The sequence below is a fragment of the Streptomyces sudanensis genome (assembly GCF_023614315.1).
Lineage (GTDB): Bacteria > Actinomycetota > Actinomycetes > Streptomycetales > Streptomycetaceae > Streptomyces > Streptomyces sudanensis.
This window is the reverse complement of sequence record NZ_CP095474.1, coordinates 1,698,558-1,743,289: the sequence shown is the minus strand read 5'-3', so window position 1 is coordinate 1,743,289 and position 44,732 is coordinate 1,698,558. Positions and strand designations below refer to the sequence as shown.

Genomic DNA, 44,732 nt, shown 5'->3' with positions numbered 1-44,732 from the left:
CTCCACCACCGGCGCCGCGGCCCCGGCGCCGGTGGTGGAGCCCGCGCCCGCGGGAGGGCCCGTGCCCGCAGGAGAGCCGGCCCCGTTCGCCACCGCTCCCGCCCCGTCCGCCACCGCTCCCGCCCCGTCCGCCGACGACGGCGGGGCCGCGGCGACGCCCGCCACGCCGCCCGTCGGCTGGGCCGCGCCCGCCGACCTCGGGACGCCCGCCACGTTCGTCCTGCTGCGGCACGGGGAGACCGCGCTCACCCCGGAGAAGCGGTTCTCCGGCAGCGGCGGCGGCGACCCCGAACTCTCGCCCGCCGGGCGGCGCCAGGCCGAGGCCGCCGCCGCCGCCCTCGCCGCGCGCGGCACCGTGCAGGAGGTCGTCTCCTCGCCGCTGCTGCGCTGCCGCCAGACCGCCCTGACCGTCGCCGGGCGCCTCGGCCTCGACGTGCGGATCGACGACGGGCTGCGCGAGACGGACTTCGGGGCGTGGGAGGGGCTGACCTTCGCCGAGGTGCGGGAGCGCTACCCGGACGAGCTGGACGCCTGGCTCGCCTCCCCGAAGGCCGCGCCCCCCGGCGGCGAGTCGTTCGCGGCCGTGTCCCGCCGGGTCGCCGCCGCCCGCGACCGGCTGACGGAACGCCACGCGGGCCGCACGGTCCTGCTGGTGACGCACGTGACACCCATCAAGACCCTGGTGCGGCTGGCGCTGGGCGCCCCGCCCGAGGCGCTGTTCCGGATGGAGCTGTCCGCCGCGTCCCTGTCGGCCGTGGCCTACTACCGGGACGGCAACGCCTCCGTCCGCCTCCTCAACGACACCTCCCACCTGCGCTGACCGCCGCGCCCCGGGCCGCCCCCGGACCCGCCGTACGCCGGGGGCGCCGGGCGGCCGGGGGCGCCGGGGCCGCCGCGTGCCGCAGGAGGGCCGCCGCCCACCGGACCCGCCGCGCCCCGGCCGCGGGCTCAGTGGACCTCGTCCACCAGCACGTCCAGCGCCCACGGCTTCCCGGCCCGGCCCGGCGCCGCGCACTCCACCGCGTACCCGAGGTCCCGCAGCGCCTCCACCAGTTCGGCCGGCGACCCCGGCGCCGCCCCCGACTCCAGCAGGGAGCGCACCATGCGGCCCTTCGTCGCCTTGTTGAAGTGGCTGACCACCTTCCGGGTCGGCGCGTGCAGCACCCGCACCGTCACCGTGCGCCCCGCCACCTCGCCCTTCGGCCGCCACACCGCCGCGTACGCCGCCGACCGCAGGTCCAGCACCGGCCCGTCCCCGGCCGCTTCGGGCATCACCTCCGCCAGGGGCCCGCGCCAGTACGCGCCGAGCGCCCCCAGCCCCGGCAGCCGCACGCCCATGGAGCAGCGGTACGACGGGATGCGGTCGTCGACCCCGACCGCGCCCCACAGCCCGGAGAACACCAGCAGCGACGACCCCGCCCGCCGCCGCGCCGCCGCGTCCAGCGTCGCCAGGCCCAGCGCGTCGTACAGGACACCCGTGTACACCTCGCCGGCCGGACGGGCCCCGGCGGTGGGCAGCGCGGCGTTCTTCGCGACCTCGCCGCGCAGCCCCTCGCTCAGCCCGAGCACCTCGCGGGCCTTCTCCGCATCGGCGGCGCACAGCCCGACCAGCTCCGCGAGCACCGCGGCCCGCGCCCCGGCCAGCCCCGGCAGGGACAGCGCGCCCGGATCCAGCGGCGCGCCGCGCCCCGGGGCGGCCTTGCCCTCCGAGGGCGGCAACAGCACGAGCACGGTGGTTCTCCTCACGTCCGGACGGCGGCCGGGACACGGCCCGGGCCAGCGTACAAAGTGACGCGCGGCGCCCCGCGCCCTACGCTCGGCGTATGCCCCGACGCCGACTCCACGTGACCGGTGCCGCCGAGACCCCCCTGCGGGCGGCCCTGCGCGCCCTGCGCGACGGACCCGACATCCCCCGCGCCTTCCCGCCCGACGCGCTCGCCGAGGCGGAGGCCGCCGCGAAGTCCCCCCGCCTGCCCGGCCGGGACGCCACCGACCTGCCGCTGTTCACGATCGACCCGCCCGGCTCGACCGACCTGGACCAGGCCATGCACCTGGCGCGCCGCGCCGACGGCGGCTACCGCGTCCACTACGCCATCACCGACGTGGCGGCGTTCGTCACGCCCTCCGGCGCCGTCGACGCGGAGGCGCACCGCCGCGTCCTCACCCTGTACCTCCCCGACGGCCGCGTCCCGCTCCACCCGCCCGTCCTGTCGGAGGGCGCCGCGAGCCTGCTGCCGGGCCGGACCGTGCCCGCGCTGCTGTGGCGGATCGACCTCGACGCGTACGGGCGCCGCGTCGCCACCGACGTCGGCCGCGCCCTGGTCCGCAGCCGCGTCCGCCTCGACTACGCGACCGTGCAGCAGCGGATCGACGCCGGCACCGCCGAGGAACCGCTCACCCTGCTGCGCGACATCGGCCGCCTCCGCGAGGACCTGGAGGTCCAGCGCGGCGGCGTCTCCCTGAACGTGCCCGAACAGGAGATCGTCGAGGAGGACGGCGCGTACCGGCTCGTCTACCGCGCCCCGCGCCCCGCCGACGGGTGGAACGCCCAGATCTCCCTGCTCGCCGGCATGGCCGCGGCCGACCTGATGACCGCCGCGGGCACCGGCGTCCTGCGCACCCTGCCGACCGCCCCGGACGGCGCCGTGGCCCGGCTGCGGCGCTCCGCCAAGGCCCTCGGCGTCGACTGGCCGCACCACGTCCCGTACGCCGCGCTGGTCCGCACCCTCGACCCGAACTTGCCCCGGCACGCGGCGTTCCTCCAGGACTGCACGGCGCTGCTGCGGGGCGCCGGCTACACCGTCTTCACCGACGGCAACCTGCCCGCGCTCGCCCTGCACGCCGCCGTCGCCGACGAGTACACCCACTGCACCGCCCCCCTGCGCCGCCTGGTCGACCGGTACGCGGGGGAGCTGTGCGTCGCCGCCGTCGAGGGCCGCGAGCCGCCCGAGTGGGTGCGCACCGCGCTGGCGGCGCTGCCGGCGGAGATGGCGGAGGGCTCGCGGCGCGCCAACCGCGTCGAGCGGGAGTGCGTCGACATCGTCGAGTCGGCGCTCCTGATGGACCGGGTCGGCGAGGTGTTCGCCGGGACGGTCGTCGACGTGCGGGACGACGACCCGACGGTCGGCACCGTGCACCTGGAGGACCCGGCCGTGGTGGCCCGCCTGGAGGGCGCGGGGACACCGCTCCCCCTGGGGGAGCGGCTGGACGTACGGCTCACACAGGCGTACCCGGGGCGGGAGAAGGCGCTGTTCGCACCCGCCTGAGCGCGGCGTACAGGGCCCGCGGGTCGTCGGCGTGGAACCGCACGACCCGCACCTCCCGCCGCCCGCCGAGCAGCCCCACCGCCTCGACCGGCGACGCGAGCTCCAGGGTGAGCGAGGTCTGCCCGCCGACCTTCAGGTCCAGTTCGCCGTCGGCCTTCCGGTGCGTGAACAGCGGCTCGTACCGTACGGCGGCGATCGCGCCGAGCGGCACGGCGAGGTCCATGTGGCCGCCCTGCCGCAGCCGCAGCACCCGCCCGTCCAGCAGGTGCGGCCGGGTGACGGACGCGGCGTGCACGCCCAGCACGAACAGCACCGTGTAGACGTCGAGCACCAGGAACACCTCGTGCACCACGGGAACGTCCCACAGCAGCCAGGACACCCCCACCGCCTCGACGGCGCACACGAACGCGAAGCCGTACATGAGCGCCGCCTGGTCCCGGGCGTGCCCGAACGCCTCCACGCCCCCGCGCACCCCGTGCCGCCGCCGCCCCGCCCACCGCACCAGGCTCACCATCAGCCCCAGCTCGTGCCCGGCGAGCCGTACGACGGGCTCCGGCACCACCTCGTACAGCGCCTCGCGCGGTGGCAGCCCCCGGCGGCGGGCCCGCCGGTACACGGCGGCGTCCAGCAGCACGGTGGCGACGACCAGCACCTCCAGCGCGTACAGCGCGGGCGCGGGGAGCGCCACCCCCGCGAGGAGGCACACGACGAACCCCGCCTCGGCGGGCAGGGCGGCGTACGCGACGCCCCGCAGCAGCCGCCTCACCGCCCGCCCCCCGTCCACCTGTTCCGTGCCCGGCCCGCGGCCNGGGCACTCCCGGTGGTCCCCGGCACCGGCGCCGTCGCCGGTGTCCGGCCCGCGTCCCTGCCCGGCGCGGTGCCGTCCCCGCCCCGGTCCGCTGCCGACGCCCGGTCCGTCGGCCCGACGGACGCGGCGCCCCCGGCCCGGCCCGCGTCCCCGTCCGAACCGGGCTCCTCGCCCGAACCGGCGTCCCCGCCCGAACCGGGCTCCTCGCCCGAACCGGCGTCCCCGTCCGAACCGGGCTCCTCGCCCGAACCGGCGTCCCCATCCGAACCGGCGTCCCCGGCCCGGCCCACCCGCTCGGCGACCGTCCGCAGCGCCCGCCGGACCACCTCGGCCTGGGCGGCGGAGAACTCCGCGAGGAACGCCCCCTCGAACCCGCCGCCTCCCGGCCACCCCTCCGGGCCCGCCTCGGCCACCTGCCGCGCCACCTCGTCCGGCAGCAGCTCCACCAGCAGCGACGCGGCGGGCCCGACCCGGGGGTCGCCGGCATCGGCGCCGGCCAGTTCGTCGAGCCGCGTGTACAGGTCGTAGGCCCGCTCCATCGCCTCCGGGGAGGCGACGGCGCCCCGCATGGCGGCGACCATCCGCCTGCCGTTCTCGTCGGTGAACGACGACTCCATCAGGGTCAGCAGCTCCCGGTCGAGCGCCGCCGCCCGGGGCTCGGGCCGCCCCAGCCCGGCGCTGACCCGCGCCATGTCCGCGAACAGGTCGGCCAGCTCGGGCGAGACGGGCCCCTCGGCGGGCAGCCGCCCCTCGCGGGCCTGTTCCAGCAGCTCCGCGAGCCGCTCCCGCCGCGCCCGCACCCCGGCCTCCTGCCGGGCCAGGTCGGCGTCCAGCTCCTCCAGCACCTCGACGAGCTCGCGCCCGGCGTCGTCGGTGAGGACGTCGCGCACCTCGTCCAGGGACAGGCCCAGTTCGGTCAGCCGCCGCACCCGCACCAGCAGCACGGCGTCCCGCAGGGCGTACTCGCGGTAGCCGTTGCCGCGCCGGGGCGGTTCGGGCAGCAGTCCGATGTGGTGGTAATGGCGTACGGCCCGCGTGCTCACACCGGCGAGCCGGGCGATCTCTCCGATCCTCATGCGGCCAGTACAGACGTTGACGTCGCGGCAAGGTCAAGCGCACGGGCGGGGCGGGTACCATGGTCGGTACGGCAGACGAGCCGGGCGGGCGGCCGCGTGGGGATCGCATGATCCTCCCGAGGAACGTCCGGGCTCCACAGGGCAGGGTGGTGGGTAACGCCCACCCGGGGTGACCCGCGGGACAGTGCCACAGAAAGCAGACCGCCGGGGGCCTCGGCCCTCGGTAAGGGTGAAACGGTGGTGTAAGAGACCACCAGCGCCCGGGGTGACCCGGGCGGCTCGGTAAACCCCACCCGGAGCAAGGTCAAGAGGGGCCGTCGCAAGACGGCCCTGCGCGGACGTTCGAGGGCTGCCCGCCCGAGTCCGCGGGTAGACCGCACGAGGCCGGCGGCAACGCCGGTCCTAGATGGATGGCCGTCACCCCGGCGACCGCGAGGTCCCGGGGCACAGAACCCGGCGTACAGCCCGGCTCGTCCTGTCGCACCCCTCTGGCCCAGGTCAGAGGGGGTGACCACTCTGCCCTTCGGCTCCGGGGTCGAATCGGGGTCGAATTGGGTGGGCAGACCGTTCCACGGGTCGACTCACCCTCGCGCCACGATGGTTCGCCTCGTTGCATCGAAAAGTCCTGCACCCGCGGTGCGGTCGGTGTCAAGTCCCGCATCGACGCCGCCGGCCGCGCGGTCGTCGGTGCCGTCCCGCTGCCGTCGACCCGCCGCCGGGTGCCGTACCGCGCTTCAGGGGCGCCGGGTCCGCCGGCGCCGAAGAGCCCGGTGAACGTGTCCACCTTCACGCCCTGCACAGCCACAGGGGGGTGCGCGTAGGTGTCCCACGTCTCGGAGAACTCCGCGTGCCGGGAGAGCGCCTGGACCGTCTTCGGGTCGTACTTGCCGTCCGCCCCCAAGCGGCTCGTGTAGAAGTGCTTGAGGTCGTGGAAACGCGTGCCCTCGGGCAGTCCGGCCGGCTCGACGGCCGCGCGCCACTTGTCGTTGAAGTGGCTGCGCGACAGCGGCCGACCGGCCCGGGTCGTGACGATCAGCCCTTCGTCAGGCGGCGGTACGTAGCCGCGCTGTCTCCGCTCTTGCTCCGGCCGACCGGATTGCGCCCGGCCAGCGATCCCCCTTTTTCGCGCGGATGGAGGCAGCGTTCACGATGGCCGAGGTCCAGTCCACCTTGCCGCGGGCGCCGAGTTCGCCCAGGACGGCCTGGTGCAGCCGCCGCCACAGCCCGTCCCTGGTCCATGCGGAGAACCGGCGATGGGCGGTGGCCGGCGAGACACCGACGTCATGCCCCCGGGCCTGACCATCGAGGCCCGCAGCAACAAGGGATTCACCTTCATCCCGTACGAAGGCGGCAGTCCAACCAACGTCATCACCGTCATGAACGTCCCCAAACGCGTATAGCCGCACAGAAGGGCGCCATCCGCCATGCATCCTGCCGTGGAACGCCTCACCGCACTCATCCCTCCCGCCGGCCCACAGCGCTCCCGTGACTGGCGCGGCGTCGAGCGGGCGATGGGCACGGCGCTTCCCGACGACTACAAGGAACTGGTCGAGACCTACGGCGGCGGCGTCTTCGACGAGACCATCTGGCTCCTGGACCCTGCGTGCCCGGACGAGGACTACGAACTCGTCGCCGCGGCCGCGGAGCGCGCCGAGGTCCTGGCCAACCTGTGGCAGAGCGAGCCCGTCCCCGAGGAGGTCCGGGACACCGGCGCACGGGTCATCCCTTGGGCGTACGTCGAAGACAGCGGAGCCTACCTGTACTGGCTGGTCCGGCCGGAGCGGAAGCCGGGGGAGTGGACCGTGATGTTCAATGAGGGGCGAGGTTCCGAATGGGAACACTACGACACCTCGTGCGCCTCCTTCCTTTTCTCCGTCCTGACCGGCGAGGCGGAGAATGAGTACTTCCCGCAGCTCCCCGTGGAAGACCACCGGTTCGACTCGAACGACGACATCTTGGAGTAGTTCGAGACAGGGGCCTCGACCCCGAATCCTGGACACACGAGACACTGGATCCCGAGGATCTGGGAACGGACATCTCGTGGTCATGAAGGACTATCCGCCGCAGTCCAAGGCGGACACGGTCGCGCTCCACCGGTCCCTGGCCGCCGCCGAGCTCACCCGCGGCAGCCTCGCCGGAACGGTTCTGCACACCGAGCACGGCACCCGGCGCACCAGCGCCGCCTTCGCCGACGCCTGCCGCACAGCGAGCGTCCGCCAGTCCATGAGCGCGGTCGGCAACTCGGCGGACAACGCGCTCGCCGAGTCCTTCGACGCGCCGTTCAAACACGAGACCCTCCAAGGCCGCGAGCACTGGTCCAGCGAGCGCGAGGCCCGCCTCGACGCGTTCCGCCGGCTGCACCGCTGCAACACCCGACACCGCCACTCCCGCCCGGGGCACCGCAGTCCGATCGCCTACGAGAACACCTTCCGAACGACATCACATACGCTGACGCCAGCCGCATAACCCGTGCCCAGGATTCGGGGTCGAGGCCCGATACGGCGTCTACCTCGAGTACACCGATGACCTGCCGGATTCGGTACCAAAGACGATCCACATGCAAGTTGACCGATCCGACGGCTTCCGCCTGGATACCCACTTCGACAACCCCGACCACGCGGCACGGCAGCTCCGACGACGCCAGGGAATCCAATGACCGATCTCGCTTCTCTCATCCGTATCTGCCCTCCGCCCAACCCGCCGATGGGTATCCGCTGGGACCGCGTCGAGGCGGCCTTGGGCATGTCGCTGCCGCAGGACTACAAGGAACTCGCCGACCGCTACGGCCCGGGCGACTTCTGCGACTACCTCGGCGTCTTCCATCCGCACGGGGCAACCGAGTTCTCCCACCTCACGGGCCCCGTACCGGGACGGGTGCGGGCGTATCTGCGCAAGGACTACGACCAGGGCACCCATCCGGTGCCCTGCGATCCGGACCTGCTCTTCGTCATCGGTTCGACCGACAACGGGGAGTACATCTTCTGGATCACCGAGCCGAAGAACGACCCGGACGCCTGGCGCGTCGCCGTCAACGAAGCCCGCGGCCCCCGCTGGTACCTCCACGACGGCACGCTGACGGACTTCCTCGTCGGCGTGCTCAGCGGCCGCGTCCGCGTCCCTCAGTTCCCGTCCGACCTCCTCGACCCGCCGCTGGAGTTCCACCCCGCGCGCCCGGTCCTGTGGAAGCCCGAACCGATCGTCTCGCAGGAACCCGTCGACGCCGGGGCGATCCGCGCGTGGGCCCGGGACAACGGTTACGACGTACCCATGCGCGGACGGATCCCGCGCGAAATTCGCGATGCCTGGGAGCAAGCGAACCGAACCTGACACCGCCGCCCTCACCCGCCGGATGGCTCCACCTCAGCCGCGCGAGATTGACGAGCTTGTGCACGGTAGACAGGGAGGCGTCGGGAACCGCGATGGGGCTTGGCGTTCGCACCGGTCGTGCCGATGCCAGGTCCGCGGTCTGCTGGTGGGGCAGCGGACGGGTGACGGCCTGGACGGTGTGACTCATGTGCCCGCGGCGGCCGAGACGGTGGGCCAGGGCCCGCCGGCTCTTCGAGTGGGCGATACCGTGCTCGACCCGGATCCGCCGTGGGGAGTGCGCCTTGCGCTGCCGCTCGTATGTCTCCTCGTACCAGGCGGGGGGTTTTGAACGTGCGGTGCGGAGGTGTCACCACCCAGCCGCCGGTCTGGGCGCCCAGGCCCTGGCGGTCGGCATCGGCGAGGATCTCCAGCGCGGGTCCGTCGGCCAGGAGCCTGACCGGCCCCGGTCGGCGGGCGCGGGTGGCGTCCGCGCAGCTGCCGGGCTCGGCCGGGCTGCGGAACAGCACCTGGTCGTCGCTGTCCGCGACGATCAGGGTCTTGACCGCGTTCTGCTCGTTCTTGCCGGAGACGAGCGTGTCTCGGCCCTTGCGTCCGGTGCCCGGCCGGCGGGCCCGGATCCCGGTGCCGCCGATGACCCCGGTCTTCCCATCGGCGCCGAGGTGGTCGACGGCCTCTGCCAGGGTCCGCAGTCGAAGGCCGGAGCTCACCGCGCGTCCTCACCCGGCAAGCAGAGGCCGTACCTCGCTGGTGGCGCGGATGATGGTGGAGCGGTCCACCTCGAACCAGAGGGGAAGCGGCAGGTGTGCCGGCCGGGGCCGGGCACCGGGGTCGCAGGGCGGGGGGCCGGACACCGGGCGGCGGCCCGTTCAGTCCGCCGACGCACCCGGCAGAGGCAGTCGACCGTCCAGGAGGGCGCGGACGGCCTCCTCCAGGATGGCGACCGTACGACGCAGTTCATGGTTTTCCTGCGCCTTTTCGTCGTCCCCGTCGGCCGCCGGGACAAGGCGACGAAGATGGACGTCGACGAGCTTCGGGAGAACTTCGGGACCACATACGACCAGCACGTCAACGACATGATCGACAGCCTTCAGAACGACAGGAAGTTCCGGAAGATGCCGGGGAAGCGCGGCTGGACGATCGACTACGACATCCTCAAATAGCCGTAGCCCAGAAGGGAAACCACTTCGATGGACTTCGTCCTGGACCCGCCCCGCGCTGCCGGGCCCGTCCGCCTCGGGATGACCCCCGAGGAAGCCCTGGCCGCCGTCGCGCCCTGGGGGACGCCCGAAGTCGCGCCCCCGGGTGGCAGGCCGCCGGAGAAGATCTTCACGGCGTGCCGGGAGATCGGGGTCAGCATCTTCCTGGAGGACTCCGGCGGGGTCGTCACGGCGGTCGAGCTGTGGTGGCCCGGCGAAGGCCGCCGGACCGACGTACGCGTGCTCCTCGACGGCGACGACGTCTTCACCACCCCGGCCGAGGACCTCTTCCGCAAGGCGGGAGAGCGCGGCTGGACCGTCGACCGCACGGAACCCGAGTACCCCTTCATTCCGGGCGTCTCGCTGGGCTTCACCCGCCAGACCTCCCAGGAGGTACCCCGCACCCCCGGGGGCCTGCCCGTCCATGTCACCTCGGTCCTCGTGGGCGGCGAGCACTACTACGACTTCCGCGTGGAGGACGGCACCTGAAGGGAACGGCTGTGAACGGCTGGGAACGGCTGTCGAATGGACCAGAGGGCGCCGGGTGATGACGAGTCGGCGCCATCGCTCACGAACCGCCGCTTCGTCCTCATCCCGAACTCGTGAACCTGCCCTGGAACCGGGGCCCACGGCCCCTGTCGATCCTGTCTCCATGCCCGTGACGTGGCGAGGCCGTAATGCGGGTGGGGAGCCGGGAGCCGGGAGCCGGGAGCTGGGAGCACGACGCGGCCGCCGTGGCCGGGCGGGTGCCGCAGGAGGCGGGGGAGGAGCGTGGAGTGCACGGTGGCCCGTGCCCCTCGTCGGGTCACGGGCCGCCGGGGCGTCCTTGAGAACACGTTGGTATACACGTCCAACAGGACGGGCCGGGCCGTGCGGGCCGTGTCGCCGCGCTCCGGACGGACTCCTTCCGTACGGGCCGCGGGGCGGTCCCGGCCACCCCCCCTCGGCCCGGGGCCGCCCGCGCGGCGCCGTGGTGGGGGCCGCCGGGGGCTTGGCCTTCGTTCAGGGGCGGCGGTGCACCGAGACGGCGTACGCGCCGCCGGTGTAGGGGTCCCGGGACCAGGTCGCGTACCTGTCCTCCAGGACCAGCCCGGCGGCACGGCAGTGGGCGTCGTAGTCGTCCAGCGAGTAGCCGCGGTCCAGGGAGAAGCCGGCGACGAGGTGCCCGGCCGCCCGGACGTGGGCGCCCGCGCCGGCCACCAGCTCCGGCTCCGTGCCCGGCGGGGTGAACAGGGGGACGTTGCCCGCCATCACCACCACGTCGAACGACTCCCCGAGGTCGAGTCCGACGAGGTCGCGCCGGTACCAGCGGATCTCCGGCGCCAGCCGCCGGGCGGTGGCGAGCATCGACTCGTCGGCGTCCACGCCCACCACCCGGATCCCGTGGCGGGCCAGTTCGATGGCCACCCGCCCCGTGCCGCAGCCCGCGTCGAGGACCGTGCCGGGGGAGAAGGAGCGGACCAGCACGGCCTCCCCGTGCATGTCGCCGCCCTCCGCGGCGATGCGGTCGAGCCGGGCCTGGTAGTCCTCACCGTTCCACGTCATGCGGCCACCCTGGCACACCCGCCGCCCGGCCGGGACGGCTCCCCGCGAAGAGGCGGCGGCCCCGCGGCCGCGCGTCCGGGGCGGGGCCGGGGCGCACGGCCGCGAGGCGGGACCGGCCGGTCAGAACGTGCAGGTGGGGACCCCGTCCAGCCAGGCCGGTCCCTTGATGTAGATGTTCGTCACCCAGGCCCGGTAGTCGGGCAGGTACGACCAGGCGTCGTTGGTGTATCCCTCGGAGGTGACCTCCTCCGCGTGCTTCTGGCACTGGACGCGGATGGTCGTCGAGTACGGGAAGGCGTACACGCGCGCGGCCCGGAGGGACGGCTCGGCCTTCGTCCAGACGCCGCTGCCCCAGGTCTGGTGGATGTGGCCGGTCACCGCGCCGGTGTTGACGCGGAGGGCGCCGAAGTAGCCGCTGTCCAGGCGCACGTCGCTGACCATCAGCCGGGTACCGGACTGCCGGGCCTCGACCATCTTCCCGCCGCCCAGGTAGATGGCGATGTGGTGGAGGTCCTGCGAGGTGCCCCACGCCAGCAGGTCGCCGGGGAGGAGCGGCGCGAGGCCCTGGGCGGCGGTGAACCGCTGGGCGGCGCGGTGCGTGTAGAACTGCCGGCTGGCGACGCCGTCGAGGATGTCCGCGCCGGCGGCTTCGGCGTAGGCGTACCGGACCAGGCCGGAGCAGTCGAACCCGAGGCGCTCGGGGTCGTGTTCGCTGGCCGGGTCGGTCGGGTCGACCTGTCCGTACGTCGGGCCCGGCTGCGGGCCGTGGCCGCCGCCCCAGGTGTACCAGACACCGGCGGCGACCTGCGCGCAGGCGACGGCGACGGCCCGTTCGGCCGCCGCCGACGCGCCCGGCGCCAGGGGGCGGCAGCCGCCCTCGGCGGCCGCGGCCGCGCCGGTGCGGTCGGCGACGGGCGCCCGGGCCGCGGCCGGTGCCGACGCCAGGAGGAGAAGGAGGGGCAACGCGAGGAACGCGCGGATGAGGCTGCTCCACCGGGACATGGGGAACCTTCCGTCGGAAGTGGGTGGTCGGGCAGCAGCCTGCCGACCGGTGCCCGCCCCGTCGAGCACCCTCCTGTCGCCCTTCGGGACGGGCGACGGGAAACCCTCCGGGAAACCCCGCGGCGCCACGGCGCCCTCCGGAAGCCGTCCCGACCGGTGGTCGAGCCGCCCGCGGGAGTCGGCGGCCGGGCGCGGGCGCGGTGGTGTGGCCGTGATGGGAGACTCACCCCGTGGACAGGGGGCGTGAGTCGCGGTGGGAGAAGGACGCGATGACGGTGGAGATCGTCTTCGCCCTGGTGACCGCCGCCCTGCTGGCCGGGGTGGTCTTCGCCGCGGCGTGGGTTCTCGCCCTGGCCCTCGGCCTCTCCGGTCCGGCGGAGAAGGGCGTGGTGGCGGGGGGCGCACTGCTCGGAGCCGTGGCCGGGGTGTGGCGTCTGGTACGGGTGCTGCTCCGGTTCGACGGGTGGCACCGAACGGGCCGCTGACCACGGGTCTTCCTCCTGCGGCCGGCACCCTTCCGGTGTGGGGGCGGGACCCTGACGGGCCGGGATCCCGCCGACCGGGACGGGTACGGGTCGGGCCACCCCCCGGTCGCCGGGCGGACCGGCCTGCCCCGGTCCCCCGGTGCCGGCGTCCACGGCGGGGCCGGGCCCCGGCCCCGCCGCCACGAGCGCAGGGCCGAACCGAACGGTTCCCCGCCTTCGCCGGCGTCCCCGCGCCCTCGTCCGCCACCGCGGACCCGCCGAAGGCGACGACCCCTCAGACCTGTCCGCAGGGGGTCCCCCACGGCAGGCGGGCCTCGGGCGGCAGGGGCCGGCCGCCCACGGGGGTCCGCTCGCGCAGGAGGCAGATCCGGGCCAGCCGCGCCCCGGGGTCCAGGTCCCACAGCCGTACGGTGCCGTCGGTGCCGCCGCTGGCCAGGCTCCGGCCGTCCGGGGCGAAGACGACGCCCTGCACCGCGTCGGTGTGGCCGGTCAGGGTCGCCCAGTGCCGTCGCCCGGGCAGCTCCCACAGCCGTACCGTGCGGTCGTTGCCGCTGCTGGCGAGCAGCCCCCCGCCGGGGGAGAACGCGACGTCGCGCACGGCGCCCGTGTGGCCGGTCAGGACCGTGTCGAGCCGTTGCCCGGGGACGTCCCACAGCCGGACCGAGCCGTCGTTGCCGCTGCTGGCGAGCGTACGGCCGTCGGAGCTGAAGGCCAGGCCGCACACCGCGCCGGTGTGGCCCGCGAGGGTGGCCGCCGGGCGGCGTTCCGCCACGTCCCACAACCGGACCGTCAGGTCGTCGCCGGCGCTCGCCAGCGTCCGGCCGTCCGGGCTGAACACGACGCGGTTGACGTAGTCCGCGTGGCCGGTGAGGGTCCTGACGAGCCGTCGTCCCGGCACGTCCCACAGCCGTACCGTCCGGTCGGCGCCGCTCGACGCGAGCGTCCGCCCGTCGGGCGCGAACGCCACCGAGAACACCTCGCCCGTGTGGCCGGTGAGGACCTTGACGAGCCGTCGCCCCGGCACGTCCCACAGCCGGACCGTCCCGTCGGAGCCCGCCGAGGCCAGCACCCGCCCGTCCGGGGCGAACGCCACCGAGAACACCGTCTCGTCGTGGCCGGTCAGGGCCGCCACCTGCCGGCGGCGGACCGCGTCCCACAGCCGCACGGTGTGGTCCGCGTTGGCGGTGGCGAGCAGCCTCCCGTCGGGGCTGTAGGCGGTCGTCCACACCTCCGTGAACGGGCGGGCCGACAGCACCGGCCCGCCGAGGTCCCACAGCACCACCGACTGGTCGAACCCGGCGGTGGCCAGCACCGTTCCGGTGGCGTTCACGGCCACGCCGAGGACGTAGTCGGTGTGCCCGGTCAGGGTCGTCAGCGGGGCGCCGCGCCGCACGTCCCAGAGCCGGGTGGTGCCGTCGCCGCTGCCGCTGACGACCGTGGAGCCGCCGGGCAGGTACGCGACCGCGTTGATGTCGTCGCTGCTCCCGGTGAGCGTCGTCAGCAGCCGGCGTCCCGGCAGGTCCCAGAGCCGTACGGTCCGGTCGATGCTGCCGGAGGCGATCTGGCGCCCGTCCGGCGAGACCGCCGCGCTGAGCACCTCGTCCGTGTGCCCCTTCAGCACCACCGGCGGGCGGGCGCGGCCGGTGTCCCACAGCCGCACGGTCCGGTCGGCGCCGGCCGAGACCAGGGTCCGGCCGTCGGGGGAGTACGCCAGGGCGTTGACGTTCCCGGCGTGGCCGGTGAAGAAGGCGACGGGCCGGTGCGGGCGTGCGGGGTCCCACACCTGGACGGTCCCGTCCGCGGCGGCGACGGCGAGCCCGCGCCCGCGGGGGTCGAACGCCACCGCGCGGGCCCCCCTCGTGGCGTCGGGCAGGACCGTCCGCGTGCCGCGGCCGGAAGCGGGCCACACGTGCACGGGACCGTCCGTCGAGGTGGCCGCGAGCATCCGGCCGTCGGGCGCGAAGGCGACCGAGCGCACACGGCCGGGAACGGCGAACGTGGCGGTCGTGCGGTGGTCGTCCGTCCGGCGCAGGGCGACCGTGCCGTCGGAACTGGCCGTCGCCAGCGAGACCCCGTCCGGCGCGAAGGCCACGGCGTTCACCGGCCCCGTATGGCCCTCCAGCCGCGCGGAGAACGGCTGGGACTGGGTGCTGAGCAGCGCCCCGCGCGCCTCGGCGGTCGCTTCCAGGCGGTACGCCTCCTCGGCGAGCACCATCGACGCCTCGGGCCGGCCGCCGGCGAGGTACGCGGACTGGACGGCGAGCGCCCGCGAGCGGGCGAGGCGCTCCTGGTGGAGGGCGGCCCCGCGCTGCTGGTAGGTGAGGGCCCCGGCGGTCACCGCGAACGCCAGTAGCAGGCCGAGGGTGGCGCACAGGGACTGCCGCAGCCGCGCGTGCCGCCTCTCCAGGGCCCGCAGGCGGCGCTCCTCCTCCAGGCCGGCCCGCAGGAAGGCCTCCTCGCACGGGCTCAGCCGGCGCCGGCCGTCCGGGTCGTCCAGCCAGGCCCGCACGCCGTCCAGCCGGGCGCCCCGGTAGAGCGCGGACGGGTCGCGGCCCTCCCGCTCCCACTCGGCCGCCGCGTGGGACAGCTGCTGGTGGGCCAGGAGCTCGGCCCGGTCGGCACGGAGCCAGTCCCGCAGCCGCGGCCAGGCGTGGAGCAGGGCCTCGTGGGTGATCTGGACCGTGTCGCTGTCCACGGTGACCAGCCGGGCCCGTACGAAGGCGTCGAGCACCGCGGCGGCGCCGTCCGTGTCGGCGAACTGCTCCAGGAGGGCGGTCCGGCTCATCCGGCGCCGTGTCGCCCCGGCGCCGTCGGCGACGTGGACCAGACGTGTCAGGACCCGCCGGACGGTCCTCCGCCCGGCCGGGTCCAGGCCGGTGAACACGGTCTCGGCGGTCCGGGTGACCGCTCCCCGGATGCCGCCGGCCCGCTCGTACCCGTCGACGGTCAGGGCGGAGCCCCGCCTCCGCTGCCACGTGGCGAGCAGGGCGTGCGAGACCAACGGGAGCGCGAAGTCGGGCACCCCCTCGGAACCCTCCCCGGTGTGGCGCGGGGCGGCGAGGGGGGTCTCGGTCGGCACCCCGCCCAGACCGGCGTCCCGCAGCACCAGCGGCACGAGGCCGGGCTCCAGGGTGATGCCGGCGAGCTCCGCGGGGCGCGTGACCGACTCCCGCAGCTCCGCCACCGACATCGGCGGGAGGACGAACAGGCCGTCGGTGAAGGCGCCGGCCAGTTCGGGGAGGCGCAGGCAGTCACCGGTGGAGTCGGCGCGGACGCCGAGCACCACCACGGCGGGTTCGGGCGCGTCCGGCGCCGGGGCCGGACCGGCCAGGGCGGCGAGGACCCGGACGAAGGCCCGCCGCTCCTCCTCGTCGGAGCAGTCGGTGAACAGTTCCTCGAACTGGTCGACGACCAGCACCGGGCGCGACGGCGGGAGCGGCCCGCCGCCGGCGGGGGCCGTGGCGTCCGACCGGGCGGCCACGGCGGCGAGCAGCGCCAGGGGATCGTCCCGTACCTCCTCCACGGTGACGCCCAGACCGCCGCCGAGGACCTTCGCGGTGCGCTCCAGCAACTCGTCCAGGGGGCGGGAGGTGGGGGTGAGGGTGACGACCGGCCAGCGTCCGGCGCCCGCCACCGGCAGGTCCCCGCGGGCCAGGGCCGGGACGAGTCCGGCGTTGAGCAGGGACGACTTCCCCGCGCCGGAGGGGGCGACCAGCACCAGCGGACCGCTGCCGATCCGTTCGAGGACCCGCTCGACCAGCGCGGCCGTCGCGCGCTCCCGGCCGAAGAACCACTTCGCGTCCTGCGGGGTGAACGGCAGCAGACCGCGATAGGGGCAGGCGGCCTCCGGCTGTCCCCCCGGCGGGTCGGCCGGGGTGTCTGCTTTGCCGCCGGGGGGCGCCGGCCGCGCCAGGAGCCCCAGCAGGCGGCCCTCGGCGCGCAGCACCTCGTCGCAGAGCCGGGCGACGTCCGCGGTGGGCCGCTTGGCACCGGTCTCGATCTTGCTGAGGTACCCCTTGCTGTAGTGGGTGCGCCGCGCCAGGTCGGTGAGCGACAGGCCGGCCTCCCGCCTGAGCCGCCGCAACTCCCCGGCGAACGACCCGGAGCCCGGGGACTCCCGGCCCCCGAAGTTCACGCGGTCCGTGTGGCCGGTGCGGTCGGCGCGGCCCTTGCGGTCCGCATGGCCCGTGCGGTCGGTGCGGTCCGTGCGGTCCGTGCGGCCCATCTGGTCCGTGCGGCCCATCTGGTCCGTGCGGTCCGTGCGGTCCGTGCGGTTCCGTCGGTCCGCTGCGATTCCCGGCTGCGAGTCACTCAAGGCATCCCCCTGGCAATGAGGCCGTCGAGCAGGCGGCGTCCAGGCTAGGGCGGGGGCCGCGGACTCACCGAGGCTTTCGGCCGGAGTGGCGTGAACACGAAAGCCCGGAACCGCGTCGGCGGTTCCGGGCTTCCGCACCGGGCGGATCAGGTCAGGTAGTGCGAGCACTCCCCGCTGTTGACCCACTTGTGCGAGGAGATGGTGTCGTGGGCGCTGACGCCGTTGCTGAGCCGGTTGTCGGTCAGGTTGTCGGCGTAGAGCTCGTACGGGCTGAGGCAGGCGTGGCCGCCGCCGTGGTTGGCGTGCTCGTAGAACTTCACGTAGGCGAGGTTGCCGGTGTAGCCGCGGTTCATCACGGACGAGGCCCGGTCCTGGGAGCCGCCCCACCAGCTGCTGTTGCCCGCGCTGACCATCAGGAGGGCGCCGTCGCAGTTGATGTGCTCCCAGGCGTACATGTTGCCGTTGCGCGGGCCCCACTTGCTGTCGCAGAGCGCACTGGTGGCGGCGTTGTCGGTGGCCTGGGCGACGGTGGCGGGGGCGGTGACGCCCAGGGCGGCGAGCCCCAGGACGGCCGCCGCGGCGGCGAACTTGCGCATGGTGATTCCCTTCGGATGTGGTGTGGGTGGAGCGTGACGGGTGCCGGGGCGGCACGCCGCCGGTGGTGGTGGGCGGGGCGCATCGTGGGGCGACGGGGGGTCAGTCCCGCTCCGGGACGATGCGCACCGCCCGGTCGTAGGCCCGCCGGCCGAGCGACCGGTGGGTGTCGAGGTCCCTGCCGAACCGGTCGCGCAGGCGGCCCTCGTAGAACGTCTCCCGGGCCGTGACCACGGCCCGCAGCGACGTCCGGCGGGCGCAGGTCGCGTCCGCGACCGCCGTCCGCCGCTCGGCGGCGAACGCCTCGCCGACGCGGTCCGCGCCCGGGCGGGTGGTGGCGGCCTTCGTGGCGTCGCGGGCCGCCTGGGGGTCCTTGTAGGGGTGCCCGGCCCGTTCCATGCACCGGGACCACGCCCGCAGCGCGGCGGTGAGCTGGGGATCACGCATCAGGCGGTCGCGGTAGAGGGAGCCGACCCCCATGGCGACCTTGCTCGTACGGAACCACTCCGCCGGGTCGCCGTAGAGCGCGCGCTCGGCCTCCTCCGTACAACCGCCGAGGCGTTTGCGGATCTCACCGCCGGCCGGCAGCGGCGCCCTCAGCAGCCGGGCGTCCTCGCCGCCGTCGAGCGCGGCGTCGAAGGCGGCGCGCCGCTGCGGGGGAAGGCTCCGGCGGTAGGCGCCGACGGGGTGGGCCTCACGGGCGCGCTCGCCCTTCAGGGCGATCAACCCGCCGTAGCCGTGCGTCCGGGCCCACGCGACGTCGTCCTGGACGAAGCGCACCGGACGGCTCTCCTCCAGCGACAGGGCCCGCTCCTCGGGGTAAGCGAAGCCCCGGCGGTTCATGCACTGCTTCGTCAGCCGCTGCAGGGCGTCCGTGATGCGCAGTTCCTGCTGCCACGTCAGCGGTTGGAGGCGGGTGCCGCCGGCGGGCGCGGTACCCGGATCCGACGGCCCTTCCGTACGGGACGACCCGCCCGCACCGGTCCCCCCGGCCGGGGCGCACCCGGCGGCCCCGGCCGCCGCGACGGCCAGCACCGCGCACAGGGACACCAGTCCGCGTCTCATGCCCTTCCCCCTCTCGACCCCGCGGCCCCGGTCGCCGGTGCCGTTCCCCGGTGCCGGTGGCCGACGACCGCCGCCGCCACCGACGGACCCAGAGTGGCCGCCCTCCCGGACCGGGAGCCATGGGTTTCCCGTTGCCCGCCGCGCCGGTCGCCGGGAAACCGGCGCTGAGCAGGGGAAACAAACCGCCGAGGGCTACGCCGGGACCGCCGGGACGACGGCCCGGGCCGGCCACCGGCCCCGCGCGGTCGGCGGGAAACGGTCGGCGGGGCGCATGCGCTCGCGGGGCCACGGTGGCGGGCGCACGCGGGCGCGCTCCGGGCGCGCGGTCCGTACGGTGCGTCAGCGTACGGACGCGTTCCGTGGACCGTGCGGCGGTCCGCGCGCCAGGCTGGGTGCCGTCGACGGCAGGACGGCGAACGGCGCGGTACGGAACCGGAGGTGGTCGCGATGACCGACGGCGGTGTGGCGGAGGACGACGAGGGCGTGCCGGGCGACGAGGTGGGCCGGGAACCCGACCCCTCGGACAGCCTGCGGACGTTCGGGGCGGTCCTGCAGGCGCTGCGCGAGCACGCGGGGTACGGCAGGATCGAGTTCGCGGAGCTGGTGAACTTCTCCCGGCACACCGTGGAGTCGGTGGAGCTGGGGCGGCGGATGCCCGACGCGGCGCTGGTGGAGCGGGCCGAGGAGGTGCTGGGGAACACGGGGGCGCTGCTGAAGGCGTCGAAGTACGTGACCCGGGGCGCGGGGACGTGGGACTCGCTGCCTGGTTCCGGCGGTGGGCCCGGCTGGAGCGGGTGGCGGTGAGCCTGTGCACGTACGAATGCCGCCTGGTGCCGGGCCTGCTGCAGTCGGAGGGGTACGCGCGGGCCCTGTTCGAGAACCGCCTCCCGCTGCTGACCGACGAGCAGTTGGAGGCCCAGGTGGCGGCGAGGATGGACCGGCAGAGGATGCTGCTGGAGCGGCCCACCGTCTCCTTCCACTTCATCGTGGAGGAGGCCGTGTTCCGGCGCGGGCTGGGCGGCCACGATGTACAGCGGGACCAGTTGGACCACGTACTGGAACGCGCCGCCCCCCGCCACGTGACCTTGCAGGTCATGCCGACGGACGCGGAAGCCCACGCCTGCATGGACGGACCCGTGCGACTCCTGGAGACACCGCAGAGGCGGCGACTGGCGTACTCCGAGGGACAGGAGAACGGCCGCCTGATCTCTGACCCGAAAGAGGTGGGTCTGCTCTGTCACCGCTATGACACACTGCGCTCGCAGGCCCTGGACGCGAAGAAGTCCCGGGAACTGCTGGAGCGACTCCGAGGAGAGCTATGAGCACGACGGGACCGGTCTGGTTCAAGTCCAGCCGCAGCGGCAGCTCGGGCGACGACTGTGTGGAGGTCGCCGTGACGGAGCGGGCCGTGTGGGTGCGGGATTCCAAGGACGTGTCGCGTCCCCCTCTCGCCGTGGGCCGTGGCGAGTGGGCGCGGTTTGTGGGGTTCGCGGCGGACGTGTGAGCCGGTGAGGGCGAGCGTCAGGGGTTCGCCCTCCGGAGCAGGCCGTACACGGACTCGGGCGCGGCTGCCCGGCGGGCGCCTGTGTACGCCGCGAAGGAATCCTGGGATCTGACGGAACGACTCCGAGGAGAGCTGTGAACACGACGGAACTTACGTGGTTCAAGTCCAGCCACAGCGGCAGCTCGGGCGACAGTTGCGTGGAGGTCGCCGTGACGGAGCGGGCCGTGTGCGTGCGGGATTCCAAGGACGTGTCGCGTCCCCCTCTCGCCGTGGGCCGTGGCGAGTGGGCGCGGTTCGTGGGGTTCGCGGCGGACGTGTGAGTGGTTGACGGGTGGGCGCCGGTGACGGGTGGGCGCCGGGTTTTCCGGCCCGGTGCGCCCGCCCGGGCCCGACCCCGGAGGAGCGCTCCGGTGTGAGCACCCAGCCCCATCCCCGGAGGAGCGCCCCGGCGTGAATGCCCGGGCCCGGGCGNCCCCCGGGTCCGGCCCCACCCCCCGGGTCCGGCCACTACATGCGGGTGCCCGTGCCCGAGACCCGTACGCGGGGGTCGCCGGCGCGCAGTTCGACCGTCAGTTCCGCCGGGCGGCCCAGGTCCTCGCCCTGGTGGAGGGTGAGCACCGCCGCCTCCGGGACCAGGCCCAGGGCGCGGGCGTACGCGCCGAAGGCGGCGGCCGCGGCGCCCGTCGCCGGGTCCTCCACCACCCCGCCCACCGGGAACGGGTCGCGGACGTGGAAGACGGCGTCCGACTCCCGCCACACGAGCGGCCAGCGCCTCCGCCACGTCCCCGGCGTCGGCCTCCTCGACGTACGGTTCCACGCTGGTCAGCGTTGCGCACGGCACGCCGTCCCGCTCGGTCACCGACACGGGGACCTCGCCGGAATCGCCCCGATCCCGGCATCCTCCGGCCGCACCCACCACCGTCACCTCAACAGAGGCGGCGACCGGGCCGCGAACAACGCTCCGCACACCATCGTGCTGGTCCGCATGCGCTATGACGACCGCACCCGCGCCTACGTCGAGCGCCGCGCCAAGGAAGGGCTGAACAAGAAGGACATCATGCGCTGCCTCGAACGGCTCGCCGCTCGCGCGATGTACCGCGTGCTGACCAGCACACCAGCCGACTAAATCGCGCAAACCGACCTCGCTCCTGCGGCTTGACATCCATAGGAGCATCCGATACCGCTGCGAACGGCGAAATTGACAATGGAGACGATGATGAGTGAGCGTGCCCGAGTTGAAGCGGCGTGGAGCCGTTTCGAGACATGGTTGAGCCAGCATGCACCCAGGTCGTACGGGCTGCTGCGACCGGCTGCCGCACCAGGGCGGATTGAGGAGGCGGAGCGGGCCCTCGAGGTACGCTTCCCGCCCGAGCTTCGTGCCCTCTACTCCCTACATGATGGGGTACGTGGCGTCGACCTGAACGAGTTCGGGGAACAGCCACTCCTTCCCTCGGGTGAGGACGACCCCTGGCACAGGCAGGCGAACGCAGTCGATTTCATGCCGAACGGTCAGGCATGGCTGCCGCTTGAACACGTCGTCAGTACGCACGCCTCGCCGCTGTCGGAGTACGCAGGCGATGAGTCGGTCCGGTACGTTCCGGTCACCGCGTCTGCTCTCCACACGATGATGTACGGCACCTACCTCGACCTGGATACGGGCATGCTCGGCATGTGGTCGGATGCCTCCGAGCTTGAGCCGCTCGGTGTGGGCCTGGCCGAATGGCTGGAGGACGGGGCCGATGCGCTCGTCGAGGCCCGCCCCACCCGGACCATGGGCATGCTGCCCTACCTGTCACCCACCGGTGACGGGCTGGGCTGGTTCGATCCTGACCCCATGTACGAACAGGACGGCTGGCGCCCGCTCGGCTCCTGACCAGAGCCCGGTCACAAGGCAGCCCCCGAACCCGGGGCACGGGCTCGGGGGCTGCCGTCATGCGGAGCGTCCTGGAGTCATGGAGTTTGAACGCACTTGATCACATCGGCGAGCGGGTCGCACTTGTCGAACCCGGCGATGTCCACCCAGTATGTGTCCTTGTCGAGTAGACGGAACGTGGATGCGAACGACCCGAAGCGAGACATCGACTGCGAGTTGACATTGACCGACATTGAGGACCGGCCACAGGTCTCTTGCCAGGTCGGCGCGGCGAACCGCTCGTCGTCGTACAGTCGGAATGTGCCATCGGGGAGCTTGGTCTCGTAGGTTTGCACGCACTCGCGTCCCTGCAGGGCGTCTGACACCGGCTTCGGATTCAGCCCGCCCTCCGTCGTAGGCATGCCCGCCGACTCGTAGGTGGCGTTGAACGAGTATTCGTCACACGACCGGGTGTCGTTGTTCCTGCTGGACAATGCCGGGTGCAGCGCCGTGGCCGGGTGGTACACCATCTTGTTGGCTGCGGCACCGGAGCAGACTCGATAACGGTTCGCGGTCTCACTGCGCCCCTTCTGGTTCGCGCTGGCAGCGTTGCGGAACTTGGTCCGGTCCATTGGGGAACGGCCCGGGAGGTAGTGCAGCGGGGTGAGGGGAGTACGGCCGAAAAACTCCGGAGCCAACTTGTTTTGGACCAACCAGGCGTGCGCCGCAGCGGCGGGGAACTTTTTCGAGTTCATCGCGTAGCCGGGGCTGTAAGCGGCGATCACGCATCCCCCGGTACCGTACACCTTGTCGCAGCGGGCGGGGATCGAGCCCGGAGAAGTGACGTGGTTGTCGGTCACGAACATATTCGGTGTGTCCGTGCTGAAGATGCCTTGAATAAGGTTGGGGACGGCTCGGGACAGATCCTTGTCCTGGAGTCCGGCGGCATTGGTGACGCTGCCGTCCCAGGTGGTCTCTGCGTTGCCCTGCGCGAGATGGGTGTCCGCGCCCGAAGACCAGGTCGGCAACCGATCGGTCTCCCACACGAAGCTGCTGTCGGTTTTCGCGCAACCGCCCTGGATGCAGGAGGCGAAGACGGAGAACGACAGTGCCTTCGGGGACGAGGGCCAATGATCCGTGATCGGGGACAGGAGTGGCGTCATCTGCACCCAGTGCTTGATCGTGTTGCCCTTGGGGTCGAGTTTGAACTGCCACATCAGCTCGTATAGCTGCTCGTAGTCCTTCGTGCCGTTTTTTCCTTCGACGGCCCAGGTGAACAGCAGGCAGGCCTCAGTGCGACGGATGAACGACTTCTGTCCGACGAGGCTCGCGTCACACCATGAACTGTCGAGAATGGGCCCGGTGTAGCCGGCTGCCGTAGCCGACGTCGACGTTTTACGCTGCCGGGCGTGCTGCAGCTCGGTGGTAATCGCCTTCGCCGCGGCAGGGGTGCGTTGCTTGAGCGGGGTCATAGTGATCGTCGCGTCCCCAGCCCTCATGGTCTTCCCCCTCATGGGAAGCAGTGGGGGTATATTCTGGGTGATCGTGCCCGAGCTGGTCTGGGTCTCCCACCCGTTCCAACCGAACGCAGGGTAGGGGTTGTCCCAGTCCGCCGGGTCCGGTGCCGCAGGATCTGGAGTGTTGAGAGTGATGTCGACCTTGCGGGCCCGGCCGGCAGGCGCGGTACCGGCGATGAATCCGTACTCGTTGGCTACGCCGATGTTATCCGCACGATCGACGGCTCGTGTCTCGATGTGGTGGGCACCGTCTACGGTGGGCGTACTGGCGAAGCTGGCCGTAGTTGTGCCGTTCGTGGTTGTGGTGTTGACCGTCTGCCAGGTCCCCCTGCCCACAGCTCCTGCGTCCGGGTCGGGATCCTCGCCGTCGATGCGGTATTGCAACCGGTTCGCGTCGCTCACGGTGGTCGCCGTCCAGGTGCCCTGGGTACCCCCGCTGCCTCCGTAGGAGCCCTCAGGATAGGTGCTGGAGACCACGGGGGAGGGTTCGTTTGGGGCCGTGATGTCGACAACGAACTGAGTCCAGGGTGACCAGTCCAGGTTGTAGTGGGTGCCGTCGTAGGCGTTGGTTCGGAACTTGTACGTCCGGCCGTCCTTGAGTTGTCCGGCGGGGACGGTGACGCTCACCGGCTTGCCTTGGTCACCGTAGGGGGACAGGAGCAGCCCCTCGCCGAGAGGGGTGGTGATGGGGGTGTTGGTAGCGGTGTCGTAGACCTGGAAGGTGCCGTTGACCTGGTCGCCGTTCTGGTCGGTGAAGGTGTCCCGCAGGATCGGGGTGGTCGTGTTGACCGCCCACACGCCGGCGTACGACTTGAACGGGGATCCGGCCTGTCGGTTCGTGCCGTCCGAGGGGCGGTAGTTGTAGGTGACCGTCAGCTTCGGCTGGTTGGCGGTGTTGTTCGCGGAGTTGACCCGCTTCCATTCCAGGGCGTCACCCTCGTTGGAGGCCCGCAGCCCCATGCCGGAGACGCTCCACTTCTGGCCGGCCCAGTATTGGGCGAGGGTGGTGACGTCCGCGGTGATCCACCCGTCCGTGGCGCTGCAATCGGGGTTGCCGCGGGTCGCGGTGGAGGTGGCGTACTTCGTGACCATGGCGGGCTGGTTGGTCCAGCGGCTGGAGGTGGTGGCGTTGTTCGCCGTCCATACCTCCCAGGGCTGAGCAGTGCAGTCGGTGTTGCCGGAGTGGAAGTTCCACAGCGACAGGGTCGCCGAGGAGACGAGGGCGTCCGCGATGGGGGCCGTATTCCAGGTGATGAAGGACCGAGCGGTGCGGTAAGTGCCGTCCGGGTTCTTCGTGCCGGGGTTGCCGAAGTCGAGCTCGGTGTCGGCTGACCAGTCGACCGTCTCGCCCTGCTGCACGTAGGTGTCGAAAAGGTTCCCGAGGGCTGAGGTCGACGGGTCGACCGTCACGGGGTACGTCGTCTTCGGATCGGCGAGGAACTTCGCGTCGGGGGTGAGGACCAAGTCCACGGTGCCGTGGCCCTTGTCGACGACCTTCATCCCCACCCGGGCCCGGTTCTCGTGCTTACCGGACCGCTCGTCGACGGATGCGTCCCACATCACGGGGGCCGGCATCGTCGCCCGCACCTCACCGGTCCTGGCGTCGGCGAAGGAGACCGACCCGTCGTCGTTGGCCTTCGCGGTCAGGCCCTTGGCCCTGACCGGCAGCGTGTAGGAGTAGTCGCCGACACTCGGCCGTTCGGCGATCTCGACGAACTGCTCGAAGCCGGTACGGGTCGCCTCGATGATCACGTCAGCCCCAGGAACCGCATCCGGGTAGCGGGCCGTGGTGCCGTTCAGGACCGGGGCAGGCAGACCGCCTTTCCACTGCAGGGTGACCGTCTCGTCTCCGCCCCCCAGCGTGACCAGGTCCCGTGCGGCCGCGGACCTCGCCGCGGCCAAGGACGACGCCTTCGTCCCACCCCGGCCTGCCAGGCGCAGTCCCTTGGGGTGGCTCTTGGCCGTGACACCGCCGTCGGCAGTGGGGGCGAGGGTGGCGTCGACCTTCTGCCACTTTCCATCACGCCATATTCGTTCCGGACCGGTGGTCAGCTCGGTCGTCAGCGTCCCGTCCGGGTTTGCGACCGTGTAGGCGGTGGAGGTCGTCTCGTCGGTGACGACGACCTTCTTGCCGGTCTTCTTCGCTTCTAGGACCGCCCACGCCTTGGAGCCCTTGGCGTGCTGAGCGGCCCAGGCCATGTCTGAAGCGAGGACCTCCTCTTGCGATGGCTGACGAGTCTGGGGCGCTGCCGCCTGCGGTCTGACAGGTGCCGCAACGGCTGCGCCGCCGGCGATGAACGCGGCCTCGGCGGTCAGCAGCAGAGCTGCCGCGATAGCCGTGCGGGATATTCGTCTGCGTCGTAAGGACCTGGAGAACTGTGTGTCAGGAGACACGAAGTGAGACCTTCCTCAAGGGAGCTCGGACATGCGTGCAGGGCACACAGCCGAAGGATGCTATACGCATCAAATGGAAGGCAGCAGTGCACTTTCAGCCGTCCGGCGGACTCGGCAGTAGCGGGTCCGTCCCCGTCATTCTTTTTGCGGTCCTACAAGAGGGCCGCTGGCCTCCGGGCCCGGCATGGCTGCTGCCCCTGTCGAACGGATGACCTGGGGGGGCGGTGTCACCGGGGGCCTTTGCCTCACCAAGCGCTCTGTCTATGACGAGGGCACGGCCTTCCCGTCCCCTGGAACTCCTGCGCTGAGGGCCGCCGCTTGAGGCTTTCAGCCCGGCAGGGGAAGCAGCCTGCCGCTCCAACGCTCGTCGTCTACGTCGTCCGGCTGCCTCAGCCGGATGCCGAAAGCGTTCTCTACCAGTGCCAGGACGCTGTGCAGGGGCGCTACCTGGCCAGGGATGAGCCCGAGGGGCCTCATGACGTCATCAAGTCTTGCCGGGTCCTGCCCCGCCGGTTCGATCGCCTGGAGGGTGTGGAAGTCGATGATGATCTCGCCGTCTACCGCGTACTTGAACCAGTGCATCGGCTTCTCGTTGTAGTGGAGCACGACGGCCTCAGTCCCCACGGAGACGTGACTCAAAATCCTTTCATCGAGTCCGTGCATGCCGCCCTGTTCCCATGCCCACGTCCACGAGCCATCGATGCCGCTGGTGACGACGGGTTCCTCATCGTCGAGAAGGTCGTCACCCAAGTCGTCCGACAGATCCATGGCGTCGCGAAGCGACCAGAGTCTCCGGATCTACCCCCATGCGGGCAAGCAGCTCCGCAGGCGGCAAATCCCGCACGAAGGTCAGCGTATAGATGGGGAAATCGCCCTCTCGGAACAAGTCCAGTCCACGACCTGTCTCTGCACTCGTCATGCTGCGGATGCTGCCACACACCACCGACAGACTTCCCGGGCTGCCAGCCTTGACAGATCAACTGCATCGGATGTCTCTTTCGACGGTCCTGATCTCGACGCCCGGCATCGGCGTCAGGACCACCGCAGTCCTCCTCGCCACCGTCGGCGACGGCAGCTCGTTCCCCACCGCCGCCCACTTTGCCTCCTGCGCCGGACTTGCCCCCGGCGACCCGCCAGTCCGGCACGTCGATCCACGGCGAACACGCACCCCGGGCGGGAACCGGCAGCGGAAACGGGCAATGTTCCTCTCCGCGTTCGCCGTCCTGCGCGATCCCGCCTCCCGGACCTACTACGACCGCTGCCGAGCCCGCGGCAAGACCCACACCCAAGCCCTCCTCCGCCTCGCCCGCCACCGCATCAGCGTCCTGTTCGCCATGCTCCCGACGGAACCTTCTACGAGCCCAGGAGCCCCCGCCTTGCTTGACGAAAGACATGGAGGCCCCCGGACGCGCAGTGAAGGAATCCCGGGATCTGACGGAGCGACTCCGAGGAGAGCTGTGAACACGACGGAACTTACGTGGTTCAAGTCCAGCCACAGCGGCACCCAGGGTGACAGCTGCATTGAGGTCGCCGTGAGCCAGCGGGCCGTGTGCGTGCGGGATTCCAAGGACGTGTCGCGTCCCCCTCTCGCCGTGGGCCGTGGCGAGTGGGCGCGGTTCGTGGGGTTCGCGGCGGACGTGTGAGCGGTTGACGGGTGGGCGCCGGTGACGGGTGGGCGCCGGGTTTTCCGGCCCGGTGCGCCCGCCCGGGCCCGACCCCGGAGGAGCGCTCCGGTGTGAATGCCCGGGCCCGGCCTGCCCCCCCGGGTCCGGCCTCACCCCCCGAAGTCCGGCCACTACATGCGGGTGCCCGTGCCCGAGACCCGTACGCGGGGGTCGCGGGTGCGCAGTTCGACCGTCAGTTCTGCCGGGCGGCCCAGGTCCTCGCCCTGGTGGAGGGTGAGCACCGCCGCCTCCGGGACCAGGCCCAGGGCGCGGGCGTACGCGCCGAAGGCGGCGGCCGCGGCGCCCGTCGCCGGGTCCTCCACCACCCCGCCCACCGGGAACGGGTCGCGGACGTGGAAGACGGTGTCCGACTCCCGCCACACGAGCTGCACGGTCGTCAGGTCCAGGCGCAGCATCAGGGCCTTCAGCCGGTCGAAGTCGTAGTCCAGGCGGGCCAGCCGCTCCCGCGAGCCCGCCGCGAGCACCAGGTGCCGGGCGCCCGCGAAGGCGATGCGCGGCGGCAGCGCCGGGTCCAGGTCCCCCGCCGGCCAGTCCAGCGCGGCCAGCGCCTCCGCCACGTCTCCGGCGTCGGCCTCCTCGACGTACGGCTCCACGCTGGTCAGCGTCGCGCGCGGCACGCCGTCCCGCTCGGTCACCGACACGGGGACCTCGCCGGCCCGCGTCGCGAACACCAGGTCGCCCGGGCCGATCCGCTCGCCCAGCGCGACGGCCGCCGCGATCGTGGCGTGGCCGCAGAACGGCACCTCGGCGAGAGGGCTGAAGTACCGCACGGCGAACGCCCGGCCGGGCTCGCCGAGGCCCTCCGGCGGGGCGGTGAGGAACACGCTCTCGCTGTGGCCGGCCTCCGCGGCGATCGCCAGCATGTCCGCGTCGCCGAGACCGGAGGCGTCCAGCACCACCCCGGCGGGGTTGCCGCCCTTCGGGTCGGCGGAGAACGCGGTGTAGTGCAGGACCTCGGGGGAGCTTTCGTCGATCGTCATGGTCCGCACAACCCACCGGCCCCGGGTCTTGTTCCCCTACGGAAGCCCCTACGGAAGCCCCTACGGAAGCCCCTACGGAAGCCCCTACCGAAGCCCCTACGGGAACCCCGGTGGAAGCCCCGGCGGAAGCCCCGACGGGGGACGGGGACCCGCCACCGGGTCCGGCGGCGCGGCGTGCGGCGCACGGCGGCTCCGGCACCTGAGGCTCATTCGGCCGCCACATGGATGTCGTGTCACGGACAACCTGGGTCGGTGTACTCCGCCCATGACGTCCGACATCAACGAACTCCGCGCGGCCGCGCGCCACCTCGGCAGACGGGGCTTCCTCACCGGTACGGGCGCGGCCGCCGCGCTCGCCTTCGCCGTCGGCATCCCGACCGCGGGCGCCGCCCAGGCGGCCGAACTCGACGAACGGCGCATCACCGAGGACCCGTTCACCCTCGGCGTGGCCTCGGGCGACCCGCACCCGACGTCCGTCCTGCTGTGGACCCGCCTCGCGCCCCGCCCGTACGAGCCCGGCGGCGGCCTGCCCGCGGCGCGCGTCGCCGTCCACTGGGAGATCGCCCACGACGAGCGGTTCCGCCGCATCGTCCGGCGCGGCCGGGCCACCGCCCACGCCGAGTTCGACCACGCCGTCCACGTCGAGGTGGGCCACCTCGAACCGGGCCGCGTCTACCACTACCGCTTCCGCACCGGCACCTGGATCAGCCCCGCCGGACGCACCCGCACCGCCCCGCACCCGGGCGCCCGCCCGGCCGAGCTGCGCATCGCCGCGGTGTCCTGCCAGGCGTACCACGACGGGTACTACACCGCGTACCGCCACCTCGCCGACGAGGCGGACCTCACCGCCGTCGTCCACCTCGGCGACTACCTGTACGAGTACGCCGTCAACGCCACCGGCGGCGCCCGCGCCTACACCGACCGCCGCCTGCCCGCCCACTTCAACCGGGAGACGATCACGCTGGAGGACTACCGCCTGCGGTACGCCCTCTACAAGACCGACCCGGACCTGCGGGCCGCCCACGCCGCGCACCCGTTCGTCGTCACCTGGGACGACCACGAGACGGAGAACAACTACGCGGGCGAGCTCCCGGAGAACGGCGTGCCGCCCGAGGAGTTCCTGCTGCGCCGCGCCGCCGCGTACCGCGCCTACTGGGAGAACCAGCCGCTGCGCCCGTCCCAGCTGCCCACCGGCCCCGACATGCGGGTGTACCGACGGCTGAGGTTCGGGCGGCTCGCCCAGTTCGACGTGCTCGACACCCGCCAGTACCGCTCCGACCAGGCGTACGGCGACGGCTGGCGCGTCCCGGGGCCGGACTCGCAGGACCCGTCGCGCACCATGCTCGGCGCCGAGCAGGAGCGCTGGCTCCTCGACGGCTGGCGGGCCTCGGACGCGCTGTGGAACGTCCTGCCCCAGCAGGTCGTCGTCGCCCAGCGGCGCAACGTGCCCGGCCCGGACTTCAAGGTCTCCATGGACGCCTGGGACGGCTACCCCGCCGCCCGCGCCCGCCTCCTCGACGGGGCGCAGGCGGCCGGCGTCGACAACCTGGTCGTCCTCACCGGCGACGTCCACGTCGGCTACGCCCTCGACCTGAAGGCCGACTTCGACGACCCCGCGTCCCGGACCATCGGCACCGAGCTCGTCGCCACCTCCGTCACCAGCGGCAAGGACGGCGCGGACCGGCCCGCCAACTGGAACGACCTGACCTCCGCCAACCCGCACATGAAGTACTACAACGGGCGGCGGGGCTACCTCCGCGTCACCTTCGACGAGCGGCAGGCCCGCGCCGACTACCGGACGGTGGCCGCGGTCACCACGCCCGGGGCGCCCATCGCCACCGCCGCCTCGTTCGTCACGCAGGCGGGCGCACCGGGGCTGCACCCCGCGTGACGGCCGCCCGCCCCGGGGCGGGCAGGGCGCTTTCGCTGTGCGCGTCTTTGCTGTGCCCGTCCCCGCCCCGGGGTGCGATGGCCTCCGCCCCGGGGCGCCACGGCCTCCGCCCGGGGCGGGCGGGACGTCTCCGCCCCGGGGGTCCCCGAACCGCCCACCCCACCGCCCCGCGGCGGCGGCGGTGGGGTGGGCGGTCCGCCCTCCCCGTTCGGTTGATGCTTAAATCATTTCGGCCGGGCCGAGAGCGCGGGAGCCCCCCCAGGACAGGAGACGAGACGAGATGCCGGAGAGCGGCCCGGGCGCCCGGGGACGAACCCCCCGCGGACCGATACCGATCCCCCGAGCCGGGACCGGGGGCACCCCGCCNNGCCCCNGGTCCCGCGCCCCGCGATCGGCCTCCTGGTCACCCTCGTCCTCGGCGGGCTCACCGCGCTGCCGCCGCTCTCCATGGACCTGTACCTCCCGGCCCTGCCGCAGGTCACCGGGGCCTTGAACGCCCCGGCCGCCACCGTCCAGCTCACCCTCACCGCCTGCCTCGCCGGCATGGCGCTCGGCCAGCTCGCCGTCGGGCCGATGAGCGACCGGTGGGGCCGCCGGCGCCCCCTCCTCGCCGGCATGGCCGTGTACGTCCTGGCGACCGCCGCCTGCGCGTTCGCGCCGAACGTCGCGCTGCTCGTCGTATTCCGGCTGCTCCAGGGCCTCGCGGGCGCGGCGGGCATCGTCATCGCCCGCGCCGTCGTCCGGGACCTGTACGACGGGGTGGAGATGGCCCGGTTCTTCTCCACCCTCATGCTGGTCTCCGGCGTCGCCCCCGTCGTCGCGCCGCTCGTCGGCGGGCAGATCCTGCGGGTCACGGACTGGCGGGGCGTCTTCCACGTGCTCGCCGCGATCGGCGCGCTGCTCACGCTCGTCGTGTGGAGGTGGCTCCACGAGACGCTGCCGCCCGCCCGGCGGCACGGCGGCGGCGTCGGGTCCGCGCTGCGCACCATGCGCGGGCTGCTCGCCGACCGGGTCTTCGCCGGGTACATGCTCTGCGGCGGCTTCGCCTTCGCCGCCCTGTTCGCCTACATCAGCGCCTCCCCGTTCGTCGTGCAGGAGATCTACGGGGCGTCCCCGCAGACCTTCGGGCTCCTGTTCGGGCTCAACGCGGTCGGCCTCGTCGCCGTCGGCCAGATCAACGGCAAGCTGCTCGTCGGCCGCGTCAGCCTCGACAAGGCCCTCGCCACCGGGCTCGCCGCGGCCGGCCTCGCCGCCGTCGCGCTGCTGGTGGCGACCGGCGGCGTCCTCGGCGAGGCCGGCCTCGTCCCGGTCTCCGCCGGGCTGTTCGTCCTGATGTCCGCGATGGGCCTCACCCTGCCGAACACCAACGCCCAGGCGCTGATGCGCACCCCGCACGCCGCGGGCTCCGCGTCCGCGCTGCTGGGCGCCTCCTCGTTCCTCGTCGGCGCGGTCGCCTCCCCGCTCGTCGGCGTCGCCGGGGAGCACACCGCCGTGCCGATGGCCGTCGTCCAGCTCGTGTGCGTGCTCGCCGCGACCGGCTGCTTCCTCGGGCTGTGCCGCCCCTGGCAGCGGACCGCCGCCCCCGCCGACCCGCCTACGATGGGCCGGTGAACGCCACCGCCCCGACCCCGGACGCCCTGCGCGCCGCCCTCGCCGGGCTGCTCGACGGGCTGCCGCCCACCAAGGCGGCCCAGGCCGTCGACCGGCTCATCGCCAGCTACCGCGGCACCACCCCCACCGGCGCGCCCGTGCTGCGGGACCGCGCGGACGTCGCCGCGTACGCCGCGTACCGGATGCCCGCCACCTTCGAGGCGGTGCGGTCCGCGCTGGCCGCGCTGCGCGACGCCGCGCCCGCGTGGCGGCCCGCCACCCACACCGACGTCGGCGGCGGCACCGGGGCGGCGAGCTGGGCGGTCGCCGAGGCGTGGGGCGGGGACGGCGGCGAAGCGCCCCGCACCACCGTCCTCGACTGGGCCGAACCGGCCCTCGCCCTCGGCCGGGAGCTGGCCGCCGCGTCCGGGGCGCCGGGCCTGCGCGCGGCCGAGTGGCGCCGGGCCCGCATCGGCGGGGACCTGCGGCTCGACCCGGTGGACCTGGTCACCGTCTCGTACGTGCTGAAGGAGCTGACTGGGGCCGACCGGGACGCGCTCGTCGACGAGGCCGCCCGCGCCGCCGGGGCCGTACTGGTCGTCGAGCCGGGCACCCCCGACGGGTACGAGCGGATCATCGCCGCCCGCGACCGGCTGGTCGGGGCGGGCCTGCGGATCGCCGCGCCCTGCCCGCACAGCGCCGCGTGCCCGATCGCGCCGGGCACCGACTGGTGCCACTTCTCGGCGCGGGTCAGCCGCTCGTCGCTGCACCGGCAGGTCAAGGGCGGCTCCCTCGCCTACGAGGACGAGAAGTTCGCGTACGTCGCGGCGGTCCGCTTCCCGGCGGAGCCGGCCGCCGCCCGGGTCACGCGCAGGCCGCAGATCCGCAAGGGGCAGGTCCTGCTCGACCTGTGCACCGCACAGGACGGCCTGCGCCGCGACACGGTCACCAAGCGGCACGGCGCCCTCTACCGGGAGGCCCGCGACGCCGACTGGGGCGACACCTGGCCGCCCGCCCCCTGAGACCGGCCCCCTGAGCNAGNNGNGTATATTATAAGAGACNCCCTGAGACCGGCCCCCGCCCGCCGCCGCCCGCACGGCGACCCGGGCGCGGCGGGTCCCCGGCCCTCCGCCGGGGCCGTTCGGGACGAGACGTACCGGTTCGCGCCCCTTGGTAGATTGGCCGCCATGCCCGAACCCGAGCCGGCGGCCCCGCGCGCCCCCGACACCTCGCGCCGCAGCGAGCGCTCCCGCCGCGCCATCCTCGACGCCGCCCTCGCCCTCGTCGGCGAGGCGGGCTACGCGCGGACCACGATCGAGGGCATCGCCGCCCGGGCCGGCGTCGGCAAGCAGACCATCTACCGCTGGTGGCCGTCGAAGGCCGCCGTCCTCCTCGACGCCTTCCTCGACCTGACCGGCGGCACCGGCGGGGAGGAGCCCGGCGGGCTCCCCGACACCGGTGACCTCGCCGCCGACCTGAAGACCGTGCTGCGCGCCACCGTCGACGAGCTCAACGACCCCCGCTTCGAGGCCCCCACCCGGGCCCTCACCGCCGAGGGCGTCGTCGACCCGCAGCTCTGCGCCCGGTTCGTCGAGCGGCTCCTGGAGCCCCGGCTCCGGCTGTACGCGCAGCGGCTCACCGCCGCGCGCGAGGCCGGCCAGATGCGCCCGGACGTCGACCCCCGCGTCGCCCTGGAGCTGTTCGTCGGCCCGCTCACCCACCGCTGGCTGCTGCGCACCCGCCCGCTGACCCACGCCTACGCCGACGAACTCGTCGAGTACGCCCTCCGCGGCATCGCCCCCCGCTGACCCCGGCGCGTGGGCCGCCTCACGGGGAACGGCGGCCGAACACCGGGCATACCCGAACGAAATCCGGCAACCCGGCCCGCGTGCCGCCCCTCCGGAGGGCGGCGGCCGTCCCCGGTCCGGCGGTCCCGGCCACCCGCGGCGGCGGATGGTGGGACGATGGCGGGGACCACAGGGGCTCGTAGCAGGTGTGAGGGGATAGATGGGCGACGGTATCGGCCGCTACCGCGGCACGGAGAGCAAACTCGCGCAGTGGCTGCGCCGCCGCCCGGGGAAGCCCGCCCCCGACACCCCGAGCCGGGAGGACCTCCTCCTGGCCGCCGCCGCCGCGGGACTGCCGCTCGCCCCCGCCGCGCACCCGGTCGGCTACCGCTGCTCCTGCGACCGCGTCGGCTGTCCCACGCCCGCCCGCCATCCCGTCTCCTTCGCCTGGCAGACGCAGTGCGCCACCGATCCGGTACAGGTCGAGCGGTGGGCGCGCAGCCAGCCGCAGGCCAACTTCATCACCGCGACCGGCATGGTCCACGACGTCCTGGACGTACCGCTGGAGGCCGGTCGCGCCGCGTTGGAGCGCCTGCTCGCCGAGGGCGTCGAGGTGGGCCCGGTCGCGGAGGCCGAGGACGCGCTGGGCGGGGGCCGCGCGCTGTTCTTCACGGCCACGCGCGGCACACCCGAGGACGAGGACGAGTGGTGGCCGTGCGAACTCGACTGCCACCCCGAGACGATGGACGAGCACCCGGGCCTGCGCTGGCACTGCCGGGGCAGCTACGTCCTCGTGCCGCCGGCGCGGCTGCCCGGGGACGGCGCGGTGCGGTGGGTGCGGGGCCCCGAGCACCCGCTGCCGGACCCGCTGACCCTGCTGGAGGCGCTGACCGACGCCTGCGCCCGCCACGCCGAGCAGTACGACGACGAGCACGGCCCCCACGCGGTGGCATGGCCGCTGAGCCGCTGAGCCGCTGAGCCGCTGAGCCGCTGGGCCGCTGGGCCGCTGAGCCCTCGGGGTGCCGGAGCGCCGAGCCGCTGAGCCGCCGCCGAACCTCCGGGGTGCCGGGGTGCCGGGGCATCGAGCCGCTGAGCCGCCGCTGAGCCGCCGCCCGGCCGCCGCCGGGGTCAGGAGCCCTTGACGCTCGTCACGCCCTGGAACCGGCTCAGCACCGCCACCCGGCCCTCGCCGGCCGGGCCCGGCCCGACCAGGGCGGTCAGGCTCGTCACCCACTCCTTGGTGATCGTGTTGCGCACCTCGCCGGTGAGCAGCGGCTTCTCCTGCGGCGCCACCGTGGGCCGGTAGCCGCGGGCGGTGGTGGCGCGCTCGTGGATCCGGTTCGAGAAGAACACCAGCGCCCCGCCGTCCTCGGTGACCAGGCCCACCGGCGCGAACACGCCCGTGTCCAGGGCCTGGTCGGCGAACTGCAGCGCGAGGCCGGGCCGGCGGGAGATCTCCGCGCGCTTCTCCCGCAGCCGCGAGGTGTGCGGGCCGTCCGCGAACACCTTCGGCCTGCCCGACCCCATGTACGCGGCGTAGTCCCGGCTCAGGTCGCGGGGCGCCGCCGCCAGCGTCGCGCCGTCCGCGGGTGCGGGCTCCGCCCAGCCGTCCGCGTCGGTGCGGAACGCGGGTACCTGGTCGGGGGCGAGGACCGCGAGGTGCGCCGCCTCCCACAGCGCGCCGGCCCTCTCGCGGACGAACAGCAGCAGCCAGCGGGTGTCGCCCTCGCCGCCCTCGGTGTCCGTGTTCGAGTCGACGTCGGCGACGAACCAGCGCGGCCAGCCGGCCTTCCTGGGGATGAGGAACTCCGCGTCGTCCAGTTCCAGCGGGCGGTGCCGGGGGTTGCCGCCCGGGTCCGTCACCGAACGGGCCTTCAGCCCGGCCTGGTTGATGGCGCCCAGCGAGCCGGTCACCCGGTGCGCGTCGAGGACCGGGTCGTACGCCTTGTCGGCGGCGTTGTACGCCTCGGTGAAGTCCTCCAGCGCCTGCCGGGCCTCGTCGCGGGTCGCCGTCGGCACCACCGCCAGCTCGCCGCGCACCGTCACGCAGCCGCCCGCCGCCAGCGTCAGCGCCACCACCGCCGCGACCGCCGCCACCGGACGCCGGCCCCCGCGGGCCGACACCCGGCCCAGCCCCTTCACCAGCCCTCGCATCGGTTCTCTTCTGCTCCTCGACCCCGACCGGCACCGACCGACCGAACCCTACCGGGGACGGGGCGGGCACGAGCGCCGCCGGCACCGGCGGCGGGACCCGGCACCGCGGAGGCCGGACGCCCGTACAGAACCGGCCGGCTCCCGTACAGAACCGGCCGGCTTCCGTACGCGACCGGCCCGTACGGGTCCCGGCGCCGTGCTTGAATGCCCCGGTGAACCGCGTGAGCACTGCGTACGACGTCCTGGCCGTCTTCTGCGGGCCCGACGGCCGGCACGGCAACCGGCTCGGCGTCGTGCGCGAGGGGCGGGCCTGCCCCGACCGGGCGTCCCGGCAGGCGCTCGCCCGGGAACTCGGCTACAGCGAGACGGTGTTCGTGGACGACCCCGAGCGCGGCGCCCTCGACATCTACACGCCCGGCGTGCGGCTGCCCTTCGCCGGGCACCCCGTCGTCGGCGCCGCCTGGCTGCTCGACCTGGAGGTGCTGGCCCTGGGGGTCGGCGAGGTGTGGGCGCGCCGGGACGGCGAGTTCACCTGGATCGGGGCGCGCGCCGCGTGGGCGCCGCCGCGCACCCTGCGCCGGTACGGCTCGGCCGCCGAGGTGGAGGCGCTGGACGTGCCGCCGCCCGGCGAGTGGGTGTACGCCTGGGCGTGGGAGGACGAGGCGGCCGGACGGGTGCGCGCCCGGGCGTTCCCGGGGCGCGGCGACGGGATCGACGAGGACGAGGCGACGGGCGCGGCGGCGCTGCTGCTGACCGCGGAACTGGGCCGGGCGCTGAACGTCACGCAGGGCCGCGGCTCGCAGATCATGACGGCCCCCGGCCCGGACGGCGTGATCGAACTGGGCGGCCGGGTCCGCAGCCTGGGCCACGGCCCGCTCGGCACCTGAACCGCCCCGCGCCCTCCCGCGTTCCGCACCCCTCCGCTTCCTCCCGCGTTCCTCCCGCGTCCCCCCCGCTTCCTTCCGCGTTCCGCGCNCCGGGCGCCGCCCGGCGGGCTCACGCGCGGGGCCGGTACTCCTCGCCCAGCTCGCGGAAGACGGCCGTGTTGAACGCGAAGGCGCGCCGGCACTCCTCGACGATCCGCTCCCGCTCCGGGCCGTCGGCGTTCACCGAGTCCAGCAGGGCGCGGTACTCCCGTTTGAACGCCGCCGGGTTGGCGATGGCGTCGAAGACGTAGAAGCGGACGCCGTCGCCCTTGTGCGCGAAGCCCCACAGGCTCTCGGCCCGGTCGCGGACGACCTGGCCGCCGGAGAGGTCGCCCAGGTAGCGCGTGTAGTGGTGGGCCACGTACCCCGCCGGCCAGGTGCGGGCGCACTCCTCGACGCGGGCGGCGTAGGCGGCGGTCGCCGGCAGCGCCGAGACGCCCTCCCGCCAGCCGGGGCCCCGCAGGTGGGCGAGGTCGCGCTCCAGCTCCGGCACGCGCAGCAGCTCGGGCCGTAGGAAGGGGCCGGCGACCGGGTCGTCCGCCAGTCCGTCCGCGCCGTCCTCCAGCGCCCGGTACACGAACCACAACTGCTCGGTGTAGCGGGCGAACGCCTCCACGCCCAGCCGGCCGCCGAGCAGGTCGCCCACGAAGGCCGAGGTCTCGGCTTCCGTGTGCGCCGCGTGGGACGCGGTGCGGATGAGCGTCGAGAAGGGGGTGGCGAGGGTGGTGGCGTTGGCGTCCAAGGCGGGCCTCCGGGGACCGGGGAGCGGGAGTCGCGGGACGGGGAGCGGACGGGGCGCCGCGCGTGCGCACCGGGTGCCACCGCGCCCGCCCCCTGCCCGGGCTCGCCCGGGCCGACCGCTCTCCGGCGACCTTGTCGGTGAGGGGCTACCCCTCGGCGGGGTCAGGGCAACGTGAGGATTTCGGCCCCCGTGTCCGTCACCGCGAGGGTGTGCTCGAACTGCGCGGTCCGCTTGCGGTCCTTCGTCACGACGGTCCAGCCGTCCTCCCACATGTCGTACTCGTGGGTGCCGAGCGTCAGCATCGGCTCGATCGTGAAGGTCATGCCCGGCCGCATCACGGTCGTGGCGTGCGGCGAGTCGTAGTGCGGGACGACCAGTCCGGAGTGGAAGGACGAGTTGATCCCGTGCCCGGTGAAGTCCCGCACGACGCCGTAGCCGAAGCGCTTGGCGTACGACTCGATGACGCGCCCGATCACGTTGATCTGCCGGCCGGGCCTGACGGCCTTGATCGCCCGGTTGAGCGCCTCCCGGGTCCGCTCCACCAGCAGCCGGGACTCCTCGTCGACGTCGCCGCACAGGTAGGTGGCGTTGTTGTCGCCGTGGACGCCGTGGATGTACGCCGTGACGTCCAGGTTCACGATGTCGCCGTCCTTCAGGACGGTCGAGTCGGGGATGCCGTGGCAGATGACCTCGTTGACCGACGCGCACAGCGACTTGGGGAAGCCCCGGTAGCCGAGCGTCGAGGGGTAGGCGCCGTGGTCGCACATGTACTCGTGGGCCACGCGGTCCAGCTCGTCGGTGGTGACGCCGGGCGCGATGTGCTTGGCGGCCTCCTCCATCGCCCGCGCGGCGATGCGGCCCGCGACGCGCATCCGCTCGATCGTGTCGGAGTCCTGGACCTCGGGGCCGTCGTACGGCTTCGGCGCGGGTTTGCCGACGTACTCGGGGCGCCGGATGGATCCGGGGACGGAACGGGTGGGGGACAGCTCCCCGGGGACGAGCAGCGACTGGCCAGACATGCGGCGAGTCTAACCAGCGCGGGCGGGGGCACCATGGCGGCAGAGGAAGGAGCCGGAGATGGCCCTGTTCAGGAAGCGCACGGCGGGCAGGCCGGGCGAGTGGTTCTACTGCCTGCAGCACCGGAAGGTCGAGGAGGGGCCCGAGTGCCCCGCGAAGGACCGCTTCGGTCCGTACGGGTCCCGCCAGGAGGCGGCCCACGCCATGGAGACGGCGCGCGAGCGCAACACCGAGTGGGAGACGGACCCCCGCTGGCACGACGCTCCGGAGGAACCGGAGCGGTGAGCCCGCCGGTCCGCCGCGGCGCCCGCGGTGGACCGGCGCGGGTGCCCCGGCGCGGGTGCCGCCCCGCGCGGTTCGCCCCCGCGGGTCCCGGTCTGCGGGGGCCGTCCCACGGTTCCCCGTCCCGCGGGTCCTGCTGCACGGGCTTGCGGGCCCGCGGGTCTGCGGGGCCTGGTTCCAAGGGTTCCGCCCTACGGGGTTCCCCCTGCGGGTTCCGCCTTACGGGGTTTGCCTTACGGGGTTCCCCCTGCGGGTTCCGCCTTACGGGGTTCGCCTTACGGGGTTCCCCCTGCGGGTTCCGCCCTACGGGGTCCCGGCCTCCGGTTCGGCCGCGGCCTCCGGTTCGGCCCCGGCCCGTTCCCGTGCCTCCCGCCTGCGCCGGGCGTCGGGATCGGTCGCGGCGTCGTACGACACGAGCCGCGGCAGGGCCGCCGCCAGCAGGCCCACCGCCGCGACGCACGCCAGCCCGCCGCCCCACACCGCCCCGCGCGTGCCCGTCCAGCCGGCCATGGCCCCCGCCCTGACCTGCCCGAGCTGCGGCCCCACGCTGTACGACAGCACCTCGATCCCCGCCAGCCGCCCCCGCAGCCCCTCGGGGACCGTCTGGTTCCAGATCGTCGACCGGCCCAGGCCGCTGACCATGTCGCCCGCTCCCGCGACCGCCAGGCACAGCAGCACCGCCCACACCCCGTCGAACCACCCCGCACCCGCCACGGCCAGCCCCCACCCGGCGGCGCCGAACACCACCATCAGCCCGTGCCGCCGCACCCGCGACGCCCAGCCGCTCGTCAGGCTCACCACCACCGACCCCACCGACCCCGCCGCGTACATCAGTCCCAGGGACCACTCCGCGCCCAGCTCGTCCGCCAGGAACGGGAACAGCGTCGGCGGGTAGGCCAGCAGCATCGCCGCGAGGTCGATCGCGTACGTGCCGAGCAGCACCGGCCGCGACCAGGCGTACCGGGCGCCCTCCGCGATGCCCCGCAGCGACGGCCTGCCGGTGCCGCCCGCGGGCGGGGCGGGGGAGAGGCGCAGGCACAGCAGCAGCGATCCGGCGAAGCAGCACACGGTCGTCGCGTACGCCGCGCCGGGACCCGCGTACGCCACCACCAGCCCGGCCAGGGCGGGCCCGGCGACGGCGCCCAGCTGCCAGCGCAGCGCGTTCAGCGCCGCCGCCGCGGGCAGCTGGTCGTGCGGCACGACCCGGGCCGTCAGCGCCTCCAGCGCGGGCCGCTGGAGGCCGGCCATCGCGGAGACGCCGGCCGCGACCACGTACAGCGGCCACAGCATCGGCCCGGGCAGCAGCGCGTTCACCAGCAGCACGGCGGCGAGCAGCGCGAGCCCGGCCTCCGTGGCGAGGATCACCCGCCGCCGGTCGGCCGCGTCGGCGAGCGCGCCCCCGTACAGGCCGAACACCACCAGCGGCACCAGCTCGACCGCGCCCATGGCGCCGACCGCGAGCGGCGAACCGGTCAGCTCCTTGATCTGCAGCGGCAGCGCGACCATGGCGGTGAAACCGCCGAAGTGGGCGACCAGGCCCTGCACCCACAGCAGGCGGAAGTCGCGGGAGGACCGCCAGGGGGACAGGTCGGGCAGGACGGCGGACGGCTTCGGGATCACGGGGCGCCATGGTGCGCGCCGGCCGCGGCTTCGGGCAACGGGATTTCCCCGGCGGGGGCGGTGGCACCGGGCGGCCGACGGGCCGGGGNGGTCGCGCCGNCCCGGCCCCTGATACAGCCACCGGGCNCCNCGNNCCGCCCGCCCCGGTCCGCCCGCGGCTTCCTCACCCGTACGGGGCGGCGGCACGTAGGGTCGGGGCCATGAGTGAGACGGAGACCAAGAAGGCCGCCCGGGACCCCTGGGACCTGCCCGACGTGTCGGGCCTCGTCGTCGGCGTCCTCGGCGGCACCGGGGAGCAGGGGCGCGGCCTCGCCTACCGGCTGGCCCGCGCCGGCCAGAAGGTGATCATCGGTTCGCGCGCCGCCGAACGGGCCCGCGCGGCCGCCGCCGGACTGGGCCCCGGGGTGGAGGGGGCCGACAACGCCGAGTGCGCCCGCCGCAGCGACGTCGTGATCGTCGCCGTGCCGTGGGAGGGCCACGCCGCGACGCTCACCGCGCTGCGCGAGGAGCTGCGCGGCAAACTCGTCGTGGACTGCGTGAACCCGCTCGGCTTCGACCGGCAGGGCGCGTACGCGCTCAGGCCCGAGGAGGGCAGCGCCGCCCAGCAGGCCGCCGCGCTGCTCCCCGAGTCGCGGGTGACGGCCGCCTTCCACCACCTGTCGGCGGTGCTGCTCCAGGACGAGACGGTCGAGGAGATCGACACGGACGTGATGGTCCTCGGCGACAGCCGCGCCGACACCGACCTGGTGCAGGCCCTCGCCGCCCGCATCCCCGGCCTGCGCGGCGTCTTCGCGGGCCGGCTGCGGGGCGCCCACCAAGTCGAGTCCCTCGTCGCCAACCTGATCTCCGTCAACCGCCGCTACAAGGCCCACGCCGGCCTGCGCCTCACCGACGTCCGGGAGGCGCCGGGCCGCTGAGTCGCCCGGCGGGCGCGGTCCGGGCGGGCCGGGCGGTACGGGACCGGCGGCGGTACGGGGCCGACGGCGGCACGGGCCGGGCGGTACGGGCGGGCCGGGCGGCATGGGGGACACTGGACGGGCACGCCCCCCGCACCCGACAGGAGCCGACCCCATGCCCCGCCTCGCCCTGTACGCGCTCGCCGTCTGCCTCCTCGCCACCGCCGCGGCCGTGGTCTCCTTCGTCCAGGGCAGCTGGCTCGGCATCGTGTGGGTGCTGCTCGCCGGCGTCTCCTCCAACATGTGCTGGTACTACCGGAGCCGCGCCCGCCGCAGCGCCCCCTGACGGACGACGGCCCGCCGGCGGGGGGCCGGGGGGCCGTCGTCCGTGCCGCGGGGGCGGCTAGTGGAAGGTGTGCTCCTCGGCGGGGAACGCCCCGCCGGCGACGTCCCGCGCGAACGCCTGCGCCGCGTCGCCGAGGGTGCGGCGCAGGTCGGCGTACTGCCGGGTGAAGCGCGGCACCCTGCCGCCGGTCAGCCCGGCCATGTCCGTCCACACCAGGACCTGCGCGTCCGTGTCCGGGCCCGCGCCGATGCCGATGGTCGGGATGTGCAGGGAGCGGGTGACCTCGGCGGCCAGCTCGGCCGGGACGAGCTCCAGGACCACCGCGAAGGCGCCCGCGTCCTGCGCCGCCTTGGCGTCCCGCAGCAGCCGGTGGGCGTCCTCGTCGGTGCGGCCCTGCACCCGGTAGCCCATCGTGTTCACGGACTGCGGGGTCAGGCCCAGGTGCGACATCACCGGGATGCCGGCCTGGACCAGCATCCGCGTCTGGGGCAGCGAGCGCTCGCCGCCCTCCAGCTTGACCGCGCCGACACCGGCCTCCTTCACCAGCCGCGTCGCCGACCGCAGGGCCTGCACGGGGCCCTCCTGGTACGAGCCGAACGGCAGGTCGCCGACGACGAGGGCGCGCCGGGTGCCCCGGACGACGGCGGCGGACAGCAGGGCCATCTCGTCCAGGGTGACGGGGACGGTGGTCTCGTAGCCGAGGTGGCAGTTGCCCATGGAGTCGCCCACGAGGAGGACCGGGATGCCGGCCTCGTCGAAGACGGACGCCGTCATCGCGTCGTACGCGGTCAGCATGGGCCACTTCTCGCCGCGCTCCTTGGCGGCGGCGACGTCGTGGACGGTGAGGCGGCGGGTGCCCTTCCCCCCGTACAACGCCTTGGGGTGCGCGGTGCGCTGCTCCCCGCCGCTGTCGCCGGGCTGTTTCCGGGCAGGCTGAAGCGTCATGTGAAACGGCTCCTTCGTCATCTCGAGGCGCCCTGACGGCGTCCCCGGACCACGTCCATGGTGGCACCCGGCGCCGGACGGGGGGAAGTGGGAGGCCACCCGGGNNCGGCCGGGNGNCCNCCNNGGGGCCACCCGGGGGAGCGACCCGGGCGGCACCCTCCCGTGATCCGACCTACGGTGACCCCATGGACCGGTCCCCGCCCCCGCCGCACGTCCCGCGCGCCGCCCGCGACGGCCTCCCGGAGCAGGTGCCGGAGGTCCCGCCGGAGGTGCACCGGCGCCGCTGGGCGATCCTCGCGGTGCTGATGCTGAGCCTGCTGTTCGTGGTGCTGGACAACTCGGTCCTCAACGTGGCGGTGAAGACCGTCGCGAGCCCGCCGCCCGTCGGCATCGGCGCCACCCAGGCCCAGCTGGAGTGGGCGATCAACGCCTACGCCCTGGTCTTCGCGGCGCTGCTGTTCACGGCGGGGCTCCTCGGCGACCGGATCGGCCGCCGCAGGACGCTGCTGTTCGGCACGGCGGTCTTCGGCGCCGCCTCGGCGCTGGCCGCCTTCGCGGACTCGCCGGTCGAACTGGTCGCCTACCGGGCGGTGATGGGGTTCGGGGCGGCGTTCGTGATGCCCGCGACGCTCGCCGTCCTGATGAACGTCTTCGAGCGCGACGAGCAGCCGCGGGCCATCGGCGTGTGGGTCGGCGCGGTCGGCGTGGCCATCGCGGTCGGCCCGGTCCTGGGCGGGCTGCTGCTGGAGCACTTCTGGTGGGGGTCGATCTTCCTGGTGAACGTGCCGGTGGTGGCGGTGTCGCTGGCCGCGGTGGCGCTGCTGGTGCCGGAGTCCCGCGACCCCGAGCCGGGGCGGATCGACCCGGGCGGAGTGGTGCTGTCGATCGTCGGCCTGGGGCTGCTGGTGTTCGGCGTCATCCGGGGCGGCGAGCTGGCCGACCCGACCGACCCGGCCGTACTGCTGCCCGTGGCGGGCGGGGTGCTGGTGCTCGCCGCGTTCGTCGTCCACGAGCGGCGCACCCCGAACCCGGCGCTCGACATGGCGTACTTCCGCAAGCCCGTCTTCTCGGCGGCGGTGGGCGGGATCGCGCTGGTCTTCTTCGCCCTGATGGGCGTCACCTTCGTCTCCGTCTTCTACCTCCAGTCCGTGCGCGGCTTCAGCCCGCTCCAGGCCGGGCTGCTGCTCCTGCCGCTGGCGGTGACCCAGCTGCTGTTCGCGCCGCGCTCCCGGCTGGTGGTGCGGCGGTTCGGGGCCCGCGCGGTGTGCGCGGCGGGGCTGCTGGTGGTGGCCGCCTGCCTGGCCGCGTTCGCCTGGTTCGACACGGGCACCCCGGTGTGGGCGGTGGAGCTGGTGCTGTTCGCCCAGGGCGCGGGCATGGCCCACGTCATGCCGCCGGTGACGGTCGCCGTGATGCAGGCCCTGCCGCGCGGGAAGGCCGGCGCCGGGTCGGCCGTGAACAACACGTTCCGGCAGATCGGCGGGGCGCTCGGCGTGGCCGTGCTCGGCTCGCTGCTGTCGGCCGTCTACCGGGGCCGCATCGAGGGGCACCTGGACGCCGTACCGGCGGAGGCGCGGGCGGCGGCGGGCGAGTCCGTCGAGGCCACCCTCGCCGCGGCGCGGCGCCTGGGCCCGGCGGGGGAGGCGCTGGTCGCCCCCGCGCACGAGGCGTTCCTCGCGGCGATGCACGTGACGGCGGTGTGCGCGGCCGTCGTGGCCGCGCTGGGGGCGGCGGTGGTCGCCGCGTTCCTGCCGGGCCGCCGCCCCGCGCCGGGGGACCGCGAGCGGACGGCGGGGGGCGGCGCGCGGGAGTCGGTCCCCCGGTAGCCGGTACGCACCCGGCGGGCGGAGCCGGCCCGGCGACGCCCCCCCGCCCCGGCCGCGGGCCCCGNGCCGTCCGCGCCCCGAACCTTCGGCCCCCCGCCC

38 protein-coding genes, 1 other RNA gene and 5 pseudogenes are annotated in these 44,732 nt (G+C 74.1%); 27 read left to right on the top strand and 17 right to left on the bottom strand.

Annotated elements, in window-relative coordinates; all coding sequences use genetic code 11:
- The coding region (locus tag MW084_RS08060) for a bifunctional RNase H/acid phosphatase (RefSeq protein ID WP_275563532.1) at positions 1-820 on the top strand (820 nt) is incomplete at its 5' end.
- A gap of 128 nt (positions 821-948) precedes the next feature.
- Here the strand turns inward: MW084_RS08060 and yaaA are convergent.
- Complete coding sequence (gene yaaA / locus MW084_RS08055; RefSeq protein WP_010476230.1) at positions 949-1,731, bottom strand: peroxide stress protein YaaA; 783 nt, start codon at positions 1,729-1,731, stop codon at positions 949-951.
- 92 nt (positions 1,732-1,823) lie between these two features.
- On the opposite strand from yaaA, the gene MW084_RS08050 reads away from it, so the two are divergent.
- The gene (locus tag MW084_RS08050) at positions 1,824-3,266 is read left to right on the top strand and encodes an RNB domain-containing ribonuclease (RefSeq protein WP_039830185.1); all 1,443 of its coding nucleotides are present in this window, start codon (positions 1,824-1,826) and stop codon (positions 3,264-3,266) included.
- 809 nt (positions 3,267-4,075) lie between these two features.
- Here MW084_RS08050 and MW084_RS08045 read toward each other — a convergent pair.
- Positions 4,076-5,150: MerR family transcriptional regulator (locus MW084_RS08045; protein ID WP_420833731.1), on the bottom strand; the 1,075-nt coding region annotated here is incomplete at its 3' end.
- Positions 5,151-5,226: 76 nt separating this feature from the next.
- Here MW084_RS08045 and rnpB point away from each other — a divergent pair.
- An RNA gene (gene rnpB, locus MW084_RS08040) (RNase P RNA component class A) lies at positions 5,227-5,627 on the top strand.
- A 391-nt stretch (positions 5,628-6,018) separates the two neighbouring features.
- Here the strand turns inward: rnpB and MW084_RS24530 are convergent.
- Positions 6,019-6,156: pseudogene (locus tag MW084_RS24530) on the bottom strand (tyrosine-type recombinase/integrase); the annotation flags it as partial.
- A 418-nt stretch (positions 6,157-6,574) separates the two neighbouring features.
- On the opposite strand from MW084_RS24530, the gene MW084_RS08030 reads away from it, so the two are divergent.
- The 5 genes from MW084_RS08030 to MW084_RS08010 all read left to right on the top strand — a co-directional run bounded on the left by MW084_RS08030 (position 6,575) and on the right by MW084_RS08010 (position 10,162).
- A complete protein-coding gene (locus MW084_RS08030; protein WP_010475867.1) occupies positions 6,575-7,114 on the top strand; it encodes an SMI1/KNR4 family protein in 540 nt (179 codons plus the stop codon).
- 82 nt (positions 7,115-7,196) lie between these two features.
- A complete protein-coding gene (locus MW084_RS08025) occupies positions 7,197-7,616 on the top strand; it encodes an integrase core domain-containing protein (protein WP_158684380.1) in 420 nt (139 codons plus the stop codon).
- Between the two features lie 186 nt (positions 7,617-7,802).
- Complete coding sequence (locus MW084_RS08020) at positions 7,803-8,477, top strand: Lsr2 family DNA-binding protein (RefSeq protein ID WP_050986869.1); 675 nt, start codon at positions 7,803-7,805, stop codon at positions 8,475-8,477.
- 956 nt (positions 8,478-9,433) lie between these two features.
- The gene (locus tag MW084_RS08015; RefSeq protein WP_162471427.1) at positions 9,434-9,637 is read left to right on the top strand and encodes a hypothetical protein; all 204 of its coding nucleotides are present in this window, start codon (positions 9,434-9,436) and stop codon (positions 9,635-9,637) included.
- 27 nt (positions 9,638-9,664) lie between these two features.
- On the top strand, positions 9,665-10,162 hold the full coding sequence (locus tag MW084_RS08010) for a hypothetical protein (RefSeq protein WP_010475859.1): 498 nt from the start codon (positions 9,665-9,667) through the stop codon (positions 10,160-10,162).
- 513 nt (positions 10,163-10,675) lie between these two features.
- On the opposite strand, the gene MW084_RS08005 is transcribed toward MW084_RS08010, so the two are convergent.
- Complete coding sequence (locus tag MW084_RS08005; protein WP_010475857.1) at positions 10,676-11,218, bottom strand: class I SAM-dependent DNA methyltransferase; 543 nt, start codon at positions 11,216-11,218, stop codon at positions 10,676-10,678.
- A gap of 120 nt (positions 11,219-11,338) precedes the next feature.
- Positions 11,339-12,220, bottom strand: a complete 882-nt coding sequence (locus tag MW084_RS08000; protein ID WP_010475855.1) for a C40 family peptidase — start codon at positions 12,218-12,220, stop codon at positions 11,339-11,341.
- Positions 12,221-12,450: 230 nt separating this feature from the next.
- Here MW084_RS08000 and MW084_RS07995 point away from each other — a divergent pair, with 230 nt between their 5' ends.
- The gene (locus MW084_RS07995; RefSeq protein WP_010475853.1) at positions 12,451-12,705 is read left to right on the top strand and encodes a DUF6332 family protein; all 255 of its coding nucleotides are present in this window, start codon (positions 12,451-12,453) and stop codon (positions 12,703-12,705) included.
- 274 nt (positions 12,706-12,979) lie between these two features.
- On the opposite strand, the gene MW084_RS07990 is transcribed toward MW084_RS07995, so the two are convergent.
- The 3 genes from MW084_RS07990 to MW084_RS07980 all read right to left on the bottom strand — a co-directional run bounded on the left by MW084_RS07990 (position 12,980) and on the right by MW084_RS07980 (position 18,679).
- On the bottom strand, positions 12,980-17,020 hold the full coding sequence (locus MW084_RS07990; protein WP_275563531.1) for an nSTAND1 domain-containing NTPase: 4,041 nt from the start codon (positions 17,018-17,020) through the stop codon (positions 12,980-12,982).
- Between the two features lie 146 nt (positions 17,021-17,166).
- Positions 17,167-17,616, bottom strand: a complete 450-nt coding sequence (locus MW084_RS07985) for a peptidase inhibitor family I36 protein (RefSeq protein ID WP_010475032.1) — start codon at positions 17,614-17,616, stop codon at positions 17,167-17,169.
- A 100-nt stretch (positions 17,617-17,716) separates the two neighbouring features.
- Positions 17,717-18,679 carry a hypothetical protein gene (locus MW084_RS07980; RefSeq protein WP_255115478.1) on the bottom strand — a complete coding sequence of 321 codons (963 nt, stop codon included), beginning with the start codon at positions 18,677-18,679 and terminating at the stop codon, positions 17,717-17,719.
- Positions 18,680-19,126: 447 nt separating this feature from the next.
- On the opposite strand from MW084_RS07980, the pseudogene MW084_RS07975 reads away from it, so the two are divergent.
- From MW084_RS07975 to MW084_RS07965, 3 genes and pseudogenes are all read left to right on the top strand, one after another.
- Positions 19,127-20,001: pseudogene (locus MW084_RS07975) on the top strand (helix-turn-helix domain-containing protein).
- Positions 19,998-20,183, top strand: coding sequence for a DUF397 domain-containing protein (locus MW084_RS07970; protein ID WP_010475028.1), 186 nt, complete (start codon positions 19,998-20,000; stop codon positions 20,181-20,183). The pseudogene MW084_RS07975 and the gene MW084_RS07970 overlap by 4 nt, the downstream one beginning before the upstream one ends.
- A 134-nt stretch (positions 20,184-20,317) precedes the next feature.
- Entirely contained in the window at positions 20,318-20,503 is a 186-nt protein-coding gene (locus MW084_RS07965) for a DUF397 domain-containing protein (RefSeq protein ID WP_010475026.1), read from the top strand.
- Between the two features lie 187 nt (positions 20,504-20,690).
- Here MW084_RS07965 and MW084_RS07960 read toward each other — a convergent pair.
- A pseudogene (locus MW084_RS07960) lies at positions 20,691-21,063 on the bottom strand (PhzF family phenazine biosynthesis protein); the annotation flags it as partial.
- Between MW084_RS07960 and MW084_RS07955 the strand changes: the two are divergent.
- From MW084_RS07955 to MW084_RS07945, 3 genes and pseudogenes are all read left to right on the top strand, one after another.
- Positions 21,064-21,141, top strand: a pseudogene (locus MW084_RS07955) (hypothetical protein); the annotation flags it as partial.
- A 15-nt stretch (positions 21,142-21,156) separates the two neighbouring features.
- Positions 21,157-21,309, top strand: coding sequence for a hypothetical protein (locus tag MW084_RS07950; RefSeq protein ID WP_010475023.1), 153 nt, complete (start codon positions 21,157-21,159; stop codon positions 21,307-21,309).
- Between the two features lie 87 nt (positions 21,310-21,396).
- Positions 21,397-22,056 carry an SMI1/KNR4 family protein gene (locus tag MW084_RS07945; RefSeq protein WP_158684371.1) on the top strand — a complete coding sequence of 220 codons (660 nt, stop codon included), beginning with the start codon at positions 21,397-21,399 and terminating at the stop codon, positions 22,054-22,056.
- Positions 22,057-22,133: 77 nt separating this feature from the next.
- Here MW084_RS07945 and MW084_RS07940 read toward each other — a convergent pair whose 3' ends face one another.
- Positions 22,134-25,751 (bottom strand): DNRLRE domain-containing protein, encoded by a 3,618-nt coding sequence (locus tag MW084_RS07940; protein ID WP_010475019.1) that lies wholly within the window; start codon positions 25,749-25,751, stop codon positions 22,134-22,136.
- Positions 25,752-26,273: 522 nt separating this feature from the next.
- Positions 26,274-26,714: a DUF6461 domain-containing protein gene (locus MW084_RS07935; RefSeq protein ID WP_010475017.1), complete on the bottom strand. Its 441-nt coding sequence runs from the start codon at positions 26,712-26,714 to the stop codon at positions 26,274-26,276.
- Between the two features lie 92 nt (positions 26,715-26,806).
- Between MW084_RS07935 and MW084_RS24525 the strand changes: the two are divergent.
- Positions 26,807-27,139, top strand: a pseudogene (locus MW084_RS24525) (transposase); the annotation flags it as partial.
- 264 nt (positions 27,140-27,403) lie between these two features.
- Positions 27,404-27,589, top strand: coding sequence for a DUF397 domain-containing protein (locus MW084_RS07925; RefSeq protein WP_010475014.1), 186 nt, complete (start codon positions 27,404-27,406; stop codon positions 27,587-27,589).
- Positions 27,590-27,741: 152 nt separating this feature from the next.
- Here MW084_RS07925 and MW084_RS07920 read toward each other — a convergent pair whose 3' ends face one another.
- Complete coding sequence (locus MW084_RS07920; protein WP_029553838.1) at positions 27,742-28,611, bottom strand: PhzF family phenazine biosynthesis protein; 870 nt, start codon at positions 28,609-28,611, stop codon at positions 27,742-27,744.
- A gap of 265 nt (positions 28,612-28,876) precedes the next feature.
- Between MW084_RS07920 and MW084_RS07915 the strand changes: the two genes are divergently transcribed.
- From MW084_RS07915 to MW084_RS07895, 5 genes are all read left to right on the top strand, one after another.
- A complete protein-coding gene (locus MW084_RS07915) occupies positions 28,877-30,502 on the top strand; it encodes an alkaline phosphatase D family protein (RefSeq protein WP_255130184.1) in 1,626 nt (541 codons plus the stop codon).
- A gap of 374 nt (positions 30,503-30,876) precedes the next feature.
- On the top strand, positions 30,877-32,113 hold a 1,237-nt coding region (locus MW084_RS07910; protein ID WP_275563529.1), incomplete at its 5' end, for a multidrug effflux MFS transporter.
- Positions 32,110-33,114 carry a small ribosomal subunit Rsm22 family protein gene (locus MW084_RS07905; protein WP_010469157.1) on the top strand — a complete coding sequence of 335 codons (1,005 nt, stop codon included), beginning with the start codon at positions 32,110-32,112 and terminating at the stop codon, positions 33,112-33,114. The genes MW084_RS07910 and MW084_RS07905, both read left to right, overlap by 4 nt.
- A 165-nt stretch (positions 33,115-33,279) precedes the next feature.
- On the top strand, positions 33,280-33,900 hold the full coding sequence (locus MW084_RS07900) for a TetR/AcrR family transcriptional regulator (RefSeq protein WP_010469159.1): 621 nt from the start codon (positions 33,280-33,282) through the stop codon (positions 33,898-33,900).
- 199 nt (positions 33,901-34,099) lie between these two features.
- A complete protein-coding gene (locus MW084_RS07895) occupies positions 34,100-34,849 on the top strand; it encodes a bifunctional DNA primase/polymerase (RefSeq protein WP_010469160.1) in 750 nt (249 codons plus the stop codon).
- 158 nt (positions 34,850-35,007) lie between these two features.
- On the opposite strand, the gene MW084_RS07890 is transcribed toward MW084_RS07895, so the two are convergent.
- Positions 35,008-36,033 carry an SCO2278 family lipoprotein gene (locus tag MW084_RS07890; RefSeq protein WP_010469162.1) on the bottom strand — a complete coding sequence of 342 codons (1,026 nt, stop codon included), beginning with the start codon at positions 36,031-36,033 and terminating at the stop codon, positions 35,008-35,010.
- A 212-nt stretch (positions 36,034-36,245) separates the two neighbouring features.
- Here MW084_RS07890 and MW084_RS07885 point away from each other — a divergent pair, with 212 nt between their 5' ends.
- A complete protein-coding gene (locus MW084_RS07885; RefSeq protein ID WP_010469164.1) occupies positions 36,246-36,920 on the top strand; it encodes a PhzF family phenazine biosynthesis protein in 675 nt (224 codons plus the stop codon).
- Positions 36,921-37,029: 109 nt separating this feature from the next.
- Here MW084_RS07885 and MW084_RS07880 read toward each other — a convergent pair whose 3' ends face one another.
- Together MW084_RS07880 and map are read right to left on the bottom strand one after the other, a co-directional pair.
- Complete coding sequence (locus tag MW084_RS07880) at positions 37,030-37,701, bottom strand: biliverdin-producing heme oxygenase (RefSeq protein WP_010469166.1); 672 nt, start codon at positions 37,699-37,701, stop codon at positions 37,030-37,032.
- Between the two features lie 161 nt (positions 37,702-37,862).
- On the bottom strand, positions 37,863-38,720 hold the full coding sequence (map, locus tag MW084_RS07875) for a type I methionyl aminopeptidase (protein WP_010469168.1): 858 nt from the start codon (positions 38,718-38,720) through the stop codon (positions 37,863-37,865).
- A gap of 58 nt (positions 38,721-38,778) precedes the next feature.
- Here map and MW084_RS07870 point away from each other — a divergent pair, with 58 nt between their 5' ends.
- Positions 38,779-39,003: a hypothetical protein gene (locus MW084_RS07870; protein ID WP_010469170.1), complete on the top strand. Its 225-nt coding sequence runs from the start codon at positions 38,779-38,781 to the stop codon at positions 39,001-39,003.
- A 300-nt stretch (positions 39,004-39,303) separates the two neighbouring features.
- Here the strand turns inward: MW084_RS07870 and MW084_RS07865 are convergent, their stop codons facing one another.
- Complete coding sequence (locus MW084_RS07865; protein WP_010469172.1) at positions 39,304-40,620, bottom strand: MFS transporter; 1,317 nt, start codon at positions 40,618-40,620, stop codon at positions 39,304-39,306.
- Positions 40,621-40,820: 200 nt separating this feature from the next.
- Here MW084_RS07865 and npdG point away from each other — a divergent pair, with 200 nt between their 5' ends.
- Both npdG and MW084_RS07855 read left to right on the top strand, forming a co-directional pair.
- A complete protein-coding gene (gene npdG / locus MW084_RS07860) occupies positions 40,821-41,537 on the top strand; it encodes an NADPH-dependent F420 reductase (RefSeq protein ID WP_010469174.1) in 717 nt (238 codons plus the stop codon).
- A gap of 154 nt (positions 41,538-41,691) precedes the next feature.
- Positions 41,692-41,862: a hypothetical protein gene (locus tag MW084_RS07855; RefSeq protein WP_010469177.1), complete on the top strand. Its 171-nt coding sequence runs from the start codon at positions 41,692-41,694 to the stop codon at positions 41,860-41,862.
- 57 nt (positions 41,863-41,919) lie between these two features.
- Here the strand turns inward: MW084_RS07855 and panB are convergent, their stop codons facing one another.
- Positions 41,920-42,807 carry a 3-methyl-2-oxobutanoate hydroxymethyltransferase gene (gene panB, locus MW084_RS07850; protein ID WP_010469179.1) on the bottom strand — a complete coding sequence of 296 codons (888 nt, stop codon included), beginning with the start codon at positions 42,805-42,807 and terminating at the stop codon, positions 41,920-41,922.
- A gap of 185 nt (positions 42,808-42,992) precedes the next feature.
- Between panB and MW084_RS07845 the strand changes: the two genes are divergently transcribed.
- A complete protein-coding gene (locus MW084_RS07845; protein ID WP_010469182.1) occupies positions 42,993-44,633 on the top strand; it encodes an MFS transporter in 1,641 nt (546 codons plus the stop codon).
- The last annotated feature ends 99 nt before the right edge of the window (positions 44,634-44,732 follow it).

What these genes read in the sequence shown, in the direction of transcription:
- MW084_RS08050 (WP_039830185.1), top strand. Translation starts at nt 1,824, where the DNA reads ATGCCCCGACGCCGACTCCACGTGACCGGTGCCGCCGAGACCCCCCTG.
- map (WP_010469168.1), bottom strand. Translation starts at nt 38,720, where the DNA reads ATGTCTGGCCAGTCGCTGCTCGTCCCCGGGGAGCTGTCCCCCACCCGT.
- MW084_RS08025 (WP_158684380.1), top strand. Translation starts at nt 7,197, where the DNA reads ATGAAGGACTATCCGCCGCAGTCCAAGGCGGACACGGTCGCGCTCCAC.
- MW084_RS07915 (WP_255130184.1), top strand. Translation starts at nt 28,877, where the DNA reads ATGACGTCCGACATCAACGAACTCCGCGCGGCCGCGCGCCACCTCGGC.
- MW084_RS07895 (WP_010469160.1), top strand. Translation starts at nt 34,100, where the DNA reads ATGGGCGACGGTATCGGCCGCTACCGCGGCACGGAGAGCAAACTCGCG.
- MW084_RS08010 (WP_010475859.1), top strand. Translation starts at nt 9,665, where the DNA reads ATGGACTTCGTCCTGGACCCGCCCCGCGCTGCCGGGCCCGTCCGCCTC.
- MW084_RS07900 (WP_010469159.1), top strand. Translation starts at nt 33,280, where the DNA reads ATGCCCGAACCCGAGCCGGCGGCCCCGCGCGCCCCCGACACCTCGCGC.
- MW084_RS08020 (WP_050986869.1), top strand. Translation starts at nt 7,803, where the DNA reads ATGACCGATCTCGCTTCTCTCATCCGTATCTGCCCTCCGCCCAACCCG.
- MW084_RS07855 (WP_010469177.1), top strand. Translation starts at nt 41,692, where the DNA reads ATGCCCCGCCTCGCCCTGTACGCGCTCGCCGTCTGCCTCCTCGCCACC.
- MW084_RS07935 (WP_010475017.1), bottom strand. Translation starts at nt 26,714, where the DNA reads ATGGATCTGTCGGACGACTTGGGTGACGACCTTCTCGACGATGAGGAA.
- MW084_RS07985 (WP_010475032.1), bottom strand. Translation starts at nt 17,616, where the DNA reads ATGCGCAAGTTCGCCGCCGCGGCGGCCGTCCTGGGGCTCGCCGCCCTG.
- npdG (WP_010469174.1), top strand. Translation starts at nt 40,821, where the DNA reads ATGAGTGAGACGGAGACCAAGAAGGCCGCCCGGGACCCCTGGGACCTG.
- MW084_RS07940 (WP_010475019.1), bottom strand. Translation starts at nt 25,751, where the DNA reads ATGGCCTGGGCCGCTCAGCACGCCAAGGGCTCCAAGGCGTGGGCGGTC.
- panB (WP_010469179.1), bottom strand. Translation starts at nt 42,807, where the DNA reads ATGACGCTTCAGCCTGCCCGGAAACAGCCCGGCGACAGCGGCGGGGAG.
- MW084_RS08030 (WP_010475867.1), top strand. Translation starts at nt 6,575, where the DNA reads ATGCATCCTGCCGTGGAACGCCTCACCGCACTCATCCCTCCCGCCGGC.
- MW084_RS08005 (WP_010475857.1), bottom strand. Translation starts at nt 11,218, where the DNA reads ATGACGTGGAACGGTGAGGACTACCAGGCCCGGCTCGACCGCATCGCC.
- MW084_RS07870 (WP_010469170.1), top strand. Translation starts at nt 38,779, where the DNA reads ATGGCCCTGTTCAGGAAGCGCACGGCGGGCAGGCCGGGCGAGTGGTTC.
- MW084_RS07890 (WP_010469162.1), bottom strand. Translation starts at nt 36,033, where the DNA reads ATGCGAGGGCTGGTGAAGGGGCTGGGCCGGGTGTCGGCCCGCGGGGGC.
- MW084_RS08000 (WP_010475855.1), bottom strand. Translation starts at nt 12,220, where the DNA reads ATGTCCCGGTGGAGCAGCCTCATCCGCGCGTTCCTCGCGTTGCCCCTC.
- MW084_RS07845 (WP_010469182.1), top strand. Translation starts at nt 42,993, where the DNA reads ATGGACCGGTCCCCGCCCCCGCCGCACGTCCCGCGCGCCGCCCGCGAC.
- MW084_RS07920 (WP_029553838.1), bottom strand. Translation starts at nt 28,611, where the DNA reads ATGACGATCGACGAAAGCTCCCCCGAGGTCCTGCACTACACCGCGTTC.
- MW084_RS08015 (WP_162471427.1), top strand. Translation starts at nt 9,434, where the DNA reads ATGGTTTTCCTGCGCCTTTTCGTCGTCCCCGTCGGCCGCCGGGACAAG.
- MW084_RS07980 (WP_255115478.1), bottom strand. Translation starts at nt 18,679, where the DNA reads ATGAGACGCGGACTGGTGTCCCTGTGCGCGGTGCTGGCCGTCGCGGCG.
- MW084_RS07945 (WP_158684371.1), top strand. Translation starts at nt 21,397, where the DNA reads ATGATGAGTGAGCGTGCCCGAGTTGAAGCGGCGTGGAGCCGTTTCGAG.
- MW084_RS07970 (WP_010475028.1), top strand. Translation starts at nt 19,998, where the DNA reads ATGAGCACGACGGGACCGGTCTGGTTCAAGTCCAGCCGCAGCGGCAGC.